The 55,868-nt window shown below is 70.6% G+C and carries 53 protein-coding genes and 2 tRNA genes (2 of these 55 cut by a window edge); 22 read left to right on the top strand and 33 right to left on the bottom strand.

What is annotated here, in order from left to right; genetic code table 11:
* Together E0493_RS11225 and E0493_RS11230 are read left to right on the top strand one after the other, a co-directional pair.
* Positions 1-479: the end of a hypothetical protein gene (locus E0493_RS11225; RefSeq protein ID WP_160937037.1), read on the top strand. 919 nt of this gene lie to the left of the window's left edge; the window shows 479 of its 1,398 coding nt (coding positions 920-1,398); its start codon lies beyond the left edge, outside the window; its stop codon occupies positions 477-479.
* The gene (locus E0493_RS11230; RefSeq protein WP_160937038.1) at positions 476-1,276 is read left to right on the top strand and encodes a hypothetical protein; all 801 of its coding nucleotides are present in this window, start codon (positions 476-478) and stop codon (positions 1,274-1,276) included. Before E0493_RS11225 ends, E0493_RS11230 begins: the two co-directional genes overlap by 4 nt.
* A gap of 73 nt (positions 1,277-1,349) precedes the next feature.
* On the opposite strand, the gene E0493_RS11235 is transcribed toward E0493_RS11230, so the two are convergent.
* From E0493_RS11235 to hsdR, 3 genes are all read right to left on the bottom strand, one after another.
* Positions 1,350-2,735 (bottom strand): restriction endonuclease subunit S, encoded by a 1,386-nt coding sequence (locus E0493_RS11235; protein WP_235913723.1) that lies wholly within the window; start codon positions 2,733-2,735, stop codon positions 1,350-1,352.
* A 159-nt stretch (positions 2,736-2,894) separates the two neighbouring features.
* Positions 2,895-4,340: a class I SAM-dependent DNA methyltransferase gene (locus tag E0493_RS11240; protein ID WP_160937040.1), complete on the bottom strand. Its 1,446-nt coding sequence runs from the start codon at positions 4,338-4,340 to the stop codon at positions 2,895-2,897.
* Positions 4,337-7,741, bottom strand: a complete 3,405-nt coding sequence (hsdR, locus tag E0493_RS11245; protein WP_160937041.1) for a type I restriction-modification system endonuclease — start codon at positions 7,739-7,741, stop codon at positions 4,337-4,339. Before hsdR ends, E0493_RS11240 begins: the two co-directional genes overlap by 4 nt.
* An 877-nt stretch (positions 7,742-8,618) precedes the next feature.
* On the opposite strand from hsdR, the gene E0493_RS11250 reads away from it, so the two are divergent.
* Entirely contained in the window at positions 8,619-9,182 is a 564-nt protein-coding gene (locus tag E0493_RS11250; protein WP_237183244.1) for a recombinase family protein, read from the top strand.
* Between the two features lie 133 nt (positions 9,183-9,315).
* Here the strand turns inward: E0493_RS11250 and E0493_RS11255 are convergent, their stop codons facing one another.
* Complete coding sequence (locus tag E0493_RS11255) at positions 9,316-10,542, bottom strand: hypothetical protein (RefSeq protein ID WP_160937043.1); 1,227 nt, start codon at positions 10,540-10,542, stop codon at positions 9,316-9,318.
* 583 nt (positions 10,543-11,125) lie between these two features.
* On the opposite strand from E0493_RS11255, the gene E0493_RS11260 reads away from it, so the two are divergent.
* The gene (locus tag E0493_RS11260) at positions 11,126-12,322 is read left to right on the top strand and encodes an amidohydrolase family protein (protein ID WP_160937044.1); all 1,197 of its coding nucleotides are present in this window, start codon (positions 11,126-11,128) and stop codon (positions 12,320-12,322) included.
* Positions 12,323-12,347: 25 nt separating this feature from the next.
* Here E0493_RS11260 and E0493_RS11265 read toward each other — a convergent pair whose 3' ends face one another.
* The 5 genes from E0493_RS11265 to def all read right to left on the bottom strand — a co-directional run bounded on the left by E0493_RS11265 (position 12,348) and on the right by def (position 15,853).
* Positions 12,348-12,914 carry a cytochrome b gene (locus tag E0493_RS11265; protein WP_367614498.1) on the bottom strand — a complete coding sequence of 189 codons (567 nt, stop codon included), beginning with the start codon at positions 12,912-12,914 and terminating at the stop codon, positions 12,348-12,350.
* Positions 12,915-13,047: 133 nt separating this feature from the next.
* Entirely contained in the window at positions 13,048-13,596 is a 549-nt protein-coding gene (locus tag E0493_RS11270; protein ID WP_160937046.1) for an NUDIX hydrolase, read from the bottom strand.
* A 39-nt stretch (positions 13,597-13,635) separates the two neighbouring features.
* Positions 13,636-14,397, bottom strand: a complete 762-nt coding sequence (truA, locus tag E0493_RS11275; RefSeq protein WP_160937047.1) for a tRNA pseudouridine(38-40) synthase TruA — start codon at positions 14,395-14,397, stop codon at positions 13,636-13,638.
* A 5-nt stretch (positions 14,398-14,402) separates the two neighbouring features.
* Positions 14,403-15,314, bottom strand: coding sequence for a methionyl-tRNA formyltransferase (fmt, locus tag E0493_RS11280; protein WP_160937133.1), 912 nt, complete (start codon positions 15,312-15,314; stop codon positions 14,403-14,405).
* Positions 15,315-15,319: 5 nt separating this feature from the next.
* Entirely contained in the window at positions 15,320-15,853 is a 534-nt protein-coding gene (def, locus tag E0493_RS11285; protein WP_160937048.1) for a peptide deformylase, read from the bottom strand.
* Between the two features lie 163 nt (positions 15,854-16,016).
* On the opposite strand from def, the gene E0493_RS11290 reads away from it, so the two are divergent.
* The 3 genes from E0493_RS11290 to E0493_RS11300 all read left to right on the top strand — a co-directional run bounded on the left by E0493_RS11290 (position 16,017) and on the right by E0493_RS11300 (position 17,130).
* Positions 16,017-16,493 carry an Hsp20 family protein gene (locus tag E0493_RS11290; RefSeq protein WP_160937049.1) on the top strand — a complete coding sequence of 159 codons (477 nt, stop codon included), beginning with the start codon at positions 16,017-16,019 and terminating at the stop codon, positions 16,491-16,493.
* Positions 16,494-16,691: 198 nt separating this feature from the next.
* A complete protein-coding gene (locus E0493_RS11295; protein ID WP_160937050.1) occupies positions 16,692-16,934 on the top strand; it encodes a DUF1150 family protein in 243 nt (80 codons plus the stop codon).
* A 121-nt stretch (positions 16,935-17,055) separates the two neighbouring features.
* Positions 17,056-17,130: transfer RNA gene (locus E0493_RS11300), tRNA-Thr, on the top strand.
* Between the two features lie 111 nt (positions 17,131-17,241).
* Here E0493_RS11300 and E0493_RS11305 read toward each other — a convergent pair.
* The 4 genes from E0493_RS11305 to gatC form a co-directional block, all read right to left on the bottom strand.
* Entirely contained in the window at positions 17,242-17,871 is a 630-nt protein-coding gene (locus E0493_RS11305; RefSeq protein ID WP_160937051.1) for a glutathione S-transferase family protein, read from the bottom strand.
* A 64-nt stretch (positions 17,872-17,935) separates the two neighbouring features.
* The gene (gene gatB / locus E0493_RS11310) at positions 17,936-19,390 is read right to left on the bottom strand and encodes an Asp-tRNA(Asn)/Glu-tRNA(Gln) amidotransferase subunit GatB (RefSeq protein ID WP_160937052.1); all 1,455 of its coding nucleotides are present in this window, start codon (positions 19,388-19,390) and stop codon (positions 17,936-17,938) included.
* On the bottom strand, positions 19,387-20,871 hold the full coding sequence (gatA, locus tag E0493_RS11315) for an Asp-tRNA(Asn)/Glu-tRNA(Gln) amidotransferase subunit GatA (protein ID WP_160937053.1): 1,485 nt from the start codon (positions 20,869-20,871) through the stop codon (positions 19,387-19,389). The genes gatB and gatA overlap by 4 nt, the downstream gene beginning before the upstream one ends.
* 4 nt (positions 20,872-20,875) lie before the next feature.
* Positions 20,876-21,163 (bottom strand): Asp-tRNA(Asn)/Glu-tRNA(Gln) amidotransferase subunit GatC, encoded by a 288-nt coding sequence (gene gatC, locus E0493_RS11320; RefSeq protein WP_160937054.1) that lies wholly within the window; start codon positions 21,161-21,163, stop codon positions 20,876-20,878.
* A gap of 68 nt (positions 21,164-21,231) precedes the next feature.
* Between gatC and ruvX the strand changes: the two genes are divergently transcribed.
* The 9 genes from ruvX to rpmG all read left to right on the top strand — a co-directional run bounded on the left by ruvX (position 21,232) and on the right by rpmG (position 32,683).
* Complete coding sequence (gene ruvX / locus E0493_RS11325; protein ID WP_160937055.1) at positions 21,232-21,705, top strand: Holliday junction resolvase RuvX; 474 nt, start codon at positions 21,232-21,234, stop codon at positions 21,703-21,705.
* A gap of 74 nt (positions 21,706-21,779) precedes the next feature.
* Complete coding sequence (locus tag E0493_RS11330) at positions 21,780-22,724, top strand: aspartate carbamoyltransferase catalytic subunit (RefSeq protein WP_160937056.1); 945 nt, start codon at positions 21,780-21,782, stop codon at positions 22,722-22,724.
* 8 nt (positions 22,725-22,732) lie between these two features.
* The gene (locus E0493_RS11335; protein ID WP_160937057.1) at positions 22,733-24,007 is read left to right on the top strand and encodes a dihydroorotase; all 1,275 of its coding nucleotides are present in this window, start codon (positions 22,733-22,735) and stop codon (positions 24,005-24,007) included.
* A complete protein-coding gene (plsY, locus tag E0493_RS11340) occupies positions 24,007-24,591 on the top strand; it encodes a glycerol-3-phosphate 1-O-acyltransferase PlsY (RefSeq protein ID WP_160937134.1) in 585 nt (194 codons plus the stop codon). The genes E0493_RS11335 and plsY overlap by 1 nt, the downstream gene beginning before the upstream one ends.
* Positions 24,588-25,694, top strand: coding sequence for a DNA-processing protein DprA (dprA, locus tag E0493_RS11345; protein ID WP_367614499.1), 1,107 nt, complete (start codon positions 24,588-24,590; stop codon positions 25,692-25,694). The genes plsY and dprA overlap by 4 nt, the downstream gene beginning before the upstream one ends.
* Positions 25,695-25,751: 57 nt before the next feature.
* Positions 25,752-28,466, top strand: a complete 2,715-nt coding sequence (gene topA, locus E0493_RS11350) for a type I DNA topoisomerase (protein ID WP_160937058.1) — start codon at positions 25,752-25,754, stop codon at positions 28,464-28,466.
* Positions 28,467-28,469: 3 nt separating this feature from the next.
* A complete protein-coding gene (locus tag E0493_RS11355; protein WP_160937059.1) occupies positions 28,470-30,800 on the top strand; it encodes a ribonuclease R family protein in 2,331 nt (776 codons plus the stop codon).
* A 23-nt stretch (positions 30,801-30,823) separates the two neighbouring features.
* The gene (locus tag E0493_RS11360; protein ID WP_160937060.1) at positions 30,824-32,380 is read left to right on the top strand and encodes a S41 family peptidase; all 1,557 of its coding nucleotides are present in this window, start codon (positions 30,824-30,826) and stop codon (positions 32,378-32,380) included.
* A 135-nt stretch (positions 32,381-32,515) separates the two neighbouring features.
* The gene (gene rpmG / locus E0493_RS11365; protein WP_007002299.1) at positions 32,516-32,683 is read left to right on the top strand and encodes a 50S ribosomal protein L33; all 168 of its coding nucleotides are present in this window, start codon (positions 32,516-32,518) and stop codon (positions 32,681-32,683) included.
* 72 nt (positions 32,684-32,755) lie between these two features.
* Here the strand turns inward: rpmG and E0493_RS11370 are convergent, their stop codons facing one another.
* The 10 genes from E0493_RS11370 to rpmH all read right to left on the bottom strand — a co-directional run bounded on the left by E0493_RS11370 (position 32,756) and on the right by rpmH (position 41,664).
* Positions 32,756-34,138, bottom strand: a complete 1,383-nt coding sequence (locus E0493_RS11370) for a PleD family two-component system response regulator (protein WP_160937061.1) — start codon at positions 34,136-34,138, stop codon at positions 32,756-32,758.
* 472 nt (positions 34,139-34,610) lie between these two features.
* Positions 34,611-35,024, bottom strand: a complete 414-nt coding sequence (locus E0493_RS11375) for a hypothetical protein (RefSeq protein ID WP_160937062.1) — start codon at positions 35,022-35,024, stop codon at positions 34,611-34,613.
* 140 nt (positions 35,025-35,164) lie between these two features.
* The gene (gene dapE / locus E0493_RS11380; protein WP_160937063.1) at positions 35,165-36,304 is read right to left on the bottom strand and encodes a succinyl-diaminopimelate desuccinylase; all 1,140 of its coding nucleotides are present in this window, start codon (positions 36,302-36,304) and stop codon (positions 35,165-35,167) included.
* A gap of 5 nt (positions 36,305-36,309) precedes the next feature.
* On the bottom strand, positions 36,310-37,137 hold the full coding sequence (gene dapD / locus E0493_RS11385) for a 2,3,4,5-tetrahydropyridine-2,6-dicarboxylate N-succinyltransferase (RefSeq protein ID WP_160937064.1): 828 nt from the start codon (positions 37,135-37,137) through the stop codon (positions 36,310-36,312).
* 108 nt (positions 37,138-37,245) lie between these two features.
* Positions 37,246-38,130, bottom strand: a complete 885-nt coding sequence (argB, locus tag E0493_RS11390) for an acetylglutamate kinase (protein ID WP_160937065.1) — start codon at positions 38,128-38,130, stop codon at positions 37,246-37,248.
* A gap of 251 nt (positions 38,131-38,381) precedes the next feature.
* A complete protein-coding gene (gene yihA, locus E0493_RS11395) occupies positions 38,382-39,044 on the bottom strand; it encodes a ribosome biogenesis GTP-binding protein YihA/YsxC (RefSeq protein WP_160937066.1) in 663 nt (220 codons plus the stop codon).
* Complete coding sequence (gene yidC, locus E0493_RS11400) at positions 39,041-40,810, bottom strand: membrane protein insertase YidC (protein ID WP_160937067.1); 1,770 nt, start codon at positions 40,808-40,810, stop codon at positions 39,041-39,043. The genes yihA and yidC overlap by 4 nt, the downstream gene beginning before the upstream one ends.
* Before the next feature lie 14 nt (positions 40,811-40,824).
* Complete coding sequence (gene yidD, locus E0493_RS11405) at positions 40,825-41,157, bottom strand: membrane protein insertion efficiency factor YidD (protein ID WP_160937068.1); 333 nt, start codon at positions 41,155-41,157, stop codon at positions 40,825-40,827.
* A complete protein-coding gene (rnpA, locus tag E0493_RS11410) occupies positions 41,154-41,495 on the bottom strand; it encodes a ribonuclease P protein component (protein WP_202397087.1) in 342 nt (113 codons plus the stop codon). Before rnpA ends, yidD begins: the two co-directional genes overlap by 4 nt.
* 34 nt (positions 41,496-41,529) lie before the next feature.
* Positions 41,530-41,664 carry a 50S ribosomal protein L34 gene (gene rpmH / locus E0493_RS11415; protein WP_160937070.1) on the bottom strand — a complete coding sequence of 45 codons (135 nt, stop codon included), beginning with the start codon at positions 41,662-41,664 and terminating at the stop codon, positions 41,530-41,532.
* Between the two features lie 246 nt (positions 41,665-41,910).
* Here rpmH and E0493_RS11420 point away from each other — a divergent pair, with 246 nt between their 5' ends.
* From E0493_RS11420 to E0493_RS11440, 5 genes are read left to right on the top strand one after another with little or no spacing between them, the layout of a single operon-like run.
* Positions 41,911-42,609, top strand: a complete 699-nt coding sequence (locus E0493_RS11420) for a TVP38/TMEM64 family protein (RefSeq protein WP_160937071.1) — start codon at positions 41,911-41,913, stop codon at positions 42,607-42,609.
* Positions 42,610-42,623: 14 nt separating this feature from the next.
* A complete protein-coding gene (locus E0493_RS11425; RefSeq protein WP_160937072.1) occupies positions 42,624-44,051 on the top strand; it encodes a dihydrolipoyl dehydrogenase family protein in 1,428 nt (475 codons plus the stop codon).
* Between the two features lie 30 nt (positions 44,052-44,081).
* Positions 44,082-44,876: a 3-hydroxybutyrate dehydrogenase gene (locus E0493_RS11430; protein WP_160937073.1), complete on the top strand. Its 795-nt coding sequence runs from the start codon at positions 44,082-44,084 to the stop codon at positions 44,874-44,876.
* Positions 44,877-44,919: 43 nt separating this feature from the next.
* Positions 44,920-45,066 (top strand): hypothetical protein, encoded by a 147-nt coding sequence (locus tag E0493_RS11435; RefSeq protein ID WP_160937074.1) that lies wholly within the window; start codon positions 44,920-44,922, stop codon positions 45,064-45,066.
* 34 nt (positions 45,067-45,100) lie between these two features.
* Positions 45,101-45,871 carry a methyltransferase domain-containing protein gene (locus tag E0493_RS11440; RefSeq protein WP_160937075.1) on the top strand — a complete coding sequence of 257 codons (771 nt, stop codon included), beginning with the start codon at positions 45,101-45,103 and terminating at the stop codon, positions 45,869-45,871.
* A gap of 74 nt (positions 45,872-45,945) precedes the next feature.
* Here the strand turns inward: E0493_RS11440 and E0493_RS11445 are convergent, their stop codons facing one another.
* Genes E0493_RS11445 through E0493_RS11455 form a run of 3 tightly spaced genes read right to left on the bottom strand, consistent with a single transcriptional unit; the run spans position 45,946 to position 48,848 of the window.
* Positions 45,946-47,160, bottom strand: a complete 1,215-nt coding sequence (locus E0493_RS11445) for a class I SAM-dependent rRNA methyltransferase (protein ID WP_160937076.1) — start codon at positions 47,158-47,160, stop codon at positions 45,946-45,948.
* A 19-nt stretch (positions 47,161-47,179) separates the two neighbouring features.
* On the bottom strand, positions 47,180-48,025 hold the full coding sequence (locus tag E0493_RS11450) for a DMT family transporter (RefSeq protein ID WP_235913711.1): 846 nt from the start codon (positions 48,023-48,025) through the stop codon (positions 47,180-47,182).
* 34 nt (positions 48,026-48,059) lie between these two features.
* Positions 48,060-48,848, bottom strand: a complete 789-nt coding sequence (locus E0493_RS11455; protein WP_160937078.1) for an aldolase — start codon at positions 48,846-48,848, stop codon at positions 48,060-48,062.
* A gap of 92 nt (positions 48,849-48,940) precedes the next feature.
* Between E0493_RS11455 and E0493_RS11460 the strand changes: the two genes are divergently transcribed.
* Positions 48,941-50,239 carry a Zn-dependent hydrolase gene (locus tag E0493_RS11460; RefSeq protein WP_202397068.1) on the top strand — a complete coding sequence of 433 codons (1,299 nt, stop codon included), beginning with the start codon at positions 48,941-48,943 and terminating at the stop codon, positions 50,237-50,239.
* 54 nt (positions 50,240-50,293) lie between these two features.
* On the opposite strand, the gene E0493_RS11465 is transcribed toward E0493_RS11460, so the two are convergent.
* The 7 genes from E0493_RS11465 to E0493_RS11495 all read right to left on the bottom strand — a co-directional run.
* Positions 50,294-51,241: an ATP-grasp domain-containing protein gene (locus tag E0493_RS11465; RefSeq protein WP_235913712.1), complete on the bottom strand. Its 948-nt coding sequence runs from the start codon at positions 51,239-51,241 to the stop codon at positions 50,294-50,296.
* A gap of 353 nt (positions 51,242-51,594) precedes the next feature.
* Positions 51,595-51,671: transfer RNA gene (locus tag E0493_RS11470), tRNA-Met, on the bottom strand.
* Positions 51,672-51,702: 31 nt separating this feature from the next.
* Positions 51,703-52,812 (bottom strand): tRNA 2-thiouridine(34) synthase MnmA, encoded by a 1,110-nt coding sequence (gene mnmA, locus E0493_RS11475; protein ID WP_160937081.1) that lies wholly within the window; start codon positions 52,810-52,812, stop codon positions 51,703-51,705.
* Positions 52,809-53,498, bottom strand: a complete 690-nt coding sequence (tenA, locus tag E0493_RS11480) for a thiaminase II (protein ID WP_160937082.1) — start codon at positions 53,496-53,498, stop codon at positions 52,809-52,811. Before tenA ends, mnmA begins: the two co-directional genes overlap by 4 nt.
* Positions 53,499-53,506: 8 nt before the next feature.
* A complete protein-coding gene (locus E0493_RS11485; RefSeq protein WP_160937083.1) occupies positions 53,507-53,836 on the bottom strand; it encodes a ferredoxin family 2Fe-2S iron-sulfur cluster binding protein in 330 nt (109 codons plus the stop codon).
* 10 nt (positions 53,837-53,846) lie between these two features.
* Positions 53,847-55,037, bottom strand: coding sequence for a cysteine desulfurase family protein (locus E0493_RS11490; protein ID WP_160937084.1), 1,191 nt, complete (start codon positions 55,035-55,037; stop codon positions 53,847-53,849).
* 49 nt (positions 55,038-55,086) lie between these two features.
* Positions 55,087-55,868: the 3' portion of a cysteine desulfurase family protein gene (locus E0493_RS11495; protein ID WP_160937085.1), read on the bottom strand. It continues 295 nt past the right edge of the window; the window shows 782 of its 1,077 coding nt (coding positions 296-1,077); its start codon lies beyond the right edge, outside the window; it ends in the stop codon at positions 55,087-55,089.

Below are 55,868 nucleotides of genomic sequence, written 5' to 3' on the forward strand. Positions count from 1 at the left end.
CAGACGCCGCGCAGGCGGAGCGCGCCGAGGCGGAGCGCCAGGCGCGGGCCATGGCGGCGCGGGGGCGGCGCCTGCTGCGCCAGGCGCAGGGTGAGGCCGGACGAGTCCTTGGCGCCGCGCGGGCCGAGGCCGACCGCATCCGGCGTGGGGCGCGCGGCCTCGGAGCCTGGCTGGGGGCGCTCTGGCATGGCGTGCTGGGGATGGCTCCGGGGGCGGTCGCGCGGCAGGCGGCGGACGCGGCCCGCGCCGAGGAGCGCAGGCTCGCCATCGGCCGCATCGCAGCGGCGGACGCCGAGGCCGACCGGCTGCGCGACCGGCTCCGCACGACCGAAGAAAAACTTGCCGCCACCTCCGGGGCCGCCGCCGCGCTCGGCGCCGAGCGCAACCGGCTCGCGCGCGAAGTTTCCCGCCTGCGTCCGGCGGCGGTGCCGGAGGCGGCGGCCGTCCCGGACGCGCCGTCCTCAAGGAGGAAACCATGATCATCTTCGACCTGCTGGGGCTCGCCCCCGGCGACGATGCGGATTTGCCGCCGCCCGATGCGCCCGACCGGGTGTTGGTCCGGTGGCTTGAAGCGCGGCTCGGGCGGCCCCCGGCGTGGTTCGAGGTGCTGGAACTGCGGTCCCTGTTGCGGGCGCTGGCGCGGCGCCGGACTTGGTGGGCATGGTGGCGCCGCCTCCGCCCGCTCCGGCTTCCTGCCCGGGAGGATCTGGTCGCCGATTTCCTTGCCTCGGTGGAGGGGAAACTCCTTCTCCGCGCGCTCGGCGGCAGCATGGCGGCGCTGGTCGCGCAACTGCGCCTGCCGAATCCGTTCGGCGGCTACGACGGCCGCCATCCGACCGCCTCGCGCCCGACCTGGCTGGAACGGCTCCACGATCGCGTCGCCGGGGGCGGCGCCGTGCCGTTGTGGGCGCAGGCGGAGGCCGCGACCGCCTACACGACCTGGAAGGTGACCGGCGTGCCGGTGCTGGCGCCGGGCTTCATGCCCGAGATGGTAGAATTCCTTGCGCCAGCCCATGCCGCCGCGCTCAACGTGCTGTCGCCTGGGGCGGCCATGGACTTCGCCGCGCGGCTGCGGGCGGCGCGGCGCAGCGAGGCCGGGCGCCGCGCTGCCCTTGGGGAACTGGCGCGCATCGGGACGGAGGCCATGGAACTCTGGCCCGACGTCGCCCGGCGTTCGGCAACGCCGCCGCTCGGGCTATGGCCGCCAGCCGGACCGGAGGACGGCGCCGCGCCGCCGGTTGCTGCCCCGGCGCCGCCGGGCGGCTCTTCGCTATGATGGGCGGCGGCAACCGGCGCAGGCTGGTCGTCCTTGCGCGCCGGTCCGGCGGTGGTCACAGCGGCGCGGCGGATCAGGCCGCCCGGCGCCGTTGTCGGCCCCTTGGACCGGCGGGCGCCTCCGCCTCCTGTCGCAGGCGGGCGAGGGTTTCCTCGGCCGGTTCGTCGGCAGCGTCCTGGGGGACGAGGTCGCCACGGAAGGCGACATCAAGGATTTGCCGCTCCAATCGACTGAGCAGGTCGTGGCTCGCCCGGGCCTGACGTTCCATTTCGTCAGTAACCTTCAGGCGCTCCTCGACCAAATTCACGAGGCGGGCTTGCTCCGCCTCCGGAGGGATAGGAAGCGCGAAACTGGCAAGCTCGGTCATGCTGACGTTGTATTGTCCCGCTGAACTCGCCGCCTTCGCGAAGACCTGGTCACGAATCATGGGCGAATGCCAGACAAGCGCGATCCAGCGCCACAGCGTGTCATTTCCAACCAGCCGGAAGCGAATGAGATAGGATGCAAAATAGACGTCGCGTTCCAGGGATTGCCGCACGACTGCACCTCGTCCTACGAGGTCCGGGCTGCCATTCGTGCGAACGACAAGCAGGTCTCCCGGCGCAACGGCTTCGCCCGGAACCAAGCCCAGGTCTCCTGTGGCAAATTTCAGGTCGGATAAGTCGATTGCCCCCCGTGCGACGTTGGGGATCCGCAGAACAGGAGAGCCGCTGCCTGCGGGGTCGCACTTCTCGGATGTGCCATAGGAAGCAGCCCAAGCAAGCTGATCCAGGCTGGCCAGAGTCCACCCGGCTGGCAAAGAGTCGGCGTAGTGCTCGACCGGCTTAACGGGCGAGGGAAACCGATCCTTCCAGTTGTCTTTCAGGCGGCGCCCCTTGGCGGCAGCACGGGCAAGCTCACTTTGTTCCCAAAGCTGGCGCCTCTCACTCGCCAGCCGGTCCATGAACACGCCGCTTTCTTCGGCGGACATCCCGCTTCCGCTTCGGTCAGAAGCCAGTTCGCCTGATATTGCTGCGGCGACAAGGGCGTTGCGGAACCGCTCGGCAAGGACAAGGGTGCGGTCGAGGTCCTTCCGGGCGTCCCGGATGGCGCCGAACAGCGCCTCGATGCGGGCGACGATCCGGCGCTGCTCGGCCAGCGGAGGAAGAGAAACTCTTACCGCGCCGATGTCGGCCAATCCTAAGCCAGAGCGGGTAGCCCCTCGATCCAATAGTCCAAGCTGCGCCTGGGCGGCTGGCGCGGTCAGGAACCATGCTAGGTAGGGAGCGAAATCTCGGTTGGCCGGTCGTGCAAGCGCTACGTGCTGATTGACGTATGCCTCCGGAACATCATCGGCGACGAGTCCGATGCGCCCGAGATCCGCTGTGATGGTTACGAGGATGTCGCCCGGCTGGACTTTCGTTCGAGTCCCTTCACTTCCCGGCGGCGGCTGAACATGTTGAATGTCTGCGAAATCCATGTCCACTCGGCCTCGCCTGATATTCTGGACCCGGATAAACGCAGCGCCCTCTTTGGCGTAGTGCTTTGCCCACCCGCGCGAACCACTGGTAATAAAAGAAAACAATTTGCTGGCGAGGACTTCGGTCCACCCAGCAGGTAGATTGTCTGGCATCGGCTACTACACTGTTTCCGGAAGCGCTAATTCCTCGGCCAGCGCCTCCGCCCGGGTCAGCGCCCGGCGCAGGTGCTCCACCATGGCGGCGGCGATGTCGGCCGGATCCTCCAAGGTATCCTCGCCCGCGTCTTCGGCGCCGCGCAGCCAAGCGATATCGAGGTTGTCCTGTCGGTCGGCGATGGCGGCGCGGCTGAAGCAGCGGAATCGCCCTTCTTCGCCCTGGTCCTGGCGCGGCGCGCGGCCGAGCGGGTCGTCACCGAACGCCGACTCGAAGGCAGCGAAATCCTCGCGGGTCAGCGGGCGGGTCTTGCCGAAGGGCGCCTGTCCGGTGCGCATGTCGTAGATCCAGACGTCGTGCGTGTTGCCCTGGTTGCTCCGGCCGCGGGTGAAGAACAGCACGTTGGTCTTGACGCCGCCCGCGTAGAAGATTCCGGTCGGCAGGCGGAGGATGGTGTGCAGGTCGCACATCGCCATGAATTGCTGGCGGACGGCGCGGCCCGTGTTGTCCTCGAACAGCACGTTGTCTGGCACCACCACGGCGGCCCGGCCACCCGGGGCGAGGTTGCGATAGACGTGCTCCACGAAGGCTAGTTGCTTGTTGGAGGAGCCGCGCGTCTCCACGAAGCTCGCCCGGTTCGGGCGCTCGCCGCCGCGCTTGGTGCCGAAGGGCGGGTTGGTAACGATCAGGTTTGCCCGAGACAGCGCTTCGCCGTCGGAGGACAGCGTGTCGCCCATGCGCACTCGGCCTTCGATGCCATGCAGCATCAGGTTCATCAGACAGAGCCGATGCGTGTCGTGCACCAGTTCCAGGCCGGTGAAAGCGTCCTGGCGCTGGAAGGTGCGGTCGGCCTCGCTCAGGCTGTAGAGGTCATCCGTCTGCTGCTTGATGTAGTGGTCGCAGGCCACCAGGAAACCGCCGGTGCCTGCCGCTGGGTCCTGGATCACCTCGCCCGGCTGGGGCTTGACCAAATGGATGATGCTATCAATCAGCGGCCGGGGGGTGAAATACTGCCCGGCGCCGCTTTTCTTCTCGGCGGCGTTGCGTTCCAGCAGGTCTTCGTAAAGGTCGCCCAAGCCTTCCTCGCGGGCGCTGAACCAGTCCAGCCGGTCGATGGCCTCGGTCAGCGCCTTGAGGTTGGCGGGCTTGCGGAGCTTGGTCTGGGCGTCGGCGAAAATGTCGGCGAGCAGGCCGCGCCGGGTTTCGGAGAGCTTCAGTAGGATGGCGCGGTAGAGGTCGAGTTGGCTCTGTCCGACGGCTTTGGCGAGCGGCGCCCACCGGCATTCCTCCGGGATGGACTTCTCCATCCCGGTCTCCTGCGCCATCTTGAGGAACAACAGGTAGGTGAGTTCCGTGACGTAATCCTGATAGGTGACCCCATCGCCGCGCAGGACGCTGCACAACTGCCAGAGCTTGGCGCCGATATCCTTGACCGTCCGTCCTTGCGTCAACTCGCCTGTCTCCAGATTTCCTCATTCAGGTCGCCCAAGATCTCGCCCAGGCGCCCGCCGAAGCGGCGGTTGAGCCCTTCATAGCCGCCCACGTCAACCCGGAACTGGCCTGTGTCCAGTGCCTCACGGTCCACCACGGTTTCCCGCTCAATTTCCTCGCTAAGGCGACGAAGCCAGCGTTGCTGGATCGGCGTCCACGCCTCCCGACTGAGGATGGTCTTGAGAGCGCGCCGGACCCGGTCGGCGTAGGGCACCAGCGGGTCACCAAGGGCGGCCTGACGGACGTAGCCGATGATGGAGGCGGCGATGTCGGCGCTGCCTGCCTGTTCCCATGCCCGGCGGACCTGAGCTTCCGGATAGCCGCTGTCGTCCAGTGCCCGGCGCAGGCTAATCAGGGTAGCGCGGTCGAGGTCGCGGGGGCGCTGCACCACGACCGCCAGGGCGGTGATGCGGTTGACATTGGTGCGGACGAAGGCGGCGAAGGCGTCGATGTAGTCCTCCGGCCGGGTAATGCTGCCGTCCTTCCCGTAGCCCCGTGTCACGGAGCGGATGGCGTCCGGGTGGTTCGAGACCGGCAGGGGCGGCGCCGTGCCGCGCGCCGGGTTCCAATCCAGGATGGCGCCGAGGTCCGCCGGGCGGTCCCGCAGCCACGCGGCGACGTCGCTCGGGGGCGCGTGGTCGAGCCGGTGCAAGGTGTCCTCCGGCGTCTCTCTGGCCTGCTGTTGCCATAGGTCGCGGGCCGCCGGGGCGAGGTTCCGCAGGCGGCGGCGCAATTTGACGCGGATCTGCTCGGCAAGGATTTCTCGATGGCTGTCCTTCCCGGCTGCCGCCAGTTCCTTCAAGAGGGTCTCGAAGGAGAAGGCCGGGGTGACGCCGACCGGTTTCATGTCGGAGAGGCGCGACAGGGTGGGGTAGAGGTCCACCGCGTCGAAGATGCGGAAGGTTTCCTTGGCGATCTCCGGGCATGGGCGGGTCGCCCGGCCGACCATCTGGTCATAGAGGATGCGCGAGTTCACCCGCCGAAGGAAAACCAGATTGGTGATGCGTGGGACGTCGATGCCAGTGGTCAGCAGGTCCACCGTCACAGCGATCTTCGGCAGGTCGTTGTTGCGGAAGGACAAAATCAGGTCGTCCACGCGGTCGATGTCGCCGGTGACGCGGCGGACGGCGCCGTCCGGCAGGGCGCCATAGGCGGCCTCCATGGCGCGCTTCACCTCGGTCACCACCAGGTCGGCATGGCGCCGGTTCACGGCGAAAATAAGCGTCTTGTCGGGGAGCGAGGGGTCGATCTGCCGAGCCAGTTCCTCGGCGACGGTCCGGTTGAAGGCCGTGGTGATAACCTTGCGATTGAAGGCTTCGACATCGAAGTCGAGATCGTCGGGCGCATCGGCGGCGCGGAGTTCGCCGGTCGTGGGGTCGAACAGATCCACTTGCTCGCCACGGCGCCAGTGGATGCCAGCCGCCGACAACTCGGTCTCAATGCGGATCGGCGGTTCCTGGTCGATCAGGAAGCGGTCGGCCACGGCCTGCCGGTAGCTGTATTCGAACACCGGGGCGCCGAAGATTTCCCTAGTATGCAGCGCCGGGGTGGCGGTGAGGCCAATCTTCACCGCGTCGAAGTGCTCCAGGACGGCGCGGTATTTCGACTGGTAGTCCGCCTGGTCCCGGAACTCGATTTCCTCGCCGGTCATCTCCCGGTCGAGGAGGTAGCCGCGGTGGCACTCGTCCACGACCATCAGGTCGTATTGGTCCACCGGCGGGGCAGAGGCGTCGCCCGGGAACAGGACGCGGCGGACGAGTCCTTGGATGGTGCAGATATGGACCTGGGTGCTGTCGTCCGGGGTGACATGCTTCAGCCCCTTGATGCCGAAAGTCTCGGCGAAGGTGCTGGTGCTGACGATGCGGGTGTCGCCGAACTCGCGCTCGGCCTGGTCGCCGAGGGTGCGGCGGTCCACCACGAAGCAGATCCGGCGGAACCGGCGGGCGTCCAGGAGCCGCGACAGGAGCGCGATGGCGAGCTTGGTCTTGCCGGTGCCGGTCGCCATGGCCAGCAGCATCGCCCGGCGCCCGGCGGCAAGCTCCTCCTCCACCTTCCGGATGGCAGCTTCCTGGTAGGGGCGAAGCTCGAAGCCGAAGTCGAACGGTTTCGCCCGGAGCGCGGCATCGGCGGCGGCGATGTCCTGGCTGAGCAGAGTGCGCAGACCGTCCGGGGAATACCAGCCGTCCAGGGCGCGGGCGTGGTTGGTGCCGCGGCGGACGTCGCGGAACCAGATGCCGGACTCGGTCTCCATCTGCTTGAGGTAGGGGCGGCCGTTGGCGGAGAAGACGAACGGCACCCGGAAGTCATCCCACGGTCCACCGGCAGGGTCGGCATCCGGCGCCAGTCGGGCGGTCCGGCTGTAGCGTTCCGCCTGGGGAAGGCAGGCCGCGACGGCGCGGTTGCGCTTCTTGGCCTCCACCATGCCAACCAGGGTGGTGCCAAGGAAAAGCGCATAATCGGCCGGGCCGGACTCGGTCGGCCATTCGGCAATCGCCATATAGCGCCCGCGCGCCGGTCGGACACCGGCGGCGTAGCGCAGGGTGGCACTGTCCACCTCCCACCCGACATCGCGAAGCTGCTGATCGATGAGCGTGCGGGTCGCGGCCTCGTCCAGGGCAATGCCGCGGTCGGCTTCGGTGGCTGCCGCGATCAGGGCCTCTACCCTTTCCGGCGGCGCGGTCGCGGCGGCCTGCGCGGCGGCCAGTTCGGCCGCCATCGCCATGCGCTGCGCCTCCGCATCGGCAAGCTGACGTTCCAGGGCCTCCCGCTGCTCGGCTTCCTGGCGGCGCCGTTCCTCCGTGGAGAGTCGCGCGGCCTCCGCCGCCTCCTGGGCCTCGCGGGCGCGATCCACGCTGGACAGGGCCGCGGCTCGTTCCTCCCGGAGCCGGACGATTTCCTTGGCGAGCGCGGCGGCGACCCGCTCCGGGGCAGGGGGCGGGGCGAAGGGTGCGGGCTGGAACTGTGGCGCCCCGCCGTAAGAGCGATGGAACCATACGCCAAGCTGCCAAGCGAACTTCAGGCAGGAGAGCGCGGTCTCGTGGTCGCCGAAGCCTTCGTGCGCCGCCTTGTTCCCGAAGGTGCGAAGCTGGTGGAATAGGCGTGCAGCCTCCCGGGGGACGGCGCCCCGGTCTTCCAGGCGGCGAAGAAGATCAACCTGCCGCTCGCCGTTCTCGGGCAGGTTTCGGGTGGTCACCGCCACACGGCGGGCGAGTCCTTCGCCAAACAGCCGGAGCTTGGTAAGCGCAGCATTGGGGTCGGTGCGGAAGTATGTCTCGGCGAGGGCGGCAAGACGAACAAGCTGTATGTCCTGCCCCGCGAGAAAGCCGAAATTCTTGGATGGCGCTCCCGGTTCTTCGCTCATCCTGGTGCCGTTGCCGCTCCCTCGGTCGAGGGCGTAACGATAGAGGGGGTCAGGCCGGTGCACAACCGTAGGCGCTGCCGGTCCTGGAACCAGCAGCGTGATGGTCTGATCAGCGGTCGGCGTAACGGCGCAGGGCCTCAACCGTGCGGTCGGTATCGTCCTCCGCAAGCCACCGCATCAGGACTTCGGTGCCGTCTGGCAGGGTTGCCAGTAACCTCGCGGAGCGGACCGGCCCCGGGGCGAGGCGCTTGAGAACTGGCGCCGTCGCGCGTGGGCGCCGGATCAGGATCCAGCCACGGCGATGTGCTCCACGGCGCCGGTGCAGGTCCGGGAGAGGTTGGACGGCTCTGGGCCCCTGAACCAATGGGACCAGCGCACCCGGACGCCGTCGATGCGTTCGCCGAGCATCAGGCAATGTCTCCTGCCGGGCAGGCCGTCTCGGCAAGGATATCGGCGGCCAAGTCGGTGGAGCGGACGCGGAGGTCATCCAGGTGGCGCCCTCGGAAAGAGCCAATCGGCAACCACCGTTCGCCTCGGTGGGAAAGTGGCTGAAGTTCGGCGCGCCAGCCGGTGCGACCCGTCGGCGCAATGTCAACAGACATGACATGCCCGGTCTCGGCGCGGAGACGGATGTGTTCGTGAGTGAAGATACGCATGGAAGGTCGGCCTTTCCGTTGGTGACTGACCTACGGCCCGGCCGAGCGATGCAAGGGATAACGGCGACGCAAGAAAGAAGAGGACGCCTCGCACAAGGATTTCCTTTCGTCGGGCGATTTGCCGACTTTCTTGATCCAGGGAATCCGCGCCTGTCAGACTCGCAAAAGGTTGGTCTCGATTTCGGAGCGGACAAATGGGGCGGCTTCCCGGGTATGGGCGCGTGAGCACCGGCGATCAGGATCTCGCCCTTCAAGTGGATGCGCTCCGGGCCGCGGGGGTCACCGAGGAGAACCTGTTTACCGACGTGGTGAGCGGCGCCCGGGCGGACCGACCGGGCCTCTCCGCGTTGCTGGCAGCGGCGAGCCCGGGCGACACCATCGTGACTTGGCGTTTGGACAGGCTTGGACGTTCCGTTCTCAATTTGGCCGACCTGGCTGAACAGCTTCGCGCCCGCGGCATCGGCATACGGAGCCTGTCCGATGGCGTGGACACGTCCACGGTGGGCGGGCGCCTGCTCTACGGTTTGCTGAGCGTGCTGGCCGAGTTCGAGCGGGAGACGATCAAGGACCGGGTGCGTGCCGGGATGGCCGCGGCCCGCCGCTCCGGCGTGCATTGCGGACGACGCCCGACGCTGAAGGCGGAGCATGTTGCCGACGCCCGGGTGAGGCTGGCCGCCGGGCAGACGGCGCGCTCCGTCGCCCGGTTCCTCCGCGTATCGGAGGCCACGCTCTATCGCGCCCTGGCGAGACATCCGGCGCCGGTCGCCTCGCCCCCGGCCGCCTGACGCACACGCTTCCCCCGAGCCTGCCGGGACTCGTTTTCCTTGTCGCGGATTTCAGTGCCGGTGGAGGGGGTGGCGGACATTACCAGGGTATCTCCGGGTCTCCTTCCCCGCCGCCGACTGGCTCAGGCGGCCGCTATGGAGGATGGGCGGTTGCCATGCCATGCGGGTTGGCTGGCGCGGATTTCGGGATAGCCGTGGTCGCCTCAGTAGAAAGGAGTGCGCGCCGCGCGGCGGCGACAGCTTCGGCGACCTGGTAGGTTTCGGCGATTTCCCCGAAGGCAATGCCTTCCCGTCCCCGGACCCGCATGGCCGGGCGCATCGTGCCGTCACCGAAATCATGCAGAACGAGCCGCAGGAGCCGGGCGCCGGTGGTCGTGAACAGGCGCTCGCGCAGGCGGGCGATGGCTGGCAACCGGCGGCGCGGCCGGATGGTGACGCGCCCGTCGGCTTCCTCGATGACGGCCAGGCCGTCCCGATCAAGCTCGCCTTTCCACCGGCGGAACGCGCCGACGGCGCGGGTCATGGCGAGATGCCGCGTCTGACGGTGGAACTCGACAAGGTTCTCGGGCGAGAACGCCAATCCGTCCTCATTGGCCTGCCGGATGGTCTCCGCAAGGGACTTGCTCTCGTATTGGGCCAGGGCGCCGGGGTAGCGTTCCGCCTCCACCGATCCGCCGGTCAGGGAGTCCCACCACGACCAGCCCGAGGTGCGGAAGTAGGCACGCATCTCGTGGAAGTCCTCGATGCTGCCGCGGGCGGCAAGATGGAAGTGCATGTCAACTTCCGCGCCGTGCTGGGCGATCACGCGGACTTCGGAGCAAACCAGGTCGCAGGCGAGGCCGGGCGCGAACCGTTTGCGTCCGTATCGCAGGCGTTCGCCGAGCCGCTTGCTGTCACGGGCGTGAACCTCGCGAAGCTCCGTCAGGCGGACGACAGACACCGGCGCCCTGACGACCACCTGGATCGCCCGGGTGATTCCTTTGGCGCCACAGAAGGCCGCGTATTCCCTGCCCCATTTTGTCTTCAGCGCATGCGCCTCGTCGGCGAAGCCGTGCCACCGGCGCCGCTGCCGTCCGAGGTAGTCGCGCAGGGCGCCGCAGGTGGCGAGGTCGAGCATCGTGTCGCCATCGAGGGCCGCATACACCTCGTCGTCGCACAGGCCGCCCCGGAGCAGGTCACGCGCGGTTTCCTCTGCTTCCTGGCGCCGGTCACGCGCGGCCCGCGAGAGCGCGATGTCGCGCTTCCGTCCTGCCCCGGGGAAGGTCAGCGCATCGGTGTCGTCGGCGGCAAATCTGTTGACAGCTTGGGGTGTGAAGGGCTGGCGGTCCGAAAGGGTCCGTTCGGGCCGCCCGGGCGTCACCTACTGCCCGAGAAAGCGGCGGAATCCTTGAGGTCGGCGCGTGACGAGCGCATGCTGATTCCGTTCGATGACAAAATGCCGGGCGGAGGGCTGGCAGGCCCGATGATGCCCGGCTTTTTTATGAGGCGGTGCGATCCCTGCCAGGGTCAAGGGTCTTGTGCACGGCGTCGTGAGGCTGGGCCAGAGGTAGGCTCGCCGTTCTCCGAAGGGCGCCGTTTGACCACGTGATCTCGGGTGAGGGTGAGGGAAGCCCGCGCGCGCCGCATGGCGCCCTCGGATCCGGGGCTTGCGTCCGGATTGTAAGCCGTATAGTATCCGCAACGGCTCGGCGCTGCCGATAAGCCTTTGATTTTCCGTGTAGAATCGGAAAATGTGCGGAGTGTCCCATCCCCTCCGCCACCTCCCCCCCCACCACTCCAGGCCTTTCGCCCTCTTCGCGGCCGCTGACGCCGTCGGCTCGGGCGTCACCCTCGCCTGCCGTCCCTTGGGCGCTCCGACCCAGTTCCCTGGGTCATCCGGATCCACCCACTCGCCAGATCGGAATAGGATGGCGCCGGAACGCCGACACGAAGGGAACCGCCTGATGAGTCACGACCTCCTGCTGCGCAATGTCCGCCCACTGGGCGGCGCCGCCACCGACCTTCTGGTGCGTCGCGGCCGCATCGTCGCGTTGGAGGGCTCGGAGCCTGCACCGGAACTGGCGGTGGAGGACGGCGCCGGCGCCCTGGTGATTCCCGGCCTGGTCGAAGCGCATACCCATCTCGACAAGTCGCTCTGGGGCATGGGCTGGCGCAGGCATCAGGCCGGGCCGCGCCTGATCGACAAGATCGAGACGGAGCGGCGGCTGAAGAAGGAGTGGGACATCGATCCGGCGCGGCAGTCGGCGCGTCAGGCGGTCCAGTCACTGCGCATGGGCACCACGCATATCCGCAGCCATGTGGATGTGGACGACGCCGTGGGCCTCGCCGGCATGGAGGGCGTGCTGGCGACCAGGGAAGCCTATGCGGAGGTCATGGACATCGAGACGGTCGCCTTCCCGCAATCGGGCGTGATGGTCCGTCCCGGCGTGGCCGCGCTGATGGAGCAGGCCATGCGCATGGGCGCCGATGTGGTCGGCGGGCTGGATCCCTGCGCCATCGACCGTGACCCGAAGGGTCATCTCGATCTGGTCTTCGGCCTGGCGGAGCGCTTCGGCAAGCCGGTGGACATCCACCTGCACGAGCCTGGCCAGCTCGGCTGCTTCTCGCTGGAGCTGATCATCGAGCGCACGCGGGCGCTCGGCATGAAGGGGCAGGTGACGGTCAGCCATGCCTTCTGCCTGGGAGATCCGGATGCCGGGCTGGTCAATCCCTTGCTGGAGCAGATCGCCGCGTTGGATATCGCCATCGCCACCACCGCTCCGGCCAGCCGCCCGGTGCCCGCCGCCGCCACGCTGCGCCGCATGGGCATCCGCCTCTGTGCCGGCTCGGACGGCATCCGCGACACCTGGGGCCCCTACGGCAATGCCGACATGCTGGAGCGCGCCATGCTGCTTGGCCTGCGCAACAACTTCCGCCGCGACGAGGAGGTGGAGCTGGCGCTGGACATCTGCACCACAGGCGGCGCGGCTGTGATGGGCCTGCGCGACTACGGGCTGGCGCCTGGCTGCCAGGCCGACTTCGTGCTGGTGGAGGCGGAGAGCCTGGCGGAAGCCGTCGCCGCCCGCCCGCCGCGCAAGCTGGTGGTCAAGCGCGGCCGCGTGGTGGCGCGTGACGGCGTCGCGCTGGTCGAGGCGCCCTGATCGTCTGCCGGTTGGCGCCCCGCCGTCACTCGGCGCGCGCGGGATTCCGCGTTTCCCTGCCCGCCATGCGCGCCAGCACATCGCTCCGCCCGGTGACGCGGTGTGCCAGCGCCATGGCGATGTGTCCGGACACCAGCACGAGCATCGTCCAGGCCAGCAGCCCATGCGCGGCGTTGGCCGGGCCGATCAACGCTTCCACCCGCCCTTCGAAGCCCGCCATCAGCGGAACTCCGAATGGCGCGAAGGCGCGGCCCGAGCTGTACTGGCGCAGCAGGGCCAGCGCGGGAACCGTCACCATCAGCCCATAGAGCGCGAAATGACCCGTCCGGGCTGCCCAGCCCGGCCAGCCATCGCCGTAGGGAGGCCGTCGCCGCAGATTGAGGAGGCTCCAGCCACCGCGCAGCAGCACGAGCAACAGGAGCAAGGTTCCCACGCCGCCGTGGCTGCCGACCATGAAGGCCGTCAGCGGCGAGCGGCCGAACGCCAGGCGCATGCCCATCGCCGCGAACTGCCAGGCGAACAGCAGGGCCATGCCCCAGTGCAGGCCGCGGCTGACAAGACCATAACGTGAAGCTGTGTCGCGCCATTGCACGGCCGGAACCTCACCGTTCCCCGAAACAGGCCCAGCACCTGCCTGAAATGAGAAAGATTCGCAATCGGACATGCACTCCGGCCGGGTTCAAGCCGGTGTAGCCCGCCGCGGTGCCTACCCGGGGGCCTCGCCGCTAGTCCGCTCCTGCCGGTAGCGGCCTCGTGCCGCGGAGGTCGTCGGGCGGATTGCCGGCCGGTGCGCCGAGCGGCTGCCCGCAGGTGGCCCGCCAGTGCTGGAGCGCCCAGCGCACGGAGGGAAAGGCGATCTCCTCCCAGGGGATGTCATCCCAGCCGAAGAGCCGCACCTCCAGGCTTTCCGGTCCGGCCGACCAGCCCGGCTCAGCCAGTCGGCCGCGAAAGATCACCTGCACTTGGCCGATTCGCGCGATGGAGAACACCGCCAGGATCCCCTCGAGCCGGACACGGGCGCGCGCCTCTTCCCACACCTCGCGCGTGGCGCCTTCCTGCACAGTCTCCCCGAGCTCCATGTAGCCGGCCGGCAGGGTCCAGAAGCCGGCGCGGGGGGCGATGGCGCGGCGGCAGAGCAGCACCTGCCCCGCCTCCTCCACCACGGCACCCACGACGACCTTGGGGTTCTCGTAGGCGACGAAGCCGCAATCGGAGCAGACCAGCCGCTCACGGTCATCGCCTTCGGGGATGCTGCGCCGGAAGCGGTCGGACATGGCCACAGGGTGCGGCGAGGCCACGGCCGCCGCAAGCCCTTACTGCCAGTCGATGCGCTCCGGATAACGCGCGAAGAGGAAGGTCAGGCCTTCCGGCGGCGCGGTCTGCCCGGCCGCGGTGCGGTCTCGCCCTTCCAGCAACGCGCGCGGCCAGGAAACCGGCTGCCGCCCGAAACCCACCTCCACCAGCGTGCCCACGAGGTTGCGGACCTGGTGGTGCAGGAAGGAACGCGCCTCCGTCTCCACCGTGATCTCCTCGCCCCGGCGCGTGACCTCCAGCCGGTCGAGCGTGCGCAGCGCGTCCTTGGCCTGGCAGGCGGCGGCGCGGAAGGCCGAAAAATCGTGGCGCCCCAGAAGTCCCTGTGCCGCCGCGTGCATGGCCGCCGCGTCCAGCGGCGGCGCGACATGCCAGACGCGCCCGGCCTCCAGCGCCGGCCGGGCGCGGCGGTTCAGGATGCGGTAGCGATAGCCCCGCTTGATGCAGGAGAAGCGGGCGAACCAGTCCGCCGGCGCCCGCGCGGCGCGGACCACGGAAACCGGATGCGGCCGGCTGTGGAAGTTCAGCGCCTCGCGCAACCGCTCGGGCGGCAGGTCCCGCGCCAGGTCGAGCTGCACCACCTGCCCCAGGGCATGCACGCCGGCATCCGTGCGGCCGGAGGCCATCATGCGCGCCGGCACGCCGCCGTTCAGCGGCGCCGCCGCCTCCTCCAGCACCTGCTGGACCGAAAGCCCGCCATGCTGCCGCTGCCAACCCACGAAGGGCGCGCCGTCATATTCCACCAGCAAGGCGTAGCGCGGCACGGCGCTCAGCCCAGCACCGCGCCCGACGGCAGGGCGTAGCCGCGCAGGAAGGCGGTGGCCTCCATGGCGCCGCGCCCGGCGCGCTGCAGGCGGAGCAGGCGCAGCGCCCCATCCCCGCAGGCGATGCGTGGCGCCTCATCCAGCACCGTGCCCGGCGCGGCGGTCACGGGAAGCGGCTCGGGCGTGGCCTCCAGCACGCGGATCGTCTCGCCGCCATGCGAGAAGAAGGTGCCGGGCCAGGGGTTCAGCGCACGGATGCGGCGGTCCAGGACAGCGGCGCTCTCCCGCCAGTCCAGCCGGCCATCCTCCTTGGCGAGCTTGGGTGCGTAGGTCACGCCCTCCTCCGGCTGCGGCCGTGCAGGCGGGTTCTCGGCCAGCGCCCGCAGGATCAGGCTCGCGCCCAGTCCGGCCAGCGCGTCATGGACCGCCGGGGTGCCGTCACGTGGCCCGATCGGCACCCGCCCGGCGAGCAGCATGGGGCCGGTATCCAGCCCCTCTTCCATCTGCATGATGGTGACGCCGGTCTCGGCATCCCCGGCCAGGAGGGCAGCCTGGATCGGCCCGGCACCGCGCCATCGCGGCAGCAGCGAGGCATGGATGTTGAGGCAGCCCCGCCGCGGCGTTCGCAACATGGCGGCGGGCAGGATCAGGCCGTAAGCCGCAACCACCGCGGCATCCAGGCCAAGCGCGGCGAAGGCGGCGTGCTCCGCCTCGTCGCGCCGGAGGCGAACGGGGTTCCGCACGGGTAGGCCGAGCTCCAGCGCCGCGCGGTGCACGGCGCAGGGCGTCTCCTTGTGCCCGCGCCCGGAGGGCCGGGGCGGCTGCGTGTAGACGGCCGCGATCTCGTGCCCGGCCCCGTGCAGCGCCCGCAGCGCCGGTACGGCGAAGTCGGGGCTGCCCATGAAGGCCAGGCGCAGCGGGGTCATGCCTCGTCCCGCCCCTTGGACTTCAGCTCCTTGGCCAGGCGGCGCAGCAGCATGTTCCGCTTCAACGCCGAGATGTGGTCCACGAAGAGCACGCCGTTCAGGTGATCGATCTCGTGCTGGATGCAGGTGGCGAGCAGCCCCTCCGCCATGCGTTCCTGCTTCGCGCCTTCCAGGTCATGCCAGCGCACCTTCACCTGCGCCGGGCGCGTCACGTCGGCATACTGGTTGGGCAGGGAAAGGCAGCCCTCCTCCCGCGTCGCCAGATCAGTGCTCGCGGCGACGATCTCGGGGTTCACCATGATCAGCGGCTCCGGCTTCTCGTCCGGCTGCAGGTCGATCACCACCAGGCGCAGCAGGCTGCCGATCTGCGGCGCCGCGAGGCCGATGCCCGGCGCCTTGTACATGGTGGCCAGCATGCGGGGGGCCAGGGCGCGCACCGTGTCGGTGTCGCCAGCGCCAACGGGGCGCGCCTTGGCGCGCAGCCGCGCATCGGGCACCAGGAGAATGGGCATCAGGTCAGTGTCGGGCATGGAAAGGGTGCTGTAGCCGCCGCGCCCGGCGCCATCAACTGCCTTGGCCGCCCGCCCGCCGCGCCCCTTGCATACCTGCCGGGATTGCACAATTTATGGACCCAGGCAGGGTGCTTCGGGTCCTGCCGCAGGCTCGCTCGATTCTGAGGAGTTCCGCTCCGCCATGTCTCGTTCCTCGCTTTTCGGTTCGCCCCTTTTTCTTGGCTTCGATCATCTGGAACAGATGCTCGACCGCGTCGCCAAGAACGCCGACGGCTATCCGCCCTACAACATTGAACAAACAGGCGAGAACCGCCTCCGGATCACCCTGGCTGTTGCCGGCTTCAGCATGGACGACCTGCAGATCACGCAGGAAGACAATCAGCTGGTGGTTCGCGGCAGGCAGCGGGAGGAGCCCGAAGGGCGTGTCTTCCTGCACCGTGGCATCGCCGCGCGGCAGTTCCAGCGTGCCTTCGTGCTTGCGGAGGGGATCGACGTCGAAGGCGCCTGGCTCGACAACGGCCTCCTGCACATCGACCTGAAGCGCCCTCAACCCGAGGTGCGGGTGAAGGCGATCCATATCGGCACCCGTGGAGCCCAGGGCGGCCGGCCGCTGGTCCAGCGCGACACCGTCGACGAAGGTGCCTCAACGGCAGGGTAAACTTTCCCTCCCGTTCTTCATTCTGGATATGGATCTTTCGCAGAAGGGTCTGGCCCCGCGAGCCACCAAGAAATGGCTCGACCGGCCATCGGCGGAATGCGCCGACGGAAGCGGAACGGAGAGAAGGCACATCAAGTCAAGAGGCTATGGCAATTCGCTGGGCTCGCTGAGCGGGACAGCACAAGGAGAATCCATGCCATGAACAAGGAAGGCCCAACCCGCTCCTACACGGCCGCCGATGCGCTGCGCCAGCTCGCGCCGGCGGAGTGGGCGCGCTTCGGAGCGGAGCAGATCGCCTATATCCGGCCCGTCCTGGTGGATGGCAATCAGGCGGTCGCGATCCATGCCGCCGACGGCACGCAGATCGGCGCGGCGCCTGATGCGAACCTCGCCACCGCCGCCATCCTGCAGCACGAGATGGTGCCCGTCCTGGTGCACTGAGGGCGGAAGGGGGGGCAGTTCCGCGTTCGTGGAGCCGCCCCCTTCTCCACAGATTTCTTCCGTCGCCCCCCGCGCAAGGCGGTTGCCCTGCCCCTTCGGTGAGGCTAGATAGCCCCTGCGCGCCGACGTAGCTCAGCGGTAGAGCAACTGATTCGTAATCAGTAGGTCCCCGGTTCAATCCCGGGCGTCGGCACCAGCCCCCTCGCGCTCCCCCAGCATTCCGGACAGTCCCGTGCGCCGCAGGCGTTGAACGGGCCATGCCTTTGCCGGTGAAGCGGCCAGCCCGGCGAGGGCCGGCCTGCCTCGGTCAAGCGAGCGCCACCTCCATCCCACGCGCCACCGCCGGCCGTGCCATCATCCGCGCGTACCAGGCGGCCACCGCCGGAAAGGGGTCGAGACTGCCAAGATGGCGCTCATGCCGCCAGGCCCAGCCGAGGATGGCGAAATCTGCGATGCTGGGCTCCCCTTCGGTCGCCACGAAGTCGCGGCCGGCCAGGCGCTTGTCCAGCACGCCGTAGAGGCGCTTCGTCTCGCTGCCGTAGCGCTCCAGTCCATAGTCCCGCGCCGGCCCCTCCGGGCGTGTGAGAAAGTGGTGATACTGCCCGGGCATGGGGCCGAAGCCGCCCATCTGCCACATCAGCCACTCCCAGACGACCACGCGGCCGCGCAGGTCCTTCGGCATGAAGCGGCTCGTCTTCTCCGCGAGGTAGAGCAGGATGGCGCCGGATTCAAAGATGCCGATGGGCTGCCCGTCCGGCCCCTCGTCGTCGATGATGGCGGGAATGCGGTTGTTGGGCGAGAACTTCAGGAATTCCGGATCGAACTGCTGGCCCTTGGTGATGTCCACGACCTTCACCGTGTAGGGCAGTTCCATCTCCTCCAGGGCCACGCTGATCTTGCGGCCATTGGGGGTGTTCCAGGTGTAGAGGGTGATCATGGGTGTGCGACTCTCCCGGTCCTGCGGTCAGGACCGGGAGGGAAGCACGAACCTGCGCCGGGCGTCAGCCCGCCAGCTTCTGCTTCAGCAGATCGTTCACCAGGGCCGGGTTGCCCTTGCCCTGCATGGCCTTCATCGTCTGCCCGACGAAGAAGCCGAACAGCTTCTCCTTGCCCGAGCGGAATTCGGCCACCTTGTCGGCATTCCTGGCCATCACGTCGTCGATGACGGCTTCGATCGCGCCGGTATCCGTCACCTGCTTCAGGCCGCGCTCCTCAACGATGGCCGAGGGCGGCTTGCCGGTCTCGAACATCGCCTCCAGCACCTCCTTGGCCAGCTTGCCGGAGAGCGTGCCGTCCTTGATGAGGTCGAGCAGGCTGCCGAGGTTCCCGGCGCTGACCGGCGAATCCCCGATCGAATGGCCGGTCCGGTTGAGTCCGGCGAAGAAGTCGCCCGTCACCCAGTTGGCGGCCATCTTCGGGTCGCGCCCCTTGGCCACCGCCTCGTAGAAGGCGGCGGTTTCCTTCTCCAGCGTCAGCACATGGGCGTCATAGGGCGTCAGCCCGAACTCGCCGACATAGCGGGCGCGGCGGGCGTCCGGCAGCTCCGGCAGGGCCGCTTCCAGCTCGTCCACCCAGGTCTGCTCCAGAACCAGCGGCGGCAGGTCGGGGTCGGGAAAGTAGCGGTAGTCGTGCGCGTCCTCCTTGGAGCGCATGGAGCGCGTCACGCCCCGCGTGGTGTCAAACAGGCGGGTCTCCTGCTCCACAACGCCGCCGGACTCCCACACTTCGATCTGCCGCCGGGCCTCCGCCTCCACCGCCTGCATGACGAAGCGGATGGAGTTGACGTTCTTCACCTCGCAGCGCGTGCGGAACCCCTCGCCCGCCTTGCGGACGGAGACGTTCACGTCGGCGCGCAGCGAGCCCTGCTCCATGTTGCCGTCGCAGGTGCCGAGGTAGCGCAGGATCTGCCGCAGCTTGGTCAGGTAGGCCCCCGCCTCCTCCGGCGAGCGCATGTCCGGCTCCGAGACGATCTCCATGAGAGCGACACCGGACCGGTTGAGGTCGATGTAGCTCTTGCTGGGGTGCTGGTCGTGCAGCGACTTGCCGGCGTCCTGCTCCAGGTGCAGGCGGGTGATGCCGACCATCTTGGTCGTGCCATCGGCCAGCTCGATCTCGATCTCGCCCTGACCGATCACAGGATGCTGGTACTGGCTGATCTGGTAGCCCTGCGGCAGGTCGGCGTAGAAATAGTTCTTCCGGTCGAAGCGGGACCAGAGGTTGACCTGCGCCTTCAGCCCGAGCCCGGTGCGCACGGCCTGGGCCACGCATTCGCGGTTGATCACCGGCAGCATGCCGGGGAAGCCGGCATCGATGAAGCTGACCTGCGCGTTGGGCTCGGCGCCGAACTCGGTCGCCGCGCCACTGAACAGCTTGGCCTGCGAGGTGACCTGCGCGTGCACCTCCAGCCCGATCACCAGTTCCCAGGGGCCGGTCTCGCCCTCGATCGTGTAGCTCATGCCGCGGCCCTCAGCGCCGGAAGCGCGGTGAACCCGGCGGCGCGCTCGATGGCGCCGCCCACCGCGAAGACGGTCTCTTCGTCGAAAGGCTTGCCCAGCACCTGCAGCCCGAGCGGCAGGCCCTTCACGTCCTGCCCCGCCGGCACGGCGAGGCCCGGAATGCCGGCGAGGTTCGCCGTCACCGTGAAGACGTCGTTCAGGTACATCGCCACCGGATCGTCCTGCTTCTCGTCCCGACCGAAGGCGGCCGAGGGCGTGGCCGGCGTCAGGATGGCGTCCACCTTCTCCCAGGCCTGGTCGAAGTCGCGCTTGATCAGCGCCCGCACCTGCTGCGCCTTGAGGTAGTAGGCGTCGTAGTAGCCGGCGCTCAGCACATAGGTGCCGATCAGGATGCGCCGCCGCACCTCCTCGCCGAAGCCGGCGGCGCGGGTGCGTTCGTAGAGGTCCTTCAGGTCCTCGCCGTTCTCGCGCAGCCCGAAGCGCACGCCGTCATAGCGGGCGAGGTTGGAGGAGGCCTCCGCCGGGGCGACGATATAGTAGGTCGGCAGGGCGTATTTCGTATGCGGCAGGCTGATCTCCACCAACTCGGCGCCCTCGGCCTTCAGCCAGGCCATGCCCTGCTCCCAGAGCGCGGCGATCTCGGCCGGCAGCCCGTCCAGCCGGTACTCGCGCGGGATGCCGATGCGCAGCCCCTTCACCCCGCGGGCGCAGGCGGCGGCGAAGTCCGGCACCGCGATGTCGGCGCTGGTGGAATCCTTCGGGTCGAAGCCGGCCATGGAGCCCAGCAGGATGGCGCAGTCCTCGACGGTGCGCGCCACCGGCCCCGCCTGGTCGAGCGAGGAGGCGAAGGCCACGATGCCGAAGCGCGAGCACCGCCCATAGGTCGGCTTGATGCCGGCGATGCCGCAGAAGGCCGCCGGCTGGCGGATGGAGCCGCCGGTATCGGTCGCCGTGGCGCCGAGTGCCAGCCGCGCCGCCACCGCCGCCGCCGAGCCGCCGGAGGAGCCGCCGGGCACCAGGAAGGTTTCCGCCTCACCTTCCCGCTTCCACGGGTTCTCCACCGGCCCGAAGGCCGAGGTGGTGTTGGAGGAGCCCATGGCGAACTCGTCGAGGTTCGCCTTGCCCAGGAACACCGCGCCGTCCCGCAGCAGGTTGCCGGAGACGGTGCTCTCATAGGGCGGCACGAAGTTGCCGAGGATGCGGCTGCCCGCCGTGGTGCGGGTGCCGGCGGTGCAGAACAGGTCCTTGATCGCCAGCGGGATGCCGGTGAGCGCGCGGCCTTCCCCCCGCGCCAGCGCGGCATCGGCCGCCTCGGCCTGGGCCAGCGCCAGTTCGGGCGTGGCGGAAATGTAGGCGTTGAGCCGCGGGTTCAGCGCCTCGATGGCGGCCAGATGCGCGCGCGTCAGCTCGGCGGCGCTGATCTCGCGCCGGGCCAGCGCGGCGCGTGCGCCGGCCAGGGTGAAGTCAGTCGGAGCAGTCATGGTGTCACTCCACCACCTTGGGCACGGCGAAGAAGGCGCCGGCGCGGTCGGGCGCGTTGGCCAGCACCTTCTCCTGCATGTCGCCATCGGTCACGCGGTCCTCGCGCATCCGCAGGGCCTGGTTGCCGCCGCCGGCCATCGGCTCGACGCTGGAGGTATCCACGGCCTGCAATTGCTCGATCCAGCCCAGGATTCCGTTCAGCTCGGCCTCAAGGCGTGGCAGCTCGCTCTCCTCGACCCTGATGCGGGCCAGCGAGGCGACGCGCCGGACAGTGGCGGTGTCGAGCGACATTTCTTTTTTCTTCCGGAGAGTGAAAGGTCAGGTTTGCGCGCAAACGGAGGCGGACCATAAACACCGCCATGCCCATCATCAACCTGACCGAGCTTCGCGCCGCCCTGCCACGGGGTCAAAGGCTGATTGGCCTCGATCCCGGCAAGCGGATCATCGGCGTCGCGCTGACCGACGTCTCCCTGATGCTGGCCAGCCCCTATCGCGGCGTGCCGCGCGCGAAGCTGGCCGCCAATGCCGCCGAGATCGCCGCCATCGCGCGCAAGGAGGGCGCCGCCGGGCTGGTGGTCGGGCTGCCGCTGGGGCTGGACGGCAGCTTCGGCCCGGCCGCCCAGGCGGCGAAGGACTGGGCCACTGCCCTTTCCAACGCCACCGAACTGCCGGCCGCGCTGTGGGACGAACGCCTTTCCTCCTCGGCGGTGAACCGCATGATGATCGAGGAGGCGGACCTGACCCGCAGCAAGCGCGCCAGGGCGGTGGACGCCGCCGCCGCCGCCTACATGCTCCAGGCCGCGCTGGACGCCACCGCGCCCCCCCGCTCCTGACCCCGGCCATGCGCCCCTTCCGGCCGGGCGCGAGGGTGGTTATGGTCCCCCGCCTCTAGCCGGACTGGTCCTCGATGCTCCCTTATCCTCACCGGCACCTCCTTGCCCTGCAGGGCCTGGAGCCGCCCTACATCGCCGATCTGCTGGATCTGGCCGAGTCCTATGCCCTGCTGAACCGCAGCGGCAAGACGCAGCGGGACCTGCTGAAGGGCCAGACGCTGATCAACCTCTTCTTCGAGGACAGCACCCGCACCCGCACCAGCTTCGAGCTGGCCGGCAAGCGGCTGGGCGCGGACGTGATCAACATGTCCGTCTCGACCAGCAGCGTGAACAAGGGCGAGACGCTGCTCGACACCGCCTCCACCCTCAACGCCATGCATTGCGACCTGCTGGTGGTGCGCCACGCCCAGTCCGGCGCCCCCGCCCTGCTGAGCCAGAAGGTGGACGCGGCCGTCATCAACGCCGGCGACGGCACGCACGAGCACCCGACCCAGGCGCTGCTCGACGCGCTGACCATCCGCCGCCACAAGGGCCAGCTGGAGAACCTCACCGTCGCCATCTGCGGCGACGTGCTGCACAGCCGCGTGGCCCGCAGCAACATCCACCTGCTGACCACCATGAACTGCCGCGTCCGCGTGGTCGGGCCGCCGGCGCTGCTCCCCGCCGAAGTCGAGCGCCTGGGCGTCGAGGTGTTCCACGACATGAAGGGCGGCCTGGCCGGTGCCGACGTGGTGATGATGCTGCGGCTGCAGAAGGAGCGCATGGCCGGCGGCCTGGTGCCCTCCGCCCGCGAGTACTTCCGCTTCTACGGGCTGGACGCGGCCAAGCTCGCCCAGGCGAAGCCGGACGCCATCGTCATGCATCCCGGCCCGATGAACCGCGGCGTCGAGATCGACAGCGCGGTCGCCGACGACCCGACCCGCAGCGTGATCGGCGAACAGGTGGAAATGGGCGTCGCCGTCCGCATGGCGGTGCTCGACACCCTTTCCCGCAACACCAGGCGGAACGCCCGGCTGTGATGACCCCCATGCGCGACACCATCTTCGTCAATGCCCGCCTGCTCGACCCCGGGGCGGGTCTGGACGCGCCGGGCAGCCTGCTGGTCAGCCGCGGCCTCATCGCGGACCATGGCGGCGCGCTCGGCATCCCCGAGGGCGCCGAGGTGGTGGAGTGCGGCGGCGCCGTGCTTGCTCCCGGCCTGATCGATCTGCGCGCCGCCCTCGGCGAGCCTGGCGCGGAATACCGCGAAACCATCGAGAGCGCGGCGGTGGCGGCGGCGGCCGGCGGCATCACCACCCTCTGCGCCCTGCCCGACACCCAGCCGGCGCTGGACGACCCCGCCCTGCTGCAGTTCGTCCTGCGGCGCGGCGAGGCCACCGGCAGCCTCTCCATCCTGCCCTACGGCGCCGCCACCAAGGGCTGCGCCGGCAAGGAGATCTCCGAGTTCGGCCTGCTGCGCGAGGCCGGCGCCATCGCCTTCAGCGACGGCAGCCGGGCCATCGCCGAGGCCCGCACCATGCGGCTGGCGCTTTCCTACGCCCGCGCCTTCGGCACCTTCGTGGTGCAGCACCCGGAGGAACCCTCGCTCGCCCGTGGCGGCGCCGCCACCGAGGGCGAGCTGGCCACCCGGCTCGGCCTGCCCGGCATCCCGCCCGCCGCCGAGGCGATGATGGTGGCGCGCGACATCGCCCTGGCCCGCCTGACGCGCGGCCATGTCCACTTCGCCCATGTCTCCACCGCCGCCGCACTGGACCTGATCCGCGCCGCCAAGGCCGAGGGGCTGGCCGTCACCTGCGACACCGCGCCGCCCTATTTCGACCTGAACGAGACGGCGATCGGCGACTTCCGCACCTATGCCAAGCTCTCGCCGCCGCTGCGGCGCGACGCCGACCGCCTGGCCGTGGTCGCCGCCCTGGCCGACGGCACGGTGGACGCCATCGCTTCCGATCATCAGCCCGCCGACCCCGACGACAAGCGCCTCCCCTTCGCCCAGGCCTCGGCCGGCGGCACCGGGCTGGCCACGCTGCTCGGCATCACCCTGGCGCGGGTGCATGGCGAGGACCTCGCCCTTCCCGATGCCCTCGCCCTGCTGACCTGCCGCCCGGCGAAGCTGCTCGGCCTGGAGGCCGGCCGCCTCGCGCGCGGCGCCCCGGCCGACCTGCTGCTGTTCGACCCGGAGCGCGCCTGGAAGGTCGAGGCCGGAAGGCTGCCGGGCAAGGCGCAGAACTCCCCCTTCGACGGCCGCGCCCTGGAGGGCCGCGTGCTCGGCACCTGGAAGGCGGGTCGGCGGGTCTTCGGATGATGCCGCTGGTCCTGGCCGCGCTGCTCGGCTACCTCTCCGGCTCGGTGCCCTACGGCCTGCTGCTGACCCGCGCCGCCGGTCTCGGCGACATCCGCAAGGTCGGCAGCGGCAATATCGGCGCCACCAACGTGCTGCGCACCGGCAACCGGAAGGTGGCCGCCGCCACCCTGCTGCTGGACGTGCTGAAGGGCGTCGTGCCGGTGCTGGCCGTCGCCGCTTTCTGGGGCCGGGAGGCCGGCTTCGTGGCCGGCATCGGCGCCATGGCCGGGCATGTCTTCCCGGTCTGGCTGGGCTTCAAGGGCGGCAAGGGCGTCGCCACCGGCGCCGGCGTGCTGCTCGCCGCCGCGTGGTGGCTGGGGCTGATCTGCGCCCTGATCTGGCTGGCCATGGCGAAGCTCACCCGCATTTCCTCGGCGGCGGCGCTCACCGCCTGCTGCGCTGCCCCGGTCATCGCCCTGCTGGCGGGAGACCTTGCCCTCGCCGGCTTCGCCCTGGTCCTGGCGCTGCTCATCATCCTGCGCCACCGCGACAACATCCGTCGCCTGATTGCCGGCACCGAGCCGCGGATCGGCCGCAAGACGTGACGCCCGCGGAGGCGCTGGCGCGGCTGCGGCTGGCGCGGACGGACGGCATCGGCCCGATGACCTTCCGCCGCCTGCTGGAGCGCTGCCGCACGGCCGAGGCGGCGCTCGAGGCGTTGCCGGCGCTCTCGGCACGGCGCGCCATGCCCTTCCGTCCGCCCGCCGCCGCCGCCGTCGTCGCGCGGGAGATGGAGGAGGTGGACGGCATGGGCGGCCGTTTCCTGTTCTGGGGCGAGGAGGGATACCCGCCCCTGCTGGCGCTGCTCGACGATCCGCCGATCGCCCTTGCCGTCATCGGCGACGCTGGCCTGCTGCTGGCGCGGCAGGCTGCCGTGGTCGGCGCGCGCAATGCCTCCACCCTGGGTCGGCGCCTCGCTGGCGAGCTGGCCGAATCGCTCGCCGCCGCCGGCCTCGTGGTCACCTCCGGCCTGGCGCGCGGCATCGACGGCGCCGCCCATCTCGGCGCGCTGCGGATCGGCCCCACGGTGGCGGTGATCCCTGGCGGGCTCGACCGCGCCTATCCGCCGGAGCACACGGAACTGCAATCCGTCATCGCCGAGCGCGGCGCCGTGGTGGCCGAGGCGCCGCTCGGCACCGCGCCCATCGCCCGGCATTTTCCCCGCCGCAACCGAATCATCGCCGGGCTGAGCCTGGGCGTCGTGGTGGTGGAGGCGGCGCTCCGCTCCGGCACGCTGATGACGGCGAACCTGGCCCTGGAGGCCGGGCGCGAGGTCTTCGCCGTGCCCGGCAGCCCGCTGGACCCCCGCTGCGCCGGCTCCAACGACCTGCTGCGCCAAGGCGCCCACCTGACCGAGCGCGCCGCCGACGTACTGGAGCACCTGCCCACGGCACCCCGCGTGGCGCCGCCGGTCCGGCGCGCCGCGCCCGGGCCCATGCCAGCCGCCCTTGCCCCTCTGGGGACCCTCCCGCAAGCCGCTGATCAACTCCTTGATCTGATAGGATCTTCGCCGGTCACGGTTGACGAGCTTGTGCGGGCCTGCCACCTCTCGTCCGCTGCGGTACAGGCTGCCCTGCTGGAACTTGAACTGGATGGGCGGGTAGAAACCCTGCCGGGCAATCGCGTAGTCCGCAGTGGATTACGGTAGTCACCGCCGAAGCGGCGCCACCGCCAGTCGGCCATGAGAGAGCGCACGACACCCGCCATGACCGACGTCGTCGTCGTCGAATCGCCGGCCAAGGCGAAGACCATCAACAAGTACCTGGGCAAGGACTTCACCGTCCTCGCCAGCTTCGGGCACGTGCGCGACCTGCCGGCCAAGGACGGCAGCGTCCGGCCGGACGAGGATTTCGCCATGGACTGGTCCTCCGAGGACCGGGGCGAGAAGCAGGTGGCCGCCATCGCCAAGGCGGTGAAGGGCGCGCGCAACCTCTACCTCGCCACCGACCCCGACCGCGAGGGCGAGGCGATCTCCTGGCACGTCCAGCAGATGCTGCGGGAGAAGGGCGCGCTGAAGGGCGTGCAGGTCCACCGCATCACCTTCAACGAGATCACCAAGCGCGCCGTGCAGTACGCGCTGGAGCACCCGCGCGAGCTCGACACGCCGCTGATCGAGGCCTACCTGGCCCGCCGCGCGCTGGACTACCTGGTGGGCTTCACCCTCTCCCCCGTGCTCTGGCGCAAGCTGCCGGGCAGCCGCTCGGCCGGCCGCGTGCAGTCCGTCGCGCTGCGCCTGATCTGCGAGCGGGAGGCCGAGATCGAGGCCTTCCGGGCGCGCGAGTACTGGACCGTCGAGGGCCGCTTCCTGACCGCGCTCGGGGCCCCCTTCACCGCCCGCCTGACGCATTTGGACGGCAGGCGGCTGGAGCAGTTCGACCTGCGCGACGAGGCCGGCGCCATGCGCGCCAAGGCCGCCGTCGAGGCGGGCGCCTTCACCGTCGCCGGCATCGAGAAGAAGCGCGTCCGCCGCAACCCGCCGGCCCCCTTCACCACCTCGACGCTGCAGCAGGAAAGCTCGCGCAAGCTCGGCTTCGGCGCGCAGCAGACCATGCGGCTGGCCCAGCAGCTCTACGAGGGCGTGGAGATCCAGGGCGAGACGGTCGGCCTGATCACCTACATGCGGACCGACGGCGTGCAGATGGCGCGGGAGGCGATGTTCGCCATCCGCGACCATGTGAAGGACGCCTTCGGCCCGGACTACATCCCCGCCGCGCCGCGCGAGTATTCCTCCAAGGCCAAGAACGCCCAGGAGGCGCACGAGGCGATTCGCCCAACCGAGGTGACGCGCACGCCGGAGCAGGTGGCCCGCTTCCTCAACCCGGAGCAGCGCCGGCTCTACGAACTGGTCTGGAAGCGCGCCGTCGCCAGCCAGATGGCCTCCGCCGAGCTGGACCAGACGGCGGTGGACCTCGCCGACGCCAGCGGCAAGGTGCGCCTGCGCGCCACCGGCAGCGTGGTTGCCTTCGACGGCTTCCTGAAGCTCTACCGCGAGGACGTGGACGACGCCGCCGGCGCCGAGGACGAGGACAGCCGCATCCTGCCTCCGATGCGCGAGAAGGACCCGGCGAAGCTGACCGCCGCCCAGGCCGACCAGCACTTCACCCAGCCCCCGCCGCGCTATTCCGAGGCCTCGCTGGTGAAGAAGATGGAGGAGCTGGGCATCGGCCGCCCCTCCACCTACGCCTCCATCCTGCAGACCTTGCAGGACCGCGACTACGTGAAGCTGGAGAAGCGCCGCTTCATGCCGGAGGACCGCGGCCGGCTGGTCACCGCCTTCCTGGTGAACTTCTTCGAGCGCTACGTGGACACCGGCTTCACCGCGGCGCTGGAGGAGCAGCTCGACGACATCTCCGGCGGCCGCGCCGAGTGGCGCGCGGTGATGCGCGACTTCTGGCAGGACTTCAACGCCGCCGTGGACGCCACCAAGGACCTCACCATCAGCGAGGTCATCGACGCGCTGGACGAGGAGCTCGGCCCGCACTTCTTCCCGCAATCCGCCGAGGGCGGCGACCCGCGTGCCTGCCCGGCCTGCGGCACCGGGCGGCTCGGCCTCCGCCTCGGGCGCAACGGCGCCTTCATCGGCTGCTCCAACTACCCGGGATGCCGCCACACCCGCCCGCTCTCGGTCGCCGGCGAGGGCGAGGCCGACGCGGCGCTGGCCGGCGGCATCAAGGAGCTGGGCACCGACCCCGTCACCGGCGCGCCGATCACGCTGCGGCGCGGTCCCTACGGGCTCTATGTCCAGCTCGGCGAGGGCGAGACCGACGCCAAGGGCAAGGCCATCAAGCCAAAGCGCGCCAGCCTGGCGCGCGGCATGGACCCCGATTCCCTCACGCTGGAGCGGGCACTGGCGCTGCTCGCCCTGCCCCGCATCGTCGGCGTGCATCCGGAAACGGGCGAGGAGATCAGCGCCGCCATCGGCCGCTTCGGGCCCTACGTGAAGATGGGCAGCATCTACAAGTCGCTCGACCGCGACGACGACGTGCTCTCCATCGGCATCAACCGCGCCGTGGCGCTGCTGGCGGACGCCAAGGCCAAGGTGCGCGCGCTCGGCCCGCACCCGAAGGACGGCGAGCCGGTGGAGATCAAGCGCGGCCGCTTCGGCCCCTATGCGCAGCATGCCGGCATGGTCGCCAGCCTGCCGCGCAACCTGCCGATGGAGGACATCACGCTGGACCAGGCGGTGGCCCTCCTCGCCGAAAAGGGCAAGAAGCTGCCGCCGCTTGGCGCCAAGAAGGGGGCGAAGAAGCCCGCGCCCCGCAAGGCCGCCGCTGCGGAAGCCAGTGACAGCGAGGCCAAGCCGGTGAAGAAGGCCGCCGCCAAGAAGCCGGCGGGGCGCAAGGCCACCGCCACCAAGGCGGCGGGCAAGGCCACCGCGGCGACGAAGCCGGCGCGCAGCCCGGTCAAGGTCAAAGCCTGACCCATGGCGGAGCGCCCTGACGATCCGGGCGCGAGGGGGCCAGAGGATGTCTCGCCCGCCCCCGCCGCCATGCCCAGCCGCGAGGCGCTGCGCCGCTTCCTGCGGGAGGCGCCCGCCCGGGTGGGCAAGAGCGAGATCTCCCGCCATTTCGGCCTGACCGCCGATCAGCGCCCCGCCCTGCGCGCCTTGCTGAAGGAGCTGGAGCACGAAGGCGCCCTGCAGCGTGCCGGCGGGCGACGAGTGCGGGAAAGCGGCAAGCTGCCGGAAATGGCGGTGGTCGAGGTGTCCGGCACCGATCCCGACGGCGACCCCCTCGCCCGCCCGGTCGGCTGGGAAGGCCCCGGGCGCCCGCCGCTGGTCTATATGCGGCCCGAGCGGCCTGGGCAGCCCGCCCTGGCCTATGGCGAGCGCGTGCTGGCCCGGCTGCGCCCGATCGGACCGGGCAAGTACGAGGGTCGCACCTTCAAGCGCCTCGGCAGCGGTGGCCCCGCGCGCATCCTCGGTGTCCTTCAGGGCGACCGGCTGCTGCCGACCAGCAAGCGCGAGAAGGCCGACTGGACCGTCCCCGCCGGCGAGGACGGCGGCGCCGAGGAGGGCGAGCTGGTCCTCGCCGAGCCGCTGCCCGGCCGCGCGCTGGGCCTGCGCCCGGCGCGCGTCGTCGAGCGGCTGGGCCGGATGGATGCCCCGCGCGCCGTTTCGGTGCTCTGCATCCACGCCCATCGCATCCCCGACCACTTTCCCGCCGAGGCGGTGCGGGAGGCCGAAACCGCTCGGCCTGTCGCGCTCCAGGGGCGCGAGGACCTGCGTGAAATCCCCCTCGTCACCATCGACGGCGAGGATGCGCGCGACTTCGACGACGCCGTCTGGGCCGAGCCGCTCGGCGAGGGCTGGCGGGTGCTGGTCGCCATCGCCGACGTGGCGCATTACGTCCGCCCCGGCAGCGCGCTGGACCAGGAGGCCGGCCGGCGCGGCAACAGCGTCTACTTCCCCGACCGGGTGGTGCCGATGCTGCCCGAGGCGCTTTCCAACGGGCTGTGCAGCCTGCGTCCCGGCGAGAATCGCGGCTGCCTCTTTGTCGAGATGCGCTTCGACGGCCAGGGCCATAAGGCCGGCCACCGTTTCGGCCGCGGCCTGATGCGTTCCGCCGCGCGGCTGACCTACGAACAGCTGCAAACCGCCCAAGAAGCTGCCCCAGTGGCCGCCCAGGGGGACGCCCAGGGGGACGCTCAGGGGGACGCTCAGGGGGCCGTCCAGGGGGACGCGGAAATGGGCAAGGCTGGCGGTCTCGTTCCCCCGCAGCAGGTCGCCCATCTCTTCGCCGCCTTCCGCTGCCTGCTGGCCGCCCGTGAACGGCGTGGCACGCTGGACCTCGACCTGCCGGAGCGCCGCGTGCTGATGGACGAGCAAGGCGAGGTCCGCGACGTCGTCCCGCGCCTGAAGCTCGAGGCCCACCGGCTGATCGAGGAGTTCATGGTGGCGGCGAATGTCTGCGCCGCCGAGGAGCTGGAGCACCGGCGCCAGCCCCTCCTCTTCCGCGTTCACGACCGCCCCTCGGATGAGAAGCTGGAAGCCTTGCGGCAGTTCCTCGATTCGATGGAGCTGGACCTCCCCGCCGCCGGCGAGTTGCGCCCGCGCGACTTCGCCCGGGTCCTGGAACACGTGCAGGGGCGGCCCGAGGAACGGCTGGTGCACGAGGCGGTGCTGCGCGCCCAGTCCCAGGCCGCCTACAGCCCGGAGAATATCGGCCATTTCGGCCTCGCCCTGCCGCGCTACGCGCACTTCACCAGCCCGATCCGCCGCTATGCCGACCTGGTGGTGCACCGCGCGCTGATCCGTGGCCTTGGGCTCGGAAAGGCCGACGCCCTCCAGGAGGACGAGGCGGAGCGCCTGCCTGATACCGCCGAGCACATCACCCGCACCGAGCGCCGCGCCGCCGCCGCCGAGCGCGAGGCCGTCGAGCGCTATTTGGCCCGCCACATGGCGTCCCGCGTCGGCGGCATGTTCGATGCGCGCATTTCGGGCGTGACACGCTTCGGTCTGTTCGTCACGGTTGCATCGAATGGCGCGAGCGGACTCGTGCCCCTGGCCTCCCTGCCGGACGATCAATGGACTCACGAGGAAGCCGCCCATCGGCTTTCCGGCCGATTTACGCGCCTGTGTTTCGTGCTGGGCCAGGCGGTGGAGGTGCGGCTGGCCGAGGTCGTGCCGCTGACCGGCGGCATGCTGTTCCACCTCCTGCAAGGCAACCCGCCCGTCGCCGGCGGCCGCCGCGCCCGCCTCCGCCACCTTGCCGGCGCCTCCACCTCCCGGGGCCCGCGAGGCACGCCACGCTGAGGCGCCTCGCTTCCCAGCCCTCCGTGGCGAACCTGGCGCGGCTGGTGCTGGGCGCCTTCCTTCTCGCGCTTGCCCAGCCTGTTGCGGCGCTCGCCCAGCCGGAGGCCGGCTTCTCCCGGCCGCAGGTGCGCGCTGTCCTGCAGGAGGCCTTCAGCGCCATCATCGAGCGGCACCTGGAGGAAGCGGCACCGGCCGAGCTGGCATTATGGTCGCTGCGCGGCCTCGGTGCGGTGGACTCGCAGCTTTCCGCGCAGGTCGAGGAAGGCTTTCTGTCCCTGAGCCTGGGCGCGCGGCCGCTGGCGGTGCAGCCGGCCCCCGGCCTCGCGCAGGCCGCGCTGGCGCCCCGCCGCGCCCTGCGCCCGCCCCCCGCCGCGGAAGCGCTGGCGGAAAGCCTGGCGCAGTTCTACGCGGCTGCCTGGGCGGCCTCGCCCCTTCTGCGCGCGGCCGGCGCCGAGCGCATGCTGCAGGCCGGCTTCGACGAGGTGTTCAACCACCTGGACCCCTACAGCCGCTACATCACCGCCGACGAGGCGTGGCAGGCCCGGCAGCGGCGCATCGGGCAGAGCGGGCTCGGCCTGCGCATCGCCGCCGGCGGCCGCAACAGCGTCGTGGTCGTGGCGCTGGTGCCGGAAAGCGTCGCGAGCCGGGCCGGCCTGCGCGAGGGCGACGTCCTGCTGTCCATCGACGGCATTCCGGTCACCGCCCGGCGGCTGGTGGAGGCGGCGGAACTGCTGGAAGGCCCGGCCGACACGGATGTGCAACTGGAGGTGCAGCGTGGCCGGCAGCGGTTCTCCGTCGTCCTGCGCCGCCTCAGCCAGGCGCTCCCTGGCCTGCGCGCCGAGATGCAGGACAACATCCTCTGGCTGCGGCTGAGCCTGTTTTCCGCCACCACCACCAGCCAGCTGGCCGACGCGCTGAACGCCAGCACGGCCCTCGGCTCCCCCTCCCGTGGGGTGGTCCTGGATCTGCGCGGCAACCGTGGCGGCCTGCTGATGCAGGCCATGGGCGTCGCCGATGCCTTCCTTACCCGCGGCGTGGTGGCGCAGAGCGCCGGGCGGCACCCCGATGCGCAGCGTATCTGGCGTGCCGAGGGCAGCGACCTCGCACAGGGGCGCCCCGTGGTGGTGCTGGTGGACGGCCGCACCGCATCGGCGGCCGAGATTGCCGCGGCCGCGCTTTCGGATCAGGGGCGCGCCGTGGTGGTCGGCAGCGCCACCCTGGGCAAGGGGCTCATCCAGATCGTCATCCCCCTGCCGAACGGCGCGGAGGTGCTGATCTCCTGGTCGCGCGTGCTGGCGCCGCGCGGGTGGCCGGTGCAGGGGCTTGGCGTGATCCCCGAGGTCTGCACCAGCCTCGGGCTGGAGGCGACCCGCGCCGAGCTGCAGCGGCTCGGCGAAGGCATCGCGCCGATGGGCCCGGTGCTGGCCCGCCTTCGCCAGGCGCGCGCACCGGTGCCGGCGAGCGAGGTGGCCGCCCTCCGCACCGCCTGCCCTCCGGCCGAGGGGCGGGCGCTGGATCAGGAGGTGGCGCAGTACCTGATCAACAATCCCAACGCCTACGCGGCGGCGCTGACTCCCTGAAAGCTGTGGCTTCGCCGCAGGTTGGACTTGACTGGAGCGCCGGGTCCACTAGGTTGCACCTCTCGCGTCGCACCCGGGTGCGCGGCTTCGTGCTGCCCGGCTTAAGGTGCCAGCTGGTGCACACGGAACAACGTCATGGCCAAGTCGAACACCATTCTGATCAAGCTCGTCAGCACCGCTGACACCGGTTACTTCTATGTGACCAAGAAGAACACGCGCAACACCACAGGCAAGCTGGAGATGCGCAAGTACGATCCGGTTGCCCGGAAGCACGTCGCCTTCCGCGAATCCAAGATCAAGTAAGCCGGCCTTCCGGCACGGAACGGCGAAGGGGGCCGCATCTCGGCGAGATGCGGCCCCCTTTCGCATCCGCCGTCACGCCACGTCGACGGGGCGCCGCTTCCAGTCCTCGATCCCCGCGATCTCCACGCGGTTCCGGCCATTCGCCTTCGCGCGGTAGAGGGCGGCATCGGCGGCGCGCAGCAGCGTCGAGAGGCCCTCCCCGCTGCGTGCCAGGGCAACGCCGATGCTGGTGGTGACGTGCAGCTGGCCGCCCTGGCCGGTCGGCACCGGGCGCTCGGCCACGGTGGCCCTTAGCCGCTCCGCCACCTGCAGGGCCTCCTCCTCGTTGGCGCCGCCCATGGCGACGACAAACTCCTCGCCACCGAACCGGGCCGCCACGTCCACGCTGCGCAGATGTTCCTTCAGGCGGCTCGCCACCTCGCTGAGCACCAGGTCGCCCACCGCGTGGCCATGCGTGTCGTTGACGGTCTTGAAGCGGTCCACGTCCAGCAGGAGCAGCGCCACCTGCCCTGCCCGCAGGAGCCCTTCCAGGTGGCGCGTCACGTAGCGGCGGTTGCGCAGGCCGGTCAGGCTGTCGGTGACCGCCATCTCCAGCGACCGGTCCAGATCCGCCCGCAGGCGCTCCTGGTAGCGCTTCCGCCGCACCTGGTTGCGCAACCGCGCGCGCAGCTCGTTGGCGTCGGTCGGGCGCAGAACATGGTCACTGGCGCCGAGGTCGAACCCGCGCAGGACCTGCGCGCGCTGGTCGGCATCGGCGATCAGAATCAGCGGCAGGTCGCGGGTGGCGGCCTGAGCACGCAGCCGCGAGGTCAGGCGCAGGCCATCGCCGCCTTGCAGGGAGAGGCTCAGCAGCGCCACGTCATGCTGGCCGCGGCTCAGCTCCGCCCAGGCCTCGGCATCGCTGGAGGTGACGCGCAGCATCACGCCCTCGGCGGCAAGCACGCTGCCCAGCAACTCCGCCTCGTTGATGTCCTCGGTCGCCAGCAGCACTACGGCGCCGCTGAGGCTTTCGGAGGGCGGGGTCTGGGGAACCACCCCAAGGTCCTGCGCCGTCTCGGCGCGCAACCGGAAGGCGTCGAGCACCTGCTTCATGCGCTGCAGCGCGCGCAGCCGCGCGAACAGGGTGAGATGGTCCACCGGCTTGGACAGGAAGTCATCCGCGCCGGCTTCGAGCCCCCGCACGCGCTCGGCGGGGTCCACCAGGGCGGTCACCATCACCACGGGAATATGGGCCGTCTCGGGATTGGCCTTGAGCCGCCTGCAGACCTCGTAGCCGTCCATGCCCGGCATCATCACGTCCAGCAGGATGATGTCGGGCAGCCATTCCTCGGCGCAGCGCAACGCCTCCGGGCCCGAGGAGGCCAGGGCGACATCGTAGTATTCGGCGTTCAACCTTGCTTCCAGGAGACGCAGATTGGCCGCGATGTCATCGACAACAAGGATGCGTGCGCTCATGCCGCCGGGCTCTCTTCAGGCTGAAGGCCACTCATCCGCGGCTTGGCGCGGCGAAAGGCCCACACCCGAGCCGGCAGAGCCCCGCGGCCATGCTCCCCGCAGCATGGCAGGACATCGCCTTCCCTCTGCCCACTGTCGGAATACCCTTTCCGCAGCAGCGTTTCGCATGTCCCATCCGTCACGCCCACCACATCATTCGGATCATGTGTCGAGGCGCACAACGCTTATTCGGTCAAACTAGCGCGTCCGACGCGGCAGTTTAATAGCACATTCGTTAATGCGATGCGTACCGGCCACACCCCAGAATAAATTTTGGGAGGTCGGAATCAACCACCGCGGGAAGTGGCTGGAACGGCTTGCCAGGCGTGGCGCGTCATCAGGCCGGCATGGAAAGGTGCTGCTCCGACCGGCGCGCCTCGGCGAAGCCGCTGCCCGCTCCTCCCCCGCGCCCTGAGCCTCGCCCGCACGCCGCTCAACCCCGCGAAAGGTCGGTCACCGCCCCGGAAATCAGGACGGTCACCGTGAGGTCCAGCACAACGAAACCAGCCGCCGCAAGGCTGCTCACCCGCAACGTGCTCCGGGCCGCGAACCACTGCAGCCAGAGCGCGTAGCCGATGCCGCTGACGGTGACCACCTCCCGCAGCCAGCCCGGCGACGGCAAGGCGGAGACCACGGCGATGACCAGCATGATCAGGTACTGGAGGAGATTGGTCCAGTTCCAGGCCGCCACCAGCCGCGGCCAGTGCATCTCGCGACCGATCGAGCGGCAGACCGGCAGGGTCGCCAGTGCGTAGGCAGCCCAGCCCGTGACATATCCCGTCAGCTCGGCCGCCGCCGCGCGTGGGCTGGCGGCGAAGGAAGCGTCGAGCACCAGAAAGATCGGCAAGCAGAGCACCGCCACCCAGAAGGAGCGGCCCGCTCCCTCCAGGGTCGCCGGCAGCAGGGCCGTTCCCTCGGCGCGGCCGCGCGCCAGCAGCAGGATGCCCCGCAGGCCGATGAGAAGCTCCGCGAGCGTCTGAACGGCGGTCAGGCGCGTGCCTCCTGTGCCAGAAGGGCCTCGATCACCCGCGCATAAAGCGCGGCGAGCGCCCGCAGTTCCGCGACAGGAGTGGATTCATCCGCCTTGTGCATGGTGGCGCCGACGGCGCCCAACTCCGCAACCGGGCAGTGCTGTGCCACGAAGCGGGCGTCGGAGGTGCCCCCCCCGGTGTCGAGGCTGGGCTCCCTGCCCGTGGCGGCGCGCGTAGCCGCCACCAGCGCCTCCACGAAGGGGCCGGGCTCCGTCAGGAAGGCCTCGCCCGAGCAGGACACGGCCAGGTCGTAGCGCGCTTCCTCTGCCTCCAGGGCGGCGCGCAGATGCGCCGTCAGCGAACGGCTGGAGTGCAGGTCGTTGAAGCGGATGTTCAGCCGCGCCCGCGCCGTGCCGGGGATGACGTTGGTGGCAGGGTTGCCAACATCGAAGCTGGTCACCTGCAGGGTGGAAGGCTCGAACCAGGGCGTGCCGGCATCCAGCGGCTCGGCGGTCAGCCGGTGCAGCACGCGCACCAGCCGGTGCACCGGGTTGTCCGCCCGCTGCGGATAGGCGCTGTGGCCCTGGATGCCATGCAGCGTGATCTCGGCATTCAGGCTGCCGCGCCGGCCGATCTTGATGGTGTCGCCCAGCGCCGCCTTGCTGGTGGGTTCGCCGACCAGGCACATGTCCGGCCGGTGGTCGTTCCTTGCCATCCAGTCCAGCACCTTCACGGTGCCGTCCAAGGCTGGTCCTTCCTCGTCGCCGGTGATCAGCAGCGAGAGGCTGCCGGGCAGGTCGCGCGGCAGGCTGGCGATGGCCGCGATCCAGGCGGCGATGCCGCCCTTCATGTCGGTCGCGCCACGGCCGTAAACCACCCCGTCCCGGACCTCGGCGCCGAAGGGATCGGCGCTCCAGCCGGCGAGGTCGCCGGGCGGCACCACGTCGGTATGCCCGGCGAAGCAGAGATGCGGCCCGCGGCTGCCGCGCCGGGCGAAGAGGTTCTCCACCTCCTCGCCCGGCGGCCCGAAGCGCAGCCGGGTGCAGGTGAAGCCGAGCGGAACCAGCGCCGCCTCCAGCACGCCCAGCGCGCCGGCTTCGGCCGGGGTGACGCTGGGGCAGCGGATCAACTCCTGCAGGAGGGGCAAAGGGTCCATGCCGATCAGTCGCGCAGCAGTTCGTTGATCGAGGTCTTCTCGCGCGTGCGGGCATCCACCCGCTTAACGATCACCGCGCAATAGAGGCTCGGCCCCGGCGTGCCGTCCGGCAGCGGCCTGCCCGGCAGGCTGCCCGGCACCACCACCGAATAGGGCGGCACATGCCCGATGAAGATCTCGCCCGTGCTGCGGTCGATGATCTTGGTCGAGGCGCCAAGGAAAACACCCATCGAGAGCACGCTGCCCTCGCCCACGATCACCCCCTCGGCGACCTCGGAGCGGGCGCCGATGAAGCAGTTGTCGCCGATCACCACCGGGTTGGCCTGCAGCGGCTCCAGCACGCCGCCGATGCCGGCGCCGCCTGAGATGTGGCAGTTCTTGCCGATCTGCGCGCAGGAGCCGATGGTGGCCCAGGTGTCCACCATGGTGTTGGCGTCCACATAGGCGCCGAGATTGACGAAGCTCGGCATCAGCACCACGCCGGGCGCGATATAGGCGGAGCGCCGCACCACGGCGCCCGGAACGGCACGGAAGCCCGCGTCCTTGAAGCGGTTCTCGCCCCATCCGGCGAACTTCAGCGGCACCTTGTCATAGGCGCCGAAGCCGGTCGGGATGATCGCGGAGTCCTCAAGGCGGAAGGAAAGCAGCACCGCCTGCTTGAGCCACTGGTTGACCTTCCAGCCACCCTGCCCGTCCGGTTCCGCGACGCGCGCCTTGCCGGAATCCAGCCTCTCCAGCGCCGTCTCGATCGCCTCGCGGTCGGCGCCCCTGGTGGCGGGAGAAAGCTCGGCGCGGCGGGCCCAGAGGCCCTCGATGGTGGCGGCAAGATCCATGGCAACGGTCCCGATCGGCAGGAAAAACGGTGCTGCCGGTATCGGAGCGGTGCGGGGCGGTGTCAACGGCACCTTCCCGCCCCCACCGGCCCCGCCCCCGCTCTCGCCTCAGGGGCGGATCAGGGTGCCGGCGCCGCCGTTGGTGAACAGCTCGATCAGCACGGCGTGCGGCACCCGCCCATCCACGATGACGGCGCCCTTCACGCCCTGCTCGATGGCGTAGATGCAGGTCTCGACCTTCGGGATCATGCCACCCGAAATCCAGCCCTCGGCAATGCCGGCGCGGGCCTCGGCCACCGTCATCTCGGGGATCAGCGTCCTGCCGGCGTCCAGCACGCCCGGCACGTCGGTCAGCATCAGCAGCCGCGAGGCGTTCAACGCCCCTGCGATGGCGCCCGCCGCAGTGTCGGCGTTGATGTTGTAGGTCTGCCCGTCGGCGCCGACGCCCACCGGGGCGATCACCGGCACGATGTCGGCGGCGATCAGCAGCTCGACCACCTGCGGGTCCACGTATTCGGGCTCGCCGACGAAGCCGAGGTCCAGCACCTTCTCGAGGTTGCTGTCCGGGTCGCGGTAGGTGCGGGTGAGCTTCTTCGCCCGGATCAGGCGGCCGTCCTTGCCCGAGATGCCGACCGCGATGGCGCCGGCGCGGGTGATGCAGTCCGCCACCTGCTTGTTGACGGTGCCGGAAAGCACCATCTCGACCACGTCCACCATCTGCGCGTCGGTCACCCGCAGCCCGTTGACAAAGGTGGACTGCACGTTGAGCCGCTTCAGCATGGCGTTGATCTGCGGCCCGCCGCCATGCACGATCACCGGGTTCACGCCCATCTGCTCCAGCAGCGCGATGTCCCGCCCGAAGCGCAGCGCACTCTCTTCCTCGCCCATGGCGTGGCCGCCGTACTTCACCACGACGATCTGCTCATCGTAGCGCTTCAGGAAAGGGAGCGCGGCGGCAAGGATCTCCATCTGGTTGCGCGCGTCCTGGGTCATGGACATCCCTTCCCGCTTAGAGGTGCGTCGGCGCGTCTAGGCGGCGCGACCGTGGGGGTCAAGAGGCCGCGCGGCGCGGGGGGGGGGGGCGGGCGGGGGGGGGGGGCGATCGGAGCGCGGGCGCGGCCACAGCCGCCGGCACCCTGCCCGCCGCATGCGCCCGCCGCCGGGCGCGCACCGGATCAGCCGCCCGGAGCCGGCGGGAAGCGCGCTGTCGATGGCCGTCCCCGCGTGAGGGGGCGGCCCCGCCCTCAGGGCTCGGCCAGGGCGGCCAGCTCGGCGCGCAGCTCGGGAATGCCGAGTCCCGTCTCGCTGCTGGTGGTGATCACCAGCGGGTGGGCGGCGGTGTGCTTCTTCACCAGCGCCGCCGCCTCCTGCTGCCGCTGCTCCAGCCAATAGGGCTTGGCGTCGTCCGCCTTGGTCAGCACGATCTGGAAGGTCACCGCCGCTTCCGTCAGCAGGTCCATCGCCGCCCGGTCGCTGGCCTTGGTCTCGATGCGGGCATCCAGCAGCAGCACCACGCGGCGCAGGTTGGGCCGGCCGCGGAGGAAGTTGAACATCAGCCCCTGCCAGTCCTCCTTCACGCTCTTGGCGGCCTGAGCGTAGCCGTAGCCCGGCATGTCCACCAGCGTCAGCCGGCCGCCGAGGTCGAAGAAGTTGAGCTGCTTGGTCCGTCCGGGCGTGTTGGAGACGCGCGCCAGGCTGTTCTGCCCGGTCAGCGCGTTCACCAGCGAGGACTTGCCGACGTTGGAGCGCCCGCAAAAGGCGATCTCCGGCAGGCGCGGCTCGGGAAGCTGGTCGAGCCGCTGCGCGGCGAAGAAGAACTGGCAGGGGCGCGCGAACAGCAGGCGCCCCTGCTCGATCAGGGCGGCGCGCTCCTCCTCGGTGCGCGCCTCCAGCAGCCCGCCGCTCACCCCTTTGCCCTTGCGCCGGCCTTCTTCAGCGCCTGCTCCTCGCGCCGCGCCGCCCGGTCATGCCGCATGATGTAGGACTGCTGGATGATCGAGAGCGTGTTGTTCCAGGACCAGTAGATCACCAGCCCGGCCGGGAAGCTGGCCAGCATGAAGGTGAAGATGATCGGCATGAAGGTGAAGATCTTGGCCTGCACCGGGTCCGGCGGCGTCGGGTTGAGGCGCTGCTGGAAGAACATGGTCAGGCCCATGATGATGGCCCAGATCGGCATGTGCAGCAGGTGCGGCGGCTCCCAGGGGATCAGGCCGAACAGCGTGAACAGGTTCGTCGGGTCGGGCGCCGAAAGGTCATGGATCCAGCCGAAGAAGGGCGCGTGCCGCATCTCGATGGTGACGAACAGCACCTTGTAGAGAGCGAAGAACACCGGGATCTGGATCAGCATGGGCAGGCAGCCGGAGGCGGGGTTCACCTTCTCCGTCCGGTACAGCGCCATCATCTCGGCCTGCGCCTTGGCCGGATCGTCCTTATAGCGCTCGCGGATCTCCTGCATCTTCGGCGCCAGCGCCTTCATCCGCGCCATGGACTTGTAGGCCTTGCTGGCCAGCGGGAAGAACAGCGCCTTCAGCACCACGGTGGCCACCAGGATGGCGATGCCGAAGTTGCCGAACAGGCGGAACAGGAAGTCCAGCGCGTAGAAGAAGGGCTTGGTCAGGAAGTAGAACCAGCCGAAGTCGATCGCCTTGTCGAAGTCGGTGATGCCGAGGTTCGACTGGTAGGCGTCCAGCAGGTGCACCTCCTTGGCCCCGGCGAAGACGCGCGTGGCGAGGCTGCTGGCCGCCCCGGGCGCCACGCTCTGGGGCGCGGGGGTGGCGAAGTCCACCTGCCAGCGGTCCTGCCCACCCTCGGTGGAGTGGCGCCAGGAGGCGTGCAGCGGCTGCGCGGCATCGACGGGCGCGATGGCGGAAAGCCAGTACTTGTCGGTGAAGCCGGCCCAGCCGCCATTGGTGTCCAGCTCCAGCGCAACGCCCTTCTTGCCCTCGCCCTCCGCCTCGCCCTTGGCGGCCTTGTAGGTCTGCTCGTGCAGGCGGCCGTTCAGCACGCCGACAAAGCCTTCGTGCAGGATGTAGTAGCCGGCGACATGCGGCGTCGCCTCGCGGCGCACACGCACCCAGGGCAGCACCTGCACGGCCTCGCCGCCATTGTTGACGACCCGCTGCTCGGACTTGAACATGTAGTTGCGGTCGAGGCTGAGCAGGACCTGGAAGGTCTGCCCCTGGCCATTGTCCCAGGACAGCGTCACCGGGTTGTCGGGGCTCAGCGGGCCGCCGCTGACGGTCCAGTCGGTCTCGGCATCGGGCACCCGCGTGCGGCCATCCGCGGCCGACCAGCCCCACTGCGTGAAGTAGGGCTGCACCTCGTCGCGCGGGGCGAACATGCGCACCAGCGGCGAGTTGGGCGAGGTGGTCTCGTGGTAGTCCCTCAGCACCAGGTCATCGAGCCGGGCGCCGCGCAGCAGCAGGCTGCCGGAGAGGCGCGGGCTCTCGATCTTCAGGCGCTGCGCCGCCGGGCGGGCTGCCTCAGGGGTGGTGGCGGCGGCGGCCGTGCCGGCGCCGCCCGGCGCCACGGGGGCAGCCGGCGTCGGCGCCTGCTGCGCCACGGCGGGCGGCGGCGGCTCGGCCGGCGGGGTGGTCTCGCGTTTCCACAAGTCGAAGGCCAGCAGGATGCCGATCGAGAGTGCAATCGCAGCGAGGAGTCGCTTCTGGTCCATCGGATCCCGTGCCGTCAGGCCTTCTGGTGGGCCCGCGCGCGCGGCGGGCAAGGAGACGGTGCCGGCTCGGGCTCCGTCGAGGATTCTTTTTCGCTGGCAGCCACGGGCACCGGGTCATAGCCGCCGGGGTGCCAGGGATGGCAGCGCAGGATGCGGCCGGCGGTCAGCCAGCTGCCGCGCGCCGCCCCATGGGTCTCCAGCGCCTCGATCGCGTAGGCGCTGCAGTGCGGGTGGAAGCGGCAATGGCTGCCGATGACCCCCCGCAGCGTGAGCTGGTATGTGCGGACCGCGCCCTTCAGCACCCAGGCGGCCGGGCTGACGGAGCGTCCGCCCGCCAGCCGGCTCATGGCGCCAGCACGCCAGCCTGACGCAGCGCCCCGCGCAGATCGGCCAGCAGCAGGTGGAAGGCACGCGATCCCGTGCCCTCGCGCCCGATCAGGACGAGGTCCCAGCCTTCCGGCCCGTTGTCGCCCAGCACAAGCCGGGCCGCTTCGCGCAGGCGCCGCTTCGCGCGGTTGCGCACCACCGCGTTGCCCAGCTTCTTCGTTGCGGTGAAGCCGACGCGCAACGGCCCCGCCGTTCCCGGCAGGGCCTGCAGAACGAAGCTCGGCCTGGCGGTGCGGCTGCCCTTGCCGGCAGCGCGAAGGAATTCGCGCCGCCGCTTCAGGCGGGGCGGCGAGACCACGGCGATGCCCTTCTCCGAAGCAGCCCGCGGCGGCTCAGGCGGAAAGCTTCTTCCGGCCCTTGGCGCGGCGGTTGGCCAGCACCTTGCGGCCGCCCACCGTCTCCATGCGGGCGCGGAAACCATGCCGGCGCTTCCGGACGAGCTTGGACGGCTGATAAGTACGCTTCACGACGCGCTACTCCGTTGATCGAGATCGGCGCCACGCCGCTCCTGGCTGGAGCGATGCGGCACAAGCCGGCCTCCCTCAGGAGAGCCGGCGAAGGTGGGGACGTATAGGGAGGCGGCTCGCATCCCGTCAACCGCCGTTGCTTGCCGCAACCTTTCATTGGCCGCCGCGCGCCCCATCTCAGCCGCAGCCATGCGCCGCACCTCCGCCCCGCCCCCTGCCGCGCGCGCCGCATGGAGCAGGCGCTCCGTGGCGCTGCTCGCACTGGCGGGGGCGCTGTTCCTGGCGGGGCTGCTCACCCTGCCCGGCCTGCTGTCCTGGCAGGCGCTGGCCGCGCATCGCGCGACGCTGGCGGAGCTGATCGCCGCGATGCCTCTCCGCGCCGGCCTGGCCTATGTCGCGCTCTACGCCGCCGTGGTCGCGCTTTCCCTGCCTGGCGCCAGCTTCCTGACGCTGGCGGGCGGCATCCTGTTCGGGCCATGGCTCGGCGGCGGGCTGGCGATCCTGGCCGCCACCACGGGGGCATGCCTGCTGTTCCTGCTGGTACGGGCCGCGCTTGCGCCGGGCCTCGCGCGGCGTGCCGGCCCGCGGCTGGCCGCCTTGCGCAAGGAGCTGGAACAGGATGGCTTCTTCTACCTGCTTGCCCTTCGCCTGCTGCCGCTGCTGCCCTACTGGCTGGTCAACCTGGCGCCGGCACTGGCCGGGATGCGCCTGCTGCCCTATGCGACCGCCACGCTGCTCGGCATCATCCCGGGCACCCTGATCTATGCCGGCATCGGCGCCGGCCTCGACTCCACCCTGGCGGCCGGCACGCCGCCCGACCTTGCGGCGCTCGCGTCCATGCGCATCCTGCTGCCGCTCGGCGGGCTGGCGCTCCTGTCGCTCGGGGCGGCGGCATGGCGCCGGCGCGCCCGCACCCTCCAGGCCCGCTCGTCGGCCGCAAGCTGAAGGATCTGAGGCACATGCCTGACCATGACGTGGCGATCATCGGTGCCGGCGCCGCCGGCCTCTCGGTGGCTGCCATGGCCGCGTCGCTCGGCCGCAAGGTGGTGTTGTTCGAGCGCGAGAGGATGGGTGGCGAGTGCCTCAACACGGGCTGCGTGCCCTCCAAGGCGCTGCTTGCCGCCGCCAAGCGCGCCGTCGCGGTGCGCGACGCCGCCCGCTTCGGCGTCCACGCGGCGGATGTCCGGGTGGACTGGCAGGGCGTGCGCCGGCATGTCCTGGACGCCATCGCCCGGATCGCGCCCAACGATTCGGCCGAGCGCTTCGCCGGCATGGGCGTGGAGGTGGTCCGCGCCAGCGCGCATTTCGTGGCGCCCGACCAGATCGAGGCCGGCGGCCGCATCCATCGCTTCCGCCGCGCCGTGATCGCCGCCGGCAGCGCTCCGGTGGTGCCGGACCTCCAGGGGCTGGTGAGCTGCCCATGGCTCACCCACGAAACCCTGTTCGACCTGGCGGAGGCGCCCGCGCATCTGCTGATCCTCGGTGGCGGCAGCCAGGGCGCCGAGCTGGCGCAGGCCTACGCGCGACTCGGCTGCCGCGTCGGCCTGATCGAAGCCCGGCCGAACATCCTCGCCTCCGAGGATGCCGAGCTGCGGCTGCCGCTGCGCGAGGCCCTGCGGCAGGACGGCGTCACCATCCACGAGAACACGCGCGCGATCGGCGCGGAGCGCGCGCCGGAGGGCGTCGCCCTGGTGATCGAGGGCGGCGCCCGGATCGCCGGCTCGCACCTGCTCTTCGCGCTCGGCCGCACGCCGCGCCTCGCGCCGCTCGACCTCGCCGCCGCCAACATCGCCGCCTCGCCCGACGGTGTGCTGACCGGCCCCGACCTGCGCAGCACCACCAACCGCCGCGTCTGGGCCGCCGGGGATGTGGCGAACCCCGAGGGCATCGGCCCGCGCCGCTTCACCCACGCAGCCTCGCTGCACGCCTCGGTGGTGGTTCGCTCGATGCTGTTCCGCCGGCCGGCGCGGCTTGACTACGCGGCGCTGCCGCGCGTGACCTATACCTCGCCCGAGCTTGCCCAGGTCGGCCTGACCGAGGCCGAGGCGAACGCCGCCGGCCATTCCGTCCGCGTCCTGCGCCACCCCTTCACGGAAAACGACCGCGCCGTGGCGGAGGGCGAGACCGAAGGGCAGGTGAAGCTGGTGGTCAGCAAACTCGGCCGCCTGCTCGGCGCCAGCGTGCTCGGCGAGGGCGCCGGCGAGATGGCCGGCCTGTTTGGCATGATGATCAGCCGCAAGCTGCCGCTCTCGGCACTGGCCGAACTGGTTCTGCCCTACCCCACGCGCGCCGAGGCGGCCAAGCGCGCTGCCGGCGGCTTCTACACGCCCGCGCTGACTTCCTCCGCGATGCGCGGCATCGTGGGCCTGCTGAACCGGCTTCCCTGACCTTCATCCCTTTTCGTAAGGAGCACTCGCATGGAACAGATCCTGGCGGGCCGCACAGCCCTCGTCACCGGCTCCACGAGCGGCATCGGCCTGGGCATCGCCAAGCTGCTGGCGACGGCCGGTGCGCGCGTCATGCTCAACGGCTTCGGCAAGCCGGAGGAGATCGCGGCAGCCCGCCGCGAGGTGGCGAAGGCCGGCAACACCGCCGAACCGCCACACTCCGCCGCCGACCTTTCCGATCCCGCCCAGGTGCGTGCCATGTGCGCCGAGGCCGAGCAGGCGCTGGGACAGGTGGACATCCTGGTGAACAACGCGGGCATCCAGTTCACCAGCCCGGTTGAAGCCTTCCCGGACGACAAGTGGGACGCCATCATCGCCATCAACCTCTCGTCCAACTTCCATGCGATCAAGGCCTTGCTGCCCGCCATGAAGGCGCGGGGCTGGGGGCGGATCGTCAACATCGCCTCCGCCCACGGGCTGGTCGCCTCGCCGGAGAAGGTCGCCTATGTCACCGCCAAGCATGGCGTGGTGGGAATGACGCGCACCGTGGCGCTGGAGGTCGCCCAGGCCGGTGTGACCTGCAACGCCGTCTGCCCGGGCTTTGTCCGGACCCCTCTGGCGGAAAAGCAGGTAACCGCGCTGGCCGAGAAGAACGGCATCACAGAGGAGGCTGCCCTGAAGGACTTCCTGCTGGCCAAGCAGCCGAGCAAGCGCTGGGTTGAGGTCGAGGAAGTTGCCCGGATGGCGCTGTATCTTTGCGGCCCTGGCAGCGACAGCGTGAACGGCGCGGCGCTTTCCATCGATGGCGGCTGGGTCGCCGCCTAGGCAGGAAATCCAGAATTTACTTTTATAAACAGCAAAATGCTCAATGATGTTGCGCGATAGGTTGCGGCTTGCTGCGGCGGGTTTGGCGACGTGGATCGGGCTGGGCTTCGTCCGTGGCGAGACGCCGACGATCACGATGAGCATGTTGGCATCGGCCTCTTCCTTCTGGCGCTCGGCCATGGCCTGCTGACGGTGAAACACCACTTCGACCGGACATCCAGGCCATGACGAGCCAGCCCAGCTGGAACCCCGAGCAGTATCTCCGTTTCGCCGACGAGCGGCTGCGGCCCGTTCTCGACCTAATCGGCCGCATCGCCCATCCGGCGCCGCAGCGGGTGGTGGATCTCGGCTGCGGGGCAGGCAATGCCCTGCCGCTGCTCGCCGCCCGCTTCCCGGGCGCCACCGTCACCGGCGTGGACGGCTCGGCCGCCATGCTGCGCAAGGCCGCGGATGCGGGCTTCGCCGTTCAGCAGGCCGACATCGCCCAATGGACGCCGGACGCGCCGGTGGACGTCCTGTTCTCCAATGCCGCGCTGCACTGGCTGGAGGATCATGCCCGGCTGCTTCCCCGCCTGCTGGGCTTCCTTGCACGGGGCGGGGTGCTGGCGGTGCAGATGCCGGCCATGCACGCCGAACCGCTGCGCGCCCGGCAGGACGAGATCGCCCGCAGCGGACCCTGGGCCGCGCGCCTGGCGGGCATCGCCTCGGCGCCCCCCATCCTCTCGGCCGGCGAATACTACGACCTGCTTCGCCCGCGCGTCGCGACGCTGGACATGTGGTACACGGAATACCTGCACGTGCTGCGTGGCCCGGACCCGGTCGTCCAGTGGGCCATGGGTACGAGCCTGCGCCCCTATCTCGACGCGCTGGCCGAGGAGGAGCGTCCGGCCTTCCTCCGCGACTATGGCGAAGCCATGCGGGCGGCCTATCCTCCGCGGGCGGATGGCTGCGTTCTCCTGCCCTTCCGCCGACTTTTCCTCACAGCCTCCATTTGATTCTTTAAGAATCAGAGATTTAAGCGGATATCCTAATGTGATTTCCGCATTGTTCGGCGTGGTATTGCCGGCGGCTAGGCGGCCGGGAGATGCAGCAGCAAGCCTTTGAGATAGGCCGTTTCCGGCAGCAACGGGTGCACCGGGTGGTCCGGCCCGGCACCTGTGGTTGCCAGCAGGCGCGCCGGCCGCCGCGTGCGGCTGACGCCATGCGCCACGGCGTCCGTGAAGTCGCCCACCGGAACGTGATGCGAGCAGGAGGCAATGAACAGGAAGCCACCGGGTGCCACCAGCCCCGCGCAGATCCGCGCCAGCTTGGCATAGGCGCGCATCGCCGCCGGATGATCCTTGCGCGACTTGGCGAAGGCAGGCGGGTCCGCCACCACGACGTCGAACCGCTTGCCCTGCCCCAGCAATTTCTCGAGCGTTTCCAGCGCTTCCCCGCGCATCGTTGAGACGCGGTCTGCGAACCCATGACGGCGTGCGGTATCCGCCGCGAGGGCCAGTGCCGGCTCGCTGCGGTCGAGCAGCGCCACGCTCTCGGCACCGGCGGCGGCCGCCAGCAGGCCGAAGCCGCCGGTGTGGCAGAAGGCGTCCAGCACCGTGCCGCCTTGAGCCAGCGCCGCCACGCGCGCGCGGTTCTCCCGCTGGTCGAAGAACCAGCCGGTCTTCTGGCCGGAGAGCAGGTCGAGGGAGAATTCCAGCCCGCCTTCCCGCACCCGTGCGGTGGCATCCTCGCCGAGCAGCAGCCGGCTTTCCTCCGGCAGGCCCTCCAGCCGCCGCACCCCTGCGTCGTTCCGGGCGACGACCACGCGCGGCGCGACCAGCGCCCGCAGCGCCTCGACCAGCAGCGGCGTCGCGCGCTCCATCGCCGCCGTGTTGGCCTGCAGCGCGAGCGCATCGCCATAGCGGTCGATCACCAGGCCAGGCAGGCCGTCCGCCTCGGCATGGACCAGCCGGTAGAAGGGCTGGCCGACCATCCGGTCCCGCAAGGCCAGGCATTCCGCGAGGCGGTTGCGGAAGAAGCGCCCATCCAGCGCGACCTCGGGATGCGGCGAAAGGTAGCGGGCGGCGATCAGGCTGTGCGGGTTGAACAGCCAGGTGCCGTGCCGCACGCCGTCATCCCCCTCCAGCCGCACCGGCGTGCCCGGCGGCAGCGCGCGCACCTCCGGCGCCATGGCGATCTCGTTGGAGAAGGCCCAGGGATGCCCGCCCTTCACGCGGCGGTCGCGCCCGGGGAGCAGACGCAGCAAGGGGCGCGCGGAGGGGGTGTCGAGGGGTTCGGCCGTCATGCGCCGGGGATTAGGGCAGCTATCCCCGCAGCGCCAGCACCACGCCGCTCATCGTCAGCGCCAGCGCCACGGCCTGCCGCCAGCCCAGTGCTTCGCCCAGCGCCGCCGCGCCCACCAGCACGCTGACCAGCGGCGCCGCCAGGACGCCCATGGCGGCCGTGCTCGCCGGCAGCCGCCGCAGCGCCGCGAACCAGGTCATGTAGCAGATCGAGAGCGGCAGGATCGCCATGAAGGCCAGCGCTGCCCAGGCCTGCGTTGAGACCTCCTTCCAGGCCGGCCGCTCCAGCAGAACGGCGCCGGCGAGAACCGGAAGGCAGCCAAGCCCGACCTGCCAGATCACCGTGGCCACGGGATGCAGGCGCAGCGGCCGGCGCTTGGTGGTCACGGCGCCGAGGGCGAAGCAGATCGCCGCCGCCATGACCAGCAGAACGCCCGGCAGCTTCTCGGCGCCACCGCTGACGGGGCCACCCGTCATCAGCAGCGCCACGCCGCCGAGGCCGAGCAGCAACGCCAGCAGCCGGGCGGGGGTGGGCCGTTCGCCCAGCACCGGCCAGGCCAGCAGCGCCGCCCAGACGGGCATGGTATAGGCCACCACGGCGCCCTCGCCGGCCGGCAGCCAGAGCAGGCCAAGCGTGGAAAGCCCCATCCAGCCGCCGACGTTCAGCAGGCCGGCCAGGGCCACGGCGCCGCGCTCCGAGGCCGGCAGGCGCAGCGGCACCCGTGCCAGGCTGGCCACCAGGGTGAGGCCGCCGGTGGCCAGCAACGCCGTCACGGCGCGGGCGGTCAGCGGCGGCAGGTCATGCAGCACCAGCTTCAGGGCGGGCCAGTTCAGGCCCCATCCGACCGCGGTGATGGCCAGGAACAAGAGACCGAGCCGGCGGTGGCCGGTGGCCGGAACGTCAGTCGAGATAACCCGGCTCCTCGCGCGCCAGGATGCGCTTGATGCTCTCCAGGTGCAGTCGGGCGCTCTCGCGGTCGCCCTCGCGCATCTGGTCATAGGTCCGCTGCGCCAGCTCGGCCGGCACCGGCTTGAGGGTGCGCCCGGTGGCCTGGGCCATCCGCTGCACCTCGCAGGCGCGCTCCAGGTAGTAGAGATCGTCCCAGGCCTCGGCGATGCTGGGGCCGACCACCATCACCCCATGGTTCTTCATGAAGACGATGTCCGCCTCGCCCATGGTGGCGGCGATGCGGTCACCCTCCGCCTCGTCGAGCGCCAGGCCGTTGTAGTCCTCGTCCACCGCCGTGCGGCCGTAGAACTTCAGCGCCGACTGCCCGGCCCAGACCAGCGGCGGCCCCTCCAGCATGGAGAGCGCCGTGGCATTCGGCATGTGGGTGTGGAAGGCCGCCTGGGCGCGCGGGTGCTTCATGTGCAGCCGGCCATGGATGAAGAAGGCCGTCGCCTCGGGCATCCCCTCGCCGGCCACCACGTTGCCGTGGAAGTCGCAGATCAGCAGGCGCGAGGCGGTGATCTCAGAGAAGGCCCAGCCATAGGGATTGACCAGGAAGAGGTCCTCCCGCCCTGGCACCATCGCCGAGAGGTGGTTGCAGATGCCCTCGTGCAGGCCCATCCGTGCCGCCATGCGGAAGCAGGCGGCGAGATCCACCCGTGCCTGGTGGACCGCCTCCTGGTCCAGGTCGGAGTTGCGCAGGACGGCGGGGGCACGCGGGGCGCCGAGGGCATGGGCCATGGGGAACTCCTCCGGGCGGGGCCGAGGCCCGCAGGCTTGCAGAGGCCATGGCGGGCGGCAAGATGGCGTCGGCTCAAGCAAGGGGATTTCCGATGTCTGTCAGCACGACCTCCGGCACCAATCAGCGGATCGACGCCAAGCGCCTGTGGGACAGCCTGATGAGCATGGCGGAGATCGGCGCCACGCCGAAGGGCGGCGTGCGGCGCCTGACGCTGACGGAGGTGGACAAGGCTGGCCGGCAGCGCTTCACCGAGTGGTGCGAGGCGCTGGGACTGAAGGTGCGGGTGGACGCCATCGGCAACATGTTCGCCCGCCGCGAGGGGCGTGACCCCGCCCGCAAGCCGGTGCTGCTGGGCAGCCACCTGGACAGCCAGCCCTCCGGCGGCAAGTTCGACGGCGCGCTGGGCGTCATCGCCGGGCTGGAGGTGATGCGCAGCCTGCACGACCTCAACATCCAGACCGAGGCGCCGATCGAGCTGGTGAACTGGACCGACGAAGAAGGCAGCCGCTTCGGCCACTCCCTGATGGGCAGTGGCGTCTGGGCCGGCATCTATACGCAGGACAAGGCCTACGGCCTGAAGGACGTGGACGGCGTGACCGTCAGCGAGGCGCTGGACGCCATCGGCTACAAGGGGCCGGAACCGGCGAGGCCCTTTCCCGCCGACGCCTATTTCGAGCTGCATATCGAGCAGGGCCCGATCCTGGAGCGCGAGAACAAGCAGATCGGCATCGNCCCGATCCTGGAGCGCGAGAACAAGCAGATCGGCATCGTCACCGGCGCGCAGGCCCAGGTCTGGTACGACGCGGTGATCACCGGCCAGGATTCCCATGCCGGCACCACCCCGCCTTCCGCCCGGCGCGACGCCCTGCTGGCGGCGGCGCGGGTGATCGAACGGGTGGACGCCCTGATGCGCGAGCGCGGCGAGGACGGGCGCGGCACGGTGGGCTTCCTGCAGGTCGCGCCCAACAGCCGCAACGTGGTGCCGGGCGAGGTGCGCTTCTCCGTCGAGTTCCGCCACCCCGATGATGCGGTGATTGAGCACCTCGCCGGCAGCTTCCCCGCCGAGGCCAGGGAGATCGTCGCCGCCAATGGCTGCGGGCTGGCGCTGACGGAACTGTTCCGCATCCCCATGCAGCCCTTCGACCCCGCCTGCGTGGAGCTCGTCCGCCAGGGCGCCGCCCGGCTCGGGTATTCCGCGCGGGAGATCGTCTCCGGCGCCGGGCACGACGCCGTCTATGTCGCCCGCAGCGTGCCGACGGCGATGATCTTCACCCCCTGCAAGGACGGCCTCTCCCACAACGAGGCGGAGAGCATCCTGCCGGAGGAAGCCGCCGCCGGCTGCCAGGTGCTGTTCGAGGCGGTGGTGGCGCGCGCCAACCGCGCGCCTTGAATTTCGTGGCGCCCCTGAATTCCCCCTCGGCGGAAACCGGGGGCGCCATGCGTTTCAGGCCGCCTGGCGCTGTGTCCTGCCAAGCTCGGCGGCGAGGAAGGCCGCCAGCGTGCCCGGGCCGGAGCGGGGCGTGCCGGCCACGCCGGCCGCCTCCTCGGCGCCCGGGTTGTAGTTGGTGTTGGTGTTGACGTCGTAGACCAGCACCTGCCCCTCGGGCGTGCGGATGAACTCGATGCCCGCCACGTCCACGCCACTCCGGGCCAGAAAGCCTTCCAGCTTCGCCCGCAGTTCCGGCTCGATCCCCTCGCGCAGGATGTTGAAGCGCGGTGCCGGGGCGGCGGAAGCCGGCGTCTGGCCCACCGGGCAGAAGGCGTCCCCCGTTTCGCAGGCCTCGGCCGGGCACAGCTCGAAGCCCGCCGTGGTATCCACCTCAACGGCGTAGACGAAGCGGCCACCCACGAACTCGGCGCGGGTGATCACCGGACGCGGCGCGCGGATATAGTCCTGCAGCAGCCAGATGCCGTCTACCGGCGCCTCGTCGGCCGGAGCGTCCTGCAAATGGGCGGCCAGCGCCTCGGCCGAGGCGAAAAGGCGCACGCCAAGGCCCTTGCCGCCCCGGTTCGGCTTCAGGATCACCGGGCCGGTGCCGAAATGCTGGCGCGCCGCCTCGGCAACGGCCCCGTTCTCGTCCTGCACCATCACCGTGCGGGGAACGCGCAGCCCGGCCTGCTCCAGCGCGGCGTATTGCCGGACCTTGCTGATCTCCAGGTCCAGCGCCGGCGATCCGTTCACCACCCGGCGGCCATGGCGCGCCAGCCAGGCGAGCACGCCCACCGTCAGCTCCGCGGCGAAGCGGTGGCCGCGGGTGTGCGAGGAGGCGCTCATGCGGTTGTAGAACACGCCCTCGGGCGGCGGCCGGGAAAGGTCGAAAGTGCCGCGGGAGAGGTCCATCTCCGCCCAGGGCAGGCCGATCTGGTCGAAGGCCTGGACCAGGGGGGGCAACCACGTCGGGTTTTCGTGAATTACGTGAACCTTCGACATCGGGGAAGTTCCTGCGCTGGCGTTATATACGGGCGCATTATGTGATAATCCCCAAATCACGCGCAAGATGCCGAGTTCTTCTGATTGGCACATCCTTCGCGCGGATCTTCCGGGGATGCGGTCCGCGCCGGTGCTTATGGCGGGCGGGCATGCGGAAAGCGCCTCCGCCTGCGGCGCAGCCGAGAACCAGGGAAAGAAGGAAGGTGCTTGGGGAGGACCACGGCAAGGCCGGACTGCCGCGAGGCGCCGGACGGCGGGTGTCCAGCCATGCGGATGCGGTCTGCGGAAGGATGTGGAGTGTGGGGAAAGGAAGTTGGTAGCGGCGGGCGGACTTGAACCGCCGACCCCGGCATTATGAGTGCCGTGCTCTAACCAGCTGAGCTACACCGCCGAAAAGGAACCAACCCATCGGGAGCCGCCGTTTAGGCGGCGCGGCCCGCGCTGTCAACTGGCTCCGACGCGCGTCGGATAAATCCGCCGCCGAGCACGCGGTCGCCATCGTAGAGCACACAACCCTGGCCCGGCGCGGCGATCGCCGGCTCGGCGAGCACAACGCGCAACCGCCCCGTCGCCGCCTCCCAGGAAGCGCTCGCCGGCTGCGGTACCTCGCGCGCGCGCAGCTTCACCGTGCAGGCCAACGGCGCCTTGGGTGGCGGGATGAGCCAGTTCACCTCCTCGACCAGCACCTCGGCCGAGGCAAGCCGCGGGCGCGGCGCCACCACGATCCGCCGGCGCGGCGCGTCCACGGCGGCGACATAGAGCGGCTGCCCGCCCTCGTCGCGCGAGGCGGTGCCGAGGCCACGCCCCTGCCCCACGGTGAAGCGTGCGATGCCCTGGTGCTGGCCGAGCACCCGCCCCTCCGCATCCTCGATGGTGCCCGGCTCAGCGGCCTCGGGCCGCAGGCGCGTGACCAGCTCGTGGTAGTTGCCCTGCGGGACGAAGCAGATGTCCTGGCTGTCCGGCTTCTCCGCCACCGCCAGGCCGAGCCGCACCGCCGCCGCGCGCACCGCTGCCTTGGAGGCGTAGTTGCCCAGCGGAAAGTGGCTGAAGGCGAGCTGCTCCGGCGTCGTCGCGAAGAGGAAGTAGGACTGGTCGCGCGCAGGGTCGGCCGCCCGCCGTAGCTCCGGCCCCGCCGGCCCCTCGACGCGCCGGACATAGTGCCCGGTCGCCAGCCCCTCCGCCCCGAGGTCGCGGGCGAGCTGCACGAGGTCGTGGAACTTGACCGTCTGGTTGCAGCGGACGCAGGGGATCGGCGTCTCGCCACGGGCATAGGTCTCGGCGAAGTCGTCGATCACCGCCTGGCGGAAGCGCGTCTCGCGGTCGAGGACATAGTGCGGGATGCCCAGGCGGTCGGCCACGTCGCGGGCATCGTGGATGTCCTGCCCGGCGCAGCAGGCGCCCTTCTTCTGCACGGCGGCGCCATGGTCGTAGAGCTGCAGCGTGGCGCCGATCACCTCGTGGCCCTGCTCCTTCAGGAGCCCGGCGACCACCGAGGAATCCACCCCGCCCGACATGGCGACCAGCACCTTCATCGCGCCGCGTCCAGGCCCATCTGCCAGAAGGCGGCCTCCAGCCGCGCCGCCTCAGCGAAGGTGGCGGCGAGCGTCCGGAAACGGGCCTCCCCGCCATGGCTCACCCCGAGCGCGTCGAGCCGCTCGGCCGCCCCACGCGCCAGCGCCTGGTACTCGGGGCTGGAATAGGCGGCGATCCAGCTCTCATAGGGATTGCCCTCGCGCCGCCGCCGCGGGTGCTCCGCGATCCGCCGGGCGACCTCGCCATAGCCCACGGTGCAGGGGGCGAGCGCCACCTCCAGGTCCAGGATGTCGCCGGCCATGCCGCGGTCCAGCACCCAGCGGGTATAGGCGACCGTCTCCGGCGCTTCCGTGGTCGCCAGCACGTCGGCCTCGGACATGCCCCATTCGGCGCAATAGGCGAGATGCATGTTCATCTCGGCCAGCAGGGCGTTCAGCGCATTGGCCTTGCCGCGCAGCGCGTCCAGGCTCTCGGCCTTGAAGGCGGCCAGCGCCTTGGCACGGGCGAAGTGGATCAGGAACAGCCAGTCCTGCACCAGGTAGCGGCGGAAGGCCGCCAGCGGCAGGGTGCCGTCGGCCAGGCCCTGCACGAAGGGGTGCCAGCAATAGGCGTCCCAGCGCTCCTCGGCCGCGTGGCGCAGCCGGTGGAACAGGCCGTCCGGCGAACCGTAGGGCGTGGGGAACATGCTGCGGGTCAGCCGCCGGCGTTGCGGGTGCCGGCGGGAAGCTTCACCACCAGCCCGTCCAGCTCCTCGGTCATGATGATCTGGCAGCCCAGGCGGGAGGTCTCCTGCAGGTCGAAGGCGAGGTCGAGCATGTCCTCCTCGTCCTCGGTCGGCTCCTCCAGCTTCTTGAACCAGCCGCCATCCACGATGACGTGGCAGGTCGAGCAGGCGAGGCTGCCCTCGCAGGCGCCCTCGATGTCCACGCCATGGCGGTGGGCGATCTCCAGCACGGACAGGCCGAGCGGGGCCTCGACTTCGCGCGGCGTTCCGTCGCGCTCGATGAAGGTCATCTTCGGCATCGCCGTTCGTCTACTCCGCCGCGTCTCGGGTTTCGGAAAGGGCCTGGCGCCAGGCATCGGCCAACATGGCCGCGGCGCGGTCCGCATCGGCCGGCGAAGTAAAGCGCCCGATGCCGATCCGCAAGGTCGCAGCCGCATCCGCATCGGAGAGGCCGATGGCGCGCAGCACGTAGGAGGGCTCGATCGCGGCCGAGGAGCAGGCGGAACCGGTGGAGACGCAAAGGTCGCCAAGCCGCGCCAGCATGGCCTGTGCACTGACGCCGCCGGGAAAGGTCACGTTGAGGTTGCCGGTCACGCGCCGCTCCGGGTCGCCGTTCACCCGCACCCCTGGCACCTCGGCGACGAGCGCCGCCAGCAGGCGTTCGCGCTGACCGGCGATCCGGCCCGAATCCAGCATTCTCTCCGACATGGCAATGCGCGCCGCCTCGCCGAAGCCGACCAGCAGCGGCGCCGGCAGGGTGCCGGAGCGCAGCCCCCGCTCCTGCCCGCCACCCGAGAAGAGCGGCGCCAGCCGGACGCGCGGCCGCCGGCGGACATAGAGTGCGCCCACCCCTTTTGGCCCGTAGATCTTGTGGCCGGAGAGCGACATCAGATCGATTGGCACGGCGCCGACATCGAGCGGCACCCGCCCGGCGGCCTGCGCCGCGTCGGTGTGGAACAGCGCGCCGGCCGCCTTGACGATGGCGGCCAGCGTGGCGAGGTCCTGCACCACGCCAATCTCGTTGTTCACCGCCATGACCGAAACCAGCAGCGTCGGCGCTTCCGCCAGCGCCTGCCGCAACGCCTCCGGGTCCAGCAGCCCGTTCGCCTGCACCGGCAGGAACACCGGCTCGAAGCCTTCCGCGCCGAGGTCCCGCACACTCTCCAGGACGCATTTGTGCTCGGTGCGCACCGTCACGATCCGGCGGCGCGGGTCGCCCTGCCCGGCAGCGAAGCGCGCCGCGCCCTTGATGGCGAGGTTGTTCGCCTCGGTGGCGCCCGAGGTGAAGATGATCTCCCGCGCCTCCGCCCCGATCAGCGCGGCGACCTGGCGGCGCGCCTCCTCCACCGCCGCCTCGGCCGCCCGGCCCAGCGCGTGTTCGACGCTGTGCGGATTGGCGAAGTTCTCCTCCCACCACGGCCGCATGGCGGCCAGCACGCGCGGGTCGAGTGGCGTGGTGGCATGGTTGTCGAGGTAGATCGGGCGGTTCGGTGCGGCCATGCGGCGAATATGGTCCCTGGCTGCGCCCTGCGGAAGGCGAAAGCAGGGCTCAGCGGCGAAGCCGCTGGCGCACGGCATCGTAGGCGGTGAGGAAGCGCCGGGCCACATCCTCCGCCGCGTTCCACGGCAGCGACACGCGGATGGCGCAGCCGGCATCCGGCCCCAGCCCCATGGCCTGCAGCACCGGGCTGGCGCCGACCTTGCCGGAGGAGCAGGCCGCGCCGGCCGAAACCTGCACCCCCGCCAGGTCGAGCGCGATCACCTGGGTTTCCGCCGGCGCGCCGGGCAGGAGCAGGCAGCTCGTATTGGGCAACCGGGGAGCCTCCGCGCCGACCACCCTCGCCCCGGCCCCCGCCTCGATGGCGTCGCGCAGGGCGCCCAGGCGCGCGCCGCTGGCAAGGTCGAACTCCATGACGGCCGCGGCGAAGCCGGCAATGGCCGGCAGGGGCTCGGTGCCGCCGCGGCGCCCGCGCTCCTGCCCGCCGCCGGGCAGAAGGGCCTCCACGTCCAGCCCCGCGCGCAGCAGCAGCGCCCCGGCGCCCTTCGGGCCACCCAGCTTGTGCGCCGAAACCGCCATCGAGTCCGCCCCCATCGCCGCCAGGTCGAGCGGCAGCCGCCCCGCCGACTGCACCGCGTCCACGTGCAGCAGCGCCCCATGCTCGCGGCAGAGCCGGACGGCCTCCTCCAGCGGGTGCAGCACACCGGTCTCGTTGTTGGCGGCCATCAGGCAGACCAGCGCCGCCGGCCCCTCGGACAGGGCGTCGGCGAGCGCGGTGAGGTTGATCCGCCCGTCGTCCTGCACGGGCAGCAGGGTGATGCCGGGAGCGGCAC

Source organism: Teichococcus coralli (genome assembly GCF_009829925.1).
In the GTDB taxonomy this organism is placed as follows: Bacteria; Pseudomonadota; Alphaproteobacteria; order Acetobacterales; family Acetobacteraceae; genus Pseudoroseomonas; species Pseudoroseomonas coralli.

Bases quoted from the DNA above. Each gene is read 5' to 3' on its own strand.
- mnmA (WP_160937081.1), bottom strand. From the start codon at position 52,812: ATGAAGGTGCTGGTCGCCATGTCGGGCGGGGTGGATTCCTCGGTGGTC.
- E0493_RS11485 (WP_160937083.1), bottom strand. From the start codon at position 53,836: ATGCCGAAGATGACCTTCATCGAGCGCGACGGAACGCCGCGCGAAGTC.
- plsY (WP_160937134.1), top strand. From the start codon at position 24,007: ATGCCGCTGGTCCTGGCCGCGCTGCTCGGCTACCTCTCCGGCTCGGTG.
- ruvX (WP_160937055.1), top strand. From the start codon at position 21,232: ATGCCCATCATCAACCTGACCGAGCTTCGCGCCGCCCTGCCACGGGGT.
- def (WP_160937048.1), bottom strand. From the start codon at position 15,853: ATGCCCGACACTGACCTGATGCCCATTCTCCTGGTGCCCGATGCGCGG.
- E0493_RS11260 (WP_160937044.1), top strand. From the start codon at position 11,126: ATGAGTCACGACCTCCTGCTGCGCAATGTCCGCCCACTGGGCGGCGCC.
- gatA (WP_160937053.1), bottom strand. From the start codon at position 20,871: ATGACTGCTCCGACTGACTTCACCCTGGCCGGCGCACGCGCCGCGCTG.
- topA (WP_160937058.1), top strand. From the start codon at position 25,752: ATGACCGACGTCGTCGTCGTCGAATCGCCGGCCAAGGCGAAGACCATC.
- E0493_RS11440 (WP_160937075.1), top strand. From the start codon at position 45,101: ATGACGAGCCAGCCCAGCTGGAACCCCGAGCAGTATCTCCGTTTCGCC.
- E0493_RS11370 (WP_160937061.1), bottom strand. From the start codon at position 34,138: ATGAGCGCACGCATCCTTGTTGTCGATGACATCGCGGCCAATCTGCGT.
- yidD (WP_160937068.1), bottom strand. From the start codon at position 41,157: ATGAGCCGGCTGGCGGGCGGACGCTCCGTCAGCCCGGCCGCCTGGGTG.
- E0493_RS11235 (WP_235913723.1), bottom strand. From the start codon at position 2,735: ATGGATTTCGCAGACATTCAACATGTTCAGCCGCCGCCGGGAAGTGAA.
- E0493_RS11490 (WP_160937084.1), bottom strand. From the start codon at position 55,037: ATGGCCGCACCGAACCGCCCGATCTACCTCGACAACCATGCCACCACG.
- E0493_RS11295 (WP_160937050.1), top strand. From the start codon at position 16,692: ATGAACAAGGAAGGCCCAACCCGCTCCTACACGGCCGCCGATGCGCTG.
- E0493_RS11430 (WP_160937073.1), top strand. From the start codon at position 44,082: ATGGAACAGATCCTGGCGGGCCGCACAGCCCTCGTCACCGGCTCCACG.
- E0493_RS11355 (WP_160937059.1), top strand. From the start codon at position 28,470: ATGGCGGAGCGCCCTGACGATCCGGGCGCGAGGGGGCCAGAGGATGTC.
- tenA (WP_160937082.1), bottom strand. From the start codon at position 53,498: ATGTTCCCCACGCCCTACGGTTCGCCGGACGGCCTGTTCCACCGGCTG.
- E0493_RS11230 (WP_160937038.1), top strand. From the start codon at position 476: ATGATCATCTTCGACCTGCTGGGGCTCGCCCCCGGCGACGATGCGGAT.
- E0493_RS11455 (WP_160937078.1), bottom strand. From the start codon at position 48,848: ATGGCCCATGCCCTCGGCGCCCCGCGTGCCCCCGCCGTCCTGCGCAAC.
- E0493_RS11435 (WP_160937074.1), top strand. From the start codon at position 44,920: ATGATGTTGCGCGATAGGTTGCGGCTTGCTGCGGCGGGTTTGGCGACG.
- E0493_RS11290 (WP_160937049.1), top strand. From the start codon at position 16,017: ATGTCTCGTTCCTCGCTTTTCGGTTCGCCCCTTTTTCTTGGCTTCGAT.
- E0493_RS11270 (WP_160937046.1), bottom strand. From the start codon at position 13,596: ATGTCCGACCGCTTCCGGCGCAGCATCCCCGAAGGCGATGACCGTGAG.
- gatC (WP_160937054.1), bottom strand. From the start codon at position 21,163: ATGTCGCTCGACACCGCCACTGTCCGGCGCGTCGCCTCGCTGGCCCGC.
- E0493_RS11445 (WP_160937076.1), bottom strand. From the start codon at position 47,160: ATGACGGCCGAACCCCTCGACACCCCCTCCGCGCGCCCCTTGCTGCGT.
- hsdR (WP_160937041.1), bottom strand. From the start codon at position 7,741: ATGAGCGAAGAACCGGGAGCGCCATCCAAGAATTTCGGCTTTCTCGCG.
- argB (WP_160937065.1), bottom strand. From the start codon at position 38,130: ATGACCCAGGACGCGCGCAACCAGATGGAGATCCTTGCCGCCGCGCTC.
- gatB (WP_160937052.1), bottom strand. From the start codon at position 19,390: ATGAGCTACACGATCGAGGGCGAGACCGGCCCCTGGGAACTGGTGATC.
- E0493_RS11335 (WP_160937057.1), top strand. From the start codon at position 22,733: ATGCGCGACACCATCTTCGTCAATGCCCGCCTGCTCGACCCCGGGGCG.
- rpmG (WP_007002299.1), top strand. From the start codon at position 32,516: ATGGCCAAGTCGAACACCATTCTGATCAAGCTCGTCAGCACCGCTGAC.
- E0493_RS11305 (WP_160937051.1), bottom strand. From the start codon at position 17,871: ATGATCACCCTCTACACCTGGAACACCCCCAATGGCCGCAAGATCAGC.
- E0493_RS11425 (WP_160937072.1), top strand. From the start codon at position 42,624: ATGCCTGACCATGACGTGGCGATCATCGGTGCCGGCGCCGCCGGCCTC.
- dapE (WP_160937063.1), bottom strand. From the start codon at position 36,304: ATGGACCCTTTGCCCCTCCTGCAGGAGTTGATCCGCTGCCCCAGCGTC.
- dapD (WP_160937064.1), bottom strand. From the start codon at position 37,137: ATGGATCTTGCCGCCACCATCGAGGGCCTCTGGGCCCGCCGCGCCGAG.
- yidC (WP_160937067.1), bottom strand. From the start codon at position 40,810: ATGGACCAGAAGCGACTCCTCGCTGCGATTGCACTCTCGATCGGCATC.
- E0493_RS11330 (WP_160937056.1), top strand. From the start codon at position 21,780: ATGCTCCCTTATCCTCACCGGCACCTCCTTGCCCTGCAGGGCCTGGAG.